Source organism: Polynucleobacter kasalickyi (genome assembly GCF_900176405.1).
Classification (GTDB): Bacteria; Pseudomonadota; Gammaproteobacteria; order Burkholderiales; family Burkholderiaceae; genus Polynucleobacter; species Polynucleobacter kasalickyi.
In genome coordinates this window covers 57,672-115,342 of record NZ_FWXJ01000006.1, presented here as the reverse complement: position 1 = coordinate 115,342, position 57,671 = coordinate 57,672, and the positions used below count along the sequence as shown (strand labels likewise).

52 protein-coding genes (1 of these 52 only partly in view) are annotated in these 57,671 nt (G+C 40.8%); 20 read left to right on the top strand and 32 right to left on the bottom strand.

The features are described from left to right. The 3 genes in view from ilvC to B8983_RS07090 are tightly spaced (at most 58 nt apart) and all read right to left on the bottom strand, a layout consistent with a single transcriptional unit that may run on beyond the window. A protein-coding gene (gene ilvC / locus B8983_RS07100) for a ketol-acid reductoisomerase (protein WP_084283445.1) crosses the window boundary here: on the bottom strand, nt 1–908 show its 5' portion. 109 nt of this gene lie to the left of the window's left edge; only the first 908 of its 1,017 coding nucleotides appear in the window; the start codon lies at nt 906–908; its stop codon lies beyond the left edge, outside the window. Nucleotides 909–966: 58 nt separating this feature from the next. After that, a complete protein-coding gene (gene ilvN, locus B8983_RS07095; RefSeq protein WP_084283444.1) occupies nt 967–1,458 on the bottom strand; it encodes an acetolactate synthase small subunit in 492 nt (163 codons plus the stop codon). Beyond that, nucleotides 1,455–3,239: an acetolactate synthase 3 catalytic subunit gene (locus tag B8983_RS07090; RefSeq protein WP_084283443.1), complete on the bottom strand. Its 1,785-nt coding sequence runs from the start codon at nt 3,237–3,239 to the stop codon at nt 1,455–1,457. The genes ilvN and B8983_RS07090 overlap by 4 nt, the downstream gene beginning before the upstream one ends. A gap of 199 nt (nt 3,240–3,438) precedes the next feature. Here B8983_RS07090 and B8983_RS07085 point away from each other — a divergent pair, with 199 nt between their 5' ends. Genes B8983_RS07085 through B8983_RS07070 form a run of 4 tightly spaced genes read left to right on the top strand, consistent with a single transcriptional unit; the run spans nt 3,439 to nt 5,653 of the window. Next, nucleotides 3,439–4,005 carry an RNA polymerase sigma factor gene (locus B8983_RS07085; protein ID WP_084283442.1) on the top strand — a complete coding sequence of 189 codons (567 nt, stop codon included), beginning with the start codon at nt 3,439–3,441 and terminating at the stop codon, nt 4,003–4,005. A gap of 20 nt (nt 4,006–4,025) precedes the next feature. After that, nucleotides 4,026–4,553 (top strand): DUF3619 family protein, encoded by a 528-nt coding sequence (locus B8983_RS07080; protein WP_084283441.1) that lies wholly within the window; start codon nt 4,026–4,028, stop codon nt 4,551–4,553. Further along, nucleotides 4,553–5,086, top strand: coding sequence for a DUF3106 domain-containing protein (locus B8983_RS07075; RefSeq protein WP_084283440.1), 534 nt, complete (start codon nt 4,553–4,555; stop codon nt 5,084–5,086). The genes B8983_RS07080 and B8983_RS07075 overlap by 1 nt, the downstream gene beginning before the upstream one ends. Before the next feature lie 36 nt (nt 5,087–5,122). Next, entirely contained in the window at nt 5,123–5,653 is a 531-nt protein-coding gene (locus tag B8983_RS07070; RefSeq protein WP_084283439.1) for an RDD family protein, read from the top strand. Nucleotides 5,654–5,695: 42 nt separating this feature from the next. Here B8983_RS07070 and B8983_RS07065 read toward each other — a convergent pair whose 3' ends face one another. The 4 genes from B8983_RS07065 to B8983_RS07050 are packed head-to-tail and all read right to left on the bottom strand — an operon-like array spanning nt 5,696 to nt 11,355. Beyond that, nucleotides 5,696–6,100 carry a group II truncated hemoglobin gene (locus B8983_RS07065; protein WP_084283438.1) on the bottom strand — a complete coding sequence of 135 codons (405 nt, stop codon included), beginning with the start codon at nt 6,098–6,100 and terminating at the stop codon, nt 5,696–5,698. A gap of 2 nt (nt 6,101–6,102) precedes the next feature. Beyond that, complete coding sequence (locus B8983_RS07060) at nt 6,103–8,601, bottom strand: ABC transporter permease (RefSeq protein WP_159460843.1); 2,499 nt, start codon at nt 8,599–8,601, stop codon at nt 6,103–6,105. Between the two features lie 12 nt (nt 8,602–8,613). Then, nucleotides 8,614–9,399: an SDR family oxidoreductase gene (locus tag B8983_RS07055; RefSeq protein ID WP_084283436.1), complete on the bottom strand. Its 786-nt coding sequence runs from the start codon at nt 9,397–9,399 to the stop codon at nt 8,614–8,616. A gap of 18 nt (nt 9,400–9,417) precedes the next feature. Next, on the bottom strand, nt 9,418–11,355 hold the full coding sequence (locus B8983_RS07050; protein ID WP_084283435.1) for an ATP-binding cassette domain-containing protein: 1,938 nt from the start codon (nt 11,353–11,355) through the stop codon (nt 9,418–9,420). A 104-nt stretch (nt 11,356–11,459) separates the two neighbouring features. Here B8983_RS07050 and B8983_RS07045 point away from each other — a divergent pair, with 104 nt between their 5' ends. Then, entirely contained in the window at nt 11,460–12,194 is a 735-nt protein-coding gene (locus B8983_RS07045; RefSeq protein WP_084283434.1) for a pseudouridine synthase, read from the top strand. Between the two features lie 19 nt (nt 12,195–12,213). On the opposite strand, the gene B8983_RS07040 is transcribed toward B8983_RS07045, so the two are convergent. The 3 genes from B8983_RS07040 to crcB are packed head-to-tail and all read right to left on the bottom strand — an operon-like array spanning nt 12,214 to nt 13,424. Next, complete coding sequence (locus tag B8983_RS07040; RefSeq protein ID WP_084283433.1) at nt 12,214–12,510, bottom strand: antibiotic biosynthesis monooxygenase family protein; 297 nt, start codon at nt 12,508–12,510, stop codon at nt 12,214–12,216. 2 nt (nt 12,511–12,512) lie between these two features. Continuing rightward, nucleotides 12,513–13,037: a gamma carbonic anhydrase family protein gene (locus B8983_RS07035; protein WP_084283432.1), complete on the bottom strand. Its 525-nt coding sequence runs from the start codon at nt 13,035–13,037 to the stop codon at nt 12,513–12,515. Between the two features lie 9 nt (nt 13,038–13,046). Continuing rightward, a complete protein-coding gene (crcB, locus tag B8983_RS07030; RefSeq protein ID WP_084283431.1) occupies nt 13,047–13,424 on the bottom strand; it encodes a fluoride efflux transporter CrcB in 378 nt (125 codons plus the stop codon). Between the two features lie 202 nt (nt 13,425–13,626). Between crcB and B8983_RS07025 the strand changes: the two genes are divergently transcribed. Then, nucleotides 13,627–14,169, top strand: coding sequence for an LOG family protein (locus B8983_RS07025; RefSeq protein ID WP_084283430.1), 543 nt, complete (start codon nt 13,627–13,629; stop codon nt 14,167–14,169). Here the strand turns inward: B8983_RS07025 and B8983_RS07020 are convergent. Continuing rightward, a complete protein-coding gene (locus tag B8983_RS07020) occupies nt 14,166–15,374 on the bottom strand; it encodes a BaiN/RdsA family NAD(P)/FAD-dependent oxidoreductase (protein WP_084283429.1) in 1,209 nt (402 codons plus the stop codon). The two genes, B8983_RS07025 and B8983_RS07020, sit on opposite strands and share 4 nt — an antisense overlap. A 129-nt stretch (nt 15,375–15,503) precedes the next feature. On the opposite strand from B8983_RS07020, the gene ilvD reads away from it, so the two are divergent. Next, on the top strand, nt 15,504–17,216 hold the full coding sequence (ilvD, locus tag B8983_RS07015) for a dihydroxy-acid dehydratase (protein ID WP_084283428.1): 1,713 nt from the start codon (nt 15,504–15,506) through the stop codon (nt 17,214–17,216). Between the two features lie 86 nt (nt 17,217–17,302). Here the strand turns inward: ilvD and B8983_RS07010 are convergent, their stop codons facing one another. Next, nucleotides 17,303–17,773 (bottom strand): copper chaperone PCu(A)C, encoded by a 471-nt coding sequence (locus B8983_RS07010; protein WP_084283427.1) that lies wholly within the window; start codon nt 17,771–17,773, stop codon nt 17,303–17,305. A gap of 79 nt (nt 17,774–17,852) precedes the next feature. Here B8983_RS07010 and B8983_RS07005 point away from each other — a divergent pair, with 79 nt between their 5' ends. Genes B8983_RS07005 through B8983_RS06990 form a run of 4 tightly spaced genes read left to right on the top strand, consistent with a single transcriptional unit; the run spans nt 17,853 to nt 21,459 of the window. Continuing rightward, a complete protein-coding gene (locus B8983_RS07005) occupies nt 17,853–18,617 on the top strand; it encodes a metallophosphoesterase family protein (protein WP_084283426.1) in 765 nt (254 codons plus the stop codon). A 4-nt stretch (nt 18,618–18,621) separates the two neighbouring features. Continuing rightward, on the top strand, nt 18,622–20,073 hold the full coding sequence (locus B8983_RS07000) for a serine/threonine protein kinase (RefSeq protein ID WP_234986935.1): 1,452 nt from the start codon (nt 18,622–18,624) through the stop codon (nt 20,071–20,073). Between the two features lie 47 nt (nt 20,074–20,120). Next, on the top strand, nt 20,121–20,816 hold the full coding sequence (locus B8983_RS06995) for an ABC transporter permease (RefSeq protein ID WP_084283425.1): 696 nt from the start codon (nt 20,121–20,123) through the stop codon (nt 20,814–20,816). Beyond that, nucleotides 20,809–21,459: an ATP-binding cassette domain-containing protein gene (locus B8983_RS06990; protein ID WP_159460842.1), complete on the top strand. Its 651-nt coding sequence runs from the start codon at nt 20,809–20,811 to the stop codon at nt 21,457–21,459. Before B8983_RS06995 ends, B8983_RS06990 begins: the two co-directional genes overlap by 8 nt. Nucleotide 21,460: 1 nt before the next feature. On the opposite strand, the gene B8983_RS06985 is transcribed toward B8983_RS06990, so the two are convergent. Beyond that, nucleotides 21,461–22,375, bottom strand: a complete 915-nt coding sequence (locus B8983_RS06985; RefSeq protein WP_143736125.1) for a DMT family transporter — start codon at nt 22,373–22,375, stop codon at nt 21,461–21,463. A 146-nt stretch (nt 22,376–22,521) separates the two neighbouring features. Here B8983_RS06985 and pepN point away from each other — a divergent pair, with 146 nt between their 5' ends. The 3 genes from pepN to B8983_RS06970 all read left to right on the top strand — a co-directional run bounded on the left by pepN (nt 22,522) and on the right by B8983_RS06970 (nt 27,278). Further along, on the top strand, nt 22,522–25,101 hold the full coding sequence (gene pepN, locus B8983_RS06980; protein ID WP_084283422.1) for an aminopeptidase N: 2,580 nt from the start codon (nt 22,522–22,524) through the stop codon (nt 25,099–25,101). Nucleotides 25,102–25,123: 22 nt separating this feature from the next. Next, the gene (locus B8983_RS06975; protein WP_084283421.1) at nt 25,124–26,119 is read left to right on the top strand and encodes a class 1 fructose-bisphosphatase; all 996 of its coding nucleotides are present in this window, start codon (nt 25,124–25,126) and stop codon (nt 26,117–26,119) included. 106 nt (nt 26,120–26,225) lie between these two features. Next, nucleotides 26,226–27,278 (top strand): acyltransferase family protein, encoded by a 1,053-nt coding sequence (locus tag B8983_RS06970; protein WP_159460841.1) that lies wholly within the window; start codon nt 26,226–26,228, stop codon nt 27,276–27,278. A gap of 17 nt (nt 27,279–27,295) precedes the next feature. Here the strand turns inward: B8983_RS06970 and B8983_RS06965 are convergent, their stop codons facing one another. The 3 genes from B8983_RS06965 to B8983_RS06955 form a co-directional block, all read right to left on the bottom strand. After that, complete coding sequence (locus tag B8983_RS06965) at nt 27,296–28,669, bottom strand: amino acid permease (RefSeq protein ID WP_084283521.1); 1,374 nt, start codon at nt 28,667–28,669, stop codon at nt 27,296–27,298. 224 nt (nt 28,670–28,893) lie between these two features. Then, a complete protein-coding gene (gene cphA, locus B8983_RS06960) occupies nt 28,894–31,479 on the bottom strand; it encodes a cyanophycin synthetase (RefSeq protein ID WP_084283419.1) in 2,586 nt (861 codons plus the stop codon). After that, nucleotides 31,480–33,663: a cyanophycin synthetase gene (locus tag B8983_RS06955; RefSeq protein WP_084283418.1), complete on the bottom strand. Its 2,184-nt coding sequence runs from the start codon at nt 33,661–33,663 to the stop codon at nt 31,480–31,482. It abuts the gene before it with no gap. A 209-nt stretch (nt 33,664–33,872) separates the two neighbouring features. Between B8983_RS06955 and B8983_RS06950 the strand changes: the two genes are divergently transcribed. Further along, nucleotides 33,873–36,173, top strand: coding sequence for a cyanophycin metabolism-associated ABC transporter (locus B8983_RS06950; RefSeq protein WP_084283417.1), 2,301 nt, complete (start codon nt 33,873–33,875; stop codon nt 36,171–36,173). A 2-nt stretch (nt 36,174–36,175) separates the two neighbouring features. Then, complete coding sequence (locus B8983_RS06945; protein WP_084283416.1) at nt 36,176–36,640, top strand: cyanophycin metabolism-associated DUF1854 family protein; 465 nt, start codon at nt 36,176–36,178, stop codon at nt 36,638–36,640. On the opposite strand, the gene B8983_RS06940 is transcribed toward B8983_RS06945, so the two are convergent. Next, a complete protein-coding gene (locus B8983_RS06940) occupies nt 36,637–37,389 on the bottom strand; it encodes a tRNA threonylcarbamoyladenosine dehydratase (protein WP_084283415.1) in 753 nt (250 codons plus the stop codon). The two genes, B8983_RS06945 and B8983_RS06940, sit on opposite strands and share 4 nt — an antisense overlap. Nucleotides 37,390–37,438: 49 nt before the next feature. Here B8983_RS06940 and pdxH point away from each other — a divergent pair, with 49 nt between their 5' ends. Further along, a complete protein-coding gene (gene pdxH / locus B8983_RS06935; protein WP_084283520.1) occupies nt 37,439–38,074 on the top strand; it encodes a pyridoxamine 5'-phosphate oxidase in 636 nt (211 codons plus the stop codon). Nucleotides 38,075–38,129: 55 nt separating this feature from the next. On the opposite strand, the gene msrA is transcribed toward pdxH, so the two are convergent. After that, on the bottom strand, nt 38,130–38,675 hold the full coding sequence (msrA, locus tag B8983_RS06930; protein WP_084283519.1) for a peptide-methionine (S)-S-oxide reductase MsrA: 546 nt from the start codon (nt 38,673–38,675) through the stop codon (nt 38,130–38,132). 37 nt (nt 38,676–38,712) lie between these two features. On the opposite strand from msrA, the gene B8983_RS06925 reads away from it, so the two are divergent. Next, on the top strand, nt 38,713–40,107 hold the full coding sequence (locus tag B8983_RS06925) for an aldehyde dehydrogenase family protein (protein ID WP_084283414.1): 1,395 nt from the start codon (nt 38,713–38,715) through the stop codon (nt 40,105–40,107). Between the two features lie 309 nt (nt 40,108–40,416). After that, a complete protein-coding gene (locus tag B8983_RS06920; RefSeq protein ID WP_084283413.1) occupies nt 40,417–42,030 on the top strand; it encodes a DEAD/DEAH box helicase in 1,614 nt (537 codons plus the stop codon). 14 nt (nt 42,031–42,044) lie between these two features. On the opposite strand, the gene B8983_RS06915 is transcribed toward B8983_RS06920, so the two are convergent. Genes B8983_RS06915 through hemC form a run of 4 tightly spaced genes read right to left on the bottom strand, consistent with a single transcriptional unit; the run spans nt 42,045 to nt 45,888 of the window. Beyond that, nucleotides 42,045–43,253, bottom strand: a complete 1,209-nt coding sequence (locus B8983_RS06915) for a heme biosynthesis HemY N-terminal domain-containing protein (protein WP_084283412.1) — start codon at nt 43,251–43,253, stop codon at nt 42,045–42,047. A 1-nt stretch (nt 43,254) separates the two neighbouring features. Then, nucleotides 43,255–44,043: a hypothetical protein gene (locus tag B8983_RS06910; protein ID WP_084283411.1), complete on the bottom strand. Its 789-nt coding sequence runs from the start codon at nt 44,041–44,043 to the stop codon at nt 43,255–43,257. Nucleotides 44,044–44,088: 45 nt separating this feature from the next. Then, a complete protein-coding gene (locus B8983_RS06905) occupies nt 44,089–44,925 on the bottom strand; it encodes a uroporphyrinogen-III synthase (protein WP_159460840.1) in 837 nt (278 codons plus the stop codon). A gap of 9 nt (nt 44,926–44,934) precedes the next feature. Next, a complete protein-coding gene (gene hemC, locus B8983_RS06900) occupies nt 44,935–45,888 on the bottom strand; it encodes a hydroxymethylbilane synthase (RefSeq protein ID WP_084283409.1) in 954 nt (317 codons plus the stop codon). Here hemC and argH point away from each other — a divergent pair. Further along, on the top strand, nt 45,887–47,308 hold the full coding sequence (gene argH / locus B8983_RS06895; protein WP_084283408.1) for an argininosuccinate lyase: 1,422 nt from the start codon (nt 45,887–45,889) through the stop codon (nt 47,306–47,308). The genes hemC and argH overlap by 2 nt on opposite strands. Nucleotides 47,309–47,386: 78 nt before the next feature. On the opposite strand, the gene B8983_RS06890 is transcribed toward argH, so the two are convergent. Genes B8983_RS06890 through B8983_RS06845 form a run of 10 tightly spaced genes read right to left on the bottom strand, consistent with a single transcriptional unit; the run spans nt 47,387 to nt 57,644 of the window. Then, complete coding sequence (locus tag B8983_RS06890; protein WP_084283407.1) at nt 47,387–49,639, bottom strand: arginine/lysine/ornithine decarboxylase; 2,253 nt, start codon at nt 49,637–49,639, stop codon at nt 47,387–47,389. A 25-nt stretch (nt 49,640–49,664) separates the two neighbouring features. After that, nucleotides 49,665–50,549, bottom strand: coding sequence for an ion channel (locus tag B8983_RS06885; RefSeq protein WP_084283406.1), 885 nt, complete (start codon nt 50,547–50,549; stop codon nt 49,665–49,667). Between the two features lie 9 nt (nt 50,550–50,558). Then, entirely contained in the window at nt 50,559–51,128 is a 570-nt protein-coding gene (gene dcd / locus B8983_RS06880; RefSeq protein WP_084283405.1) for a dCTP deaminase, read from the bottom strand. A gap of 42 nt (nt 51,129–51,170) precedes the next feature. After that, nucleotides 51,171–52,016: a formate dehydrogenase accessory sulfurtransferase FdhD gene (locus B8983_RS06875; RefSeq protein WP_084283404.1), complete on the bottom strand. Its 846-nt coding sequence runs from the start codon at nt 52,014–52,016 to the stop codon at nt 51,171–51,173. 45 nt (nt 52,017–52,061) lie between these two features. Next, nucleotides 52,062–52,418 (bottom strand): hypothetical protein, encoded by a 357-nt coding sequence (locus B8983_RS06870; protein ID WP_143736124.1) that lies wholly within the window; start codon nt 52,416–52,418, stop codon nt 52,062–52,064. Continuing rightward, nucleotides 52,415–53,533: a formate dehydrogenase subunit gamma gene (locus B8983_RS06865; protein ID WP_084283403.1), complete on the bottom strand. Its 1,119-nt coding sequence runs from the start codon at nt 53,531–53,533 to the stop codon at nt 52,415–52,417. The genes B8983_RS06870 and B8983_RS06865 overlap by 4 nt, the downstream gene beginning before the upstream one ends. A 23-nt stretch (nt 53,534–53,556) precedes the next feature. Then, a complete protein-coding gene (locus B8983_RS06860) occupies nt 53,557–53,781 on the bottom strand; it encodes a hypothetical protein (RefSeq protein WP_084283402.1) in 225 nt (74 codons plus the stop codon). Continuing rightward, nucleotides 53,778–54,401, bottom strand: a complete 624-nt coding sequence (gene fdh3B / locus B8983_RS06855) for a formate dehydrogenase FDH3 subunit beta (RefSeq protein ID WP_084283401.1) — start codon at nt 54,399–54,401, stop codon at nt 53,778–53,780. Before fdh3B ends, B8983_RS06860 begins: the two co-directional genes overlap by 4 nt. Nucleotides 54,402–54,429: 28 nt before the next feature. Further along, the gene (locus B8983_RS06850) at nt 54,430–57,396 is read right to left on the bottom strand and encodes a formate dehydrogenase subunit alpha (RefSeq protein WP_084283400.1); all 2,967 of its coding nucleotides are present in this window, start codon (nt 57,394–57,396) and stop codon (nt 54,430–54,432) included. A gap of 44 nt (nt 57,397–57,440) precedes the next feature. Then, nucleotides 57,441–57,644 (bottom strand): hypothetical protein, encoded by a 204-nt coding sequence (locus B8983_RS06845; protein ID WP_084283399.1) that lies wholly within the window; start codon nt 57,642–57,644, stop codon nt 57,441–57,443. Nucleotides 57,645–57,671 lie beyond the last annotated feature (27 nt).

Here is a 57,671-nt window from a genome sequence, read left to right as displayed (position 1 = left end):
GAGATCAAAGTTGGAGCACCAGCACGGTTTTCCAAAATGAAGCTCTTCGCGTATTCACCAGTTTGAATGTCTTTTAATACATCACGCATTACTTGTTTAGTTTCATCAGTAACAATTCTTGGACCTGTTACATATTCACCATATTCAGCATTGTTAGAAATTGAGTAGTTCATGTTGGCGATACCACCTTCATAAATCAAATCAACGATCAATTTCAATTCATGCAAACATTCAAAGTATGCCATTTCTGGTGCGTATCCAGCTTCAACTAAAGTCTCAAAGCCAGCTTTAATCAGTTCTACTGCACCACCACATAAAACAGCCTGTTCACCAAACAAATCCGTTTCTGTTTCTTCGCGGAAGTTTGTTTCAATAATACCAGCGCGTCCACCACCATTGGCAGTAGCATAAGAGAGAGCGATATCTCTAGCAGCGCCAGATTTATCTTGATAAACAGCGATCAAATGAGGCACACCACCACCTTGTGAATAGGTTCCACGAACAGTATGGCCAGGTGCTTTTGGTGCAATCATGATCACGTCGATATCTGTTCTAGGAATTACTTGACCGTAATGTACGTTAAAACCATGAGCGAAAGCTAAAGCAGCGCCCGGTTTAATGTTGTCAGCAACTTCATTTTTATAAACTTCGGCAATCTGTTCGTCAGGCAATAACATCATCACGATATCAGCACCTTTAACAGCTTCAGCAACTTCTTTAACATTCAAGCCTGCGTTTACAGCTTTATTCCATGAAGCACCACCTTTACGGAGTCCAACGGTAATATTTACACCAGACTCATGTAAGTTTAATGAGTGTGCATGACCTTGTGAACCATAACCAATAATGGTTACTTGCTTGCCTTTAACTAGGGATAAATCCGCGTCTTTATCGTAAAAAACTTTCATAAAAATTCCTATCAATATTTGTTTTAATAATTAACTACAACTAAAGATTACCAATCGATTAGACTCGTAAAATTCTTTCACCACGACCAATTCCTGAGGCACCTGTTCTGACCGTTTCTAAGATAGCAGATTTATCCAGAGCTTCAATAAATGCGTCTAATTTAGATGAATCACCAGTTAGCTCAATCGTGTAACTCTTATCAGTTACATCAATGACTCGACCTCTGAAAATATCAGCAGTTCGTTTCATTTCTTCACGCTCTTTACCAACAGCACGCACCTTAATTAACATTAATTCACGTTCAATATGAGAGCCCTCGCTAAGGTCATAAACTTTTACGACCTCAACAAGACGGTTAAGATGCTTAGTAATCTGTTCAATTACTTCATCTGAACCGGTTGTGACGATTGTCATCCTAGACAAAGAAGCATCCTCTGTAGGAGCAACAGTCAAACTTTCGATGTTATAACCTCTGGCAGAAAATAACCCTACTACCCTAGATAAGGCTCCAGGTTCATTTTCTAGGAGCACTGAAATAATATGTCTCATTCCTTATCCTCTCCACCAAGTAACATGTCCGTAATACCCTTACCCGCTTCAACCATTGGCCAAACATTTTCAGTTGGGTCTGTTTGAAAATCCATAAACACTGTTCTGTTTTTGAGTTTTAAGGCTTCTCTCAAAGCTCCTTCAACATCAGAGGATTTTTCAATTCTCATACCGACGTGACCATAAGCCTCAGCTAACTTTACAAAATCAGGCAAAGAATCCATGTATGAGTGGGAATAACGTTTGCTATAACTCAACTCTTGCCATTGGCGTACCATTCCCAAATAACGATTATTCAAGGAAATGATCTTGATAGGTGTTTCATATTGCAAGCAAGTAGACAGTTCCTGAATACACATCTGGATTGAACCTTCCCCAGTAATTGTGCACACTTCTTCATTAGGAAATGCTTTCTTGACACCCATCGCATATGGTAGACCAACACCCATAGTGCCTAAACCACCAGAGTTAATCCAACGACGTGGCTTGTTATATTTATAAAACTGCGCGGCCCACATTTGATGTTGACCAACATCTGAACAAATAAAGGCATCGCCATTGGTGAGTTTGCAAAGTGTTTCTACTACGTATTGAGGTTTAACAATCTCTGATTTTCGATCAAACTTTAAACAATCGACTTTACGCCATTCATTAATTTGACCCCACCAATTTTGCAAACTGTCCTTATTTTTATAACCACCCGATGCACGGATTTGGGCAATCATATCCACTAAGATTTCTTTTAAATTACCAACAATCGGCACATCAGCGCGAACTCTCTTTGAAATCACGGATGGATCAATATCAATATGAATCACTTTTCTTGGAACACTCATGAAGTGACCTGGATTACCAATCACACGATCATCAAATCTCGCACCAATGGCAATGACCACATCTGAATGTTGCATGGACATATTTGCTTCATATGTACCATGCATTCCGAGCATTCCCACAAATTGTGGATTGGTACCTGGAAAACCACCTAATCCCATCAATGTGTTGGTTACTGGGAAGCCTAATAACTCTGCAAACTCTTTTAACTCTTCAGAGGCATTGGCTAGAATCACACCACCACCTGAATAAATGTATGGTCTTTGAGCCTCAAGTAACATGCCAACAGCTTTTCTTATTTGTCCAGAATGACCACGAACTACTGGATTATAAGAGCGCATTTCTATCTCTTTTGGATAAACATAAGCCGCTTTTTGGAATGAAATATCTTTGGGTATATCAATGACTACTGGTCCTGGACGGCCAGTTCTAGCAATATGGAACGCTTTCTTAATGGTTAGTGCTAAGTCTTTAGCATCTTTAACCAAAAAGTTATGCTTTACGATTGGACGTGTAATACCAACTGTGTCACATTCTTGGAAAGCATCTTCACCAATCATGTGGGAAGGAACGTTTCCAGTAATTACTACGAGTGGTATGGAGTCCATGTAGGCTGTAGCAATACCAGTCACGGCATTGGTAACACCTGGCCCTGAAGTGACGAGTGCCACACCAACTTTTCCTGTGGCTCTGGCATATCCATCGGCAGCATGGACAGCGCCTTGTTCATGACGAACTAGGATATGTTCGAATTTATCTTGTTTGTGAATCTCATCATAAATATATAAGACAGATCCACCGGGATATCCCCAAACAAAATCGACCCCTTCTTCGGCTAAAGCACGAACGAGAATCTCTGCACCAATAATGACTGGGGCATTAGAAAGCTCTTCTTGGGTGGGGGTATTAATTGAATGAGAAGGTACTGCTTCGTTTATTGAATTCATTTTTTAAAAGTCCTTTGCAATTTTCGGCAAAAAATTGTTTGGTCTGCCCGTATTCATGCTTTTGACTTGACTTAGGGCGGCTAATGCTTGTTTGATTCCAATCCATCTTTTGAAAGGTTAGTACAAGCGGATCGTAAATTATATTACATTTCAATGTTTTTTATCTACAATTTTTCAAAATGCATACTAAAATCATGCTATGGCTTCAAAAAAAGAACTTTCTGATTTCCTAATTTCTAGCGAAAAGCGTGCCTTTAAACAGGTATTGTTTGCCGTTCGAGATGAAGAAGCTGCATTAGACATCATTCAAGATGCCATGATCAAGTTATCGGAAAGCTATGGGGATAGAAATATTAATGAATTACCCCCACTTTTTACAAGAATTGTGCAAAACTGTACAAAAGACTGGTTTCGTAGGCAAAAAGTAAGAAATACTTGGGTTACCCTCTTTTCAAAATTTGGGAAAAACAGCGACGGTGAAGACATTGATCCTGAAGAGTTTTTTGAAAATCCTGAGGATGCGCTTTTTGGACAAGAGTCTTCTAAACAGCTTGAAAGAATGGAACTTTCAACAATTTTAGAAAAAGAGATAGAAAAATTGCCAAAACGTCAACGCGAAGCCTTCCTCATGCGTTACTGGGAAGAGCTAGACATTTCTGAAACTGCCCAAATTATGGGAGTGTCGGAGGGAAGCGTGAAAACGCATTGTTCTAGAGCAAGTCAAAGTTTGGCTGCTGCACTAAAAAAATTGGGTATTAATTTCTAAAACGGGTAAATGTGAACATAATGAATACTACAAATCAAATACATTTAACTGACGAACACGCTAGTGGGTATCAGTCAGAAGAGTTAATTGTTGACCAGATTGGTAAAACAGTTGCCATTTCTCTCGATAGAGAACTCAAACATCTTTCTCCCCGAGTTTTGGCTCGACTAGAAAACTCACGAGCAATTGCGCTTTCAAAGCAGAAAAAAAGCTCTCAAGCCAGCTCTTCAAGTACTTTTGATTTACTAAATTTAAGATCCTCAGTTAATTGGATCGGCATGATCCTTGTAACAGCGATTGTTCTTTATTTCGTAGTCGATTGGCAATCTAACTCTAGAATTAGCGATATAGCTGATTTAGATACCGCCATCCTTAGTGATTCTGTGCCTCCAGATGCTTATGCGGACGAAGGATTTAGAGTATTCCTGAAAGAAATGATTCAACGCAAAGAGTCTGAAAAAGAACAAGCCGATATGAATAAAACGCCAGTAATGGTTGAAGATTCCGCTCATACGGTTGCTGTTAAAGATGCTAGTCAGAATCCTTGATGAAACTCATAGCACTAGAAAAACAAAATTTATTGCACCATCCAAAATCTTTAACATGGATTTTGGTCTCTCTTGTTTTGACAGTCGTCTCGGTTCATCAATCTCCATTACATGCTCAATCGCTCCCTTTAATTGGTGGTAGTAGCATTGCTAAAGCATCGAATTGGACAGACTTATCTACGGTACAAAAAGAAATACTCTCTTCCCTTGAGGAAGATTGGCCCAATTTAACTGTTGATCAAAGAGTTAAGTGGATTCAATTGGCGAATCGCTATGACAACTTAACAAATACCGAAAAAGAACGTCTCAAATCTAGAATGGCAGATTGGTCTAAATTACCCATCAATGAAAAGAGAATTGCAAGAGCTAATTATCTCAATTCGCTGGCCATTTCTAATGATCAGAAACTCGAAGCATGGGAGGCCTACCAACAACTCTCCGCAGAAGAAAAAAAAGAATTAGCGGAACACGCTCTTTCCAAAAAACAAAAAAAACCTTCTTTGGTTAACTCCCCCTCTCTAAAAACAAATTAATTGTTAATCTGAGATATCTTTTCAAGAATTCCCATTATGGATAATTTTTACCCTGCAGTAACAATTAAACGCCGTATTTATGTTGGTCTGTATGAGATGCTCATTTTATTGGGCGTATGGGCCCTTGGATATTTAGTTCCAACCCTATTATTGGGTATTCTTTTTAATATTCAACTGCCTAGTTGGCTAGCGTTTGGTATTGTCTATTTGTTATTTGGGGTATATTTTGTTTGGTACTGGAAAAACACTGGTCAAACTTTAGCAATGCAAACTTGGCATGTCAAACTGGTGGACTTAGAGGGGAACCTTTTAAGTAAAAATCAAGGATTGATCAGGTATGCCTTGAGTACGCTATGGTTAATTCCTACCGTCATCATTTACGGCGCTTTGAAGATGATATTGGGGCACTCTATAGGTAACTGGCCAACCATTGAATTGATGTTTTTTATGGCTTTGGTGTTTTGGCCGCTTACTTGTCTTTTTGACAAAGACCGGATCAATGGCAGACAATCTCTAGTTGATCGCCTTGCTAAAACCAAACTTATTCAGTTACCTAAAAATAAATAAGTTGTTCTGCATCAATGGCCTCCGTTCAGTTAACCGTTCATGTCAATTTGCCTGATTACGCATCCAATCAGCTGTCTCGTAAAAGGCTTTGAGTAATCGCTCCCATAGTGGTTCTGGCAAATCTAGATCAACCATCGCCTGCCCCATACAACGCAACCATTGATCTCGCATTTCTAGATTAATGGGAAATGGTAAGTGACGTGCGCGAAGTTTGGGGTGTCCATATTTTTCAATATATAAATTAGGTCCGCCAGTCCATCCCGATAAAAACATGGTCAGTTTTTCGCGAGAGGTGTCGAGTTGATTCGGGTGTAATTTTCTAAGCTCAGCAAATTGTGGATCCAGCTCCATCAAATCATAAAATTGATCCACTATTTCCTTGATCTTATGAAGCCCCCCAATTTCTTCAAACAAGGTTGGCACAGCAGGATTGGTTGATTCACTCATCTTTAAAAGCTTTGTAGAATTTTCACAGTAGAGACATTACTTATTTTGTACTTTAAGTATAAGCCGGAAACAAAACTACACACTACTCCCAAAACAATAGCTAATCCTATCAGCCAAAATGGATAGACCATGTCCGTTTCTAAAAAGTGTTTTACTAAAAACCATGCTGAAATTCCGGCAATATTACCACTTAAAAGGCCAGCCAAAATCCCAACCGAAATAAATTCGTAAAACCAAACTCTATTTAGATAGCTTTGATCTGCACCATAGGTTTTTAAAATAGCGGCTTCACGTAAACGTTTCGTTTGAACACCTAAAACTGAAATAAACAATACGATAAGTCCAGCAACTAAAGCAAAAATAAAGAGGGCCTGCACCGCATAAAATAATTGCCCTAGGAGTTGATTTACCTGGCCAATCGTTTGCTCTACATTAATGACGGACACATTAGGAAATTGCTCAACAATCTTGTCATCTACTCTCGTATTCGGTAATTGACGATAGGCGATGATCCAAGTTTGTGGTGAATCGGCCAGTAGTTGGGGTGGCATGATTGCAAAAAAATTCACCCTCATTGAATTCCAATCTAATTTTCTGACAGAGGTGATTGTCACATCATAATTTACTCCAACCACATCAAAACTAATTTGATCTCCCAACTTTAACCCAAGTGACTTCATAATCCCGGCTTCCATTGAAATCTCGTGAGGGTCGCCACTATTGCCAAACCATTTACCAGCAATAATAGAATTCTTGATGGGTAAATTTTGCGTATAGGATAGGTTGAATTCGCGATCAATTAATCGCTTCGCATTCTCATCACTAAAGCTTTCAGAGGTCACTGTATTTTGATTGACCTTCACCAATCTTCCCCGAACCATTGGATATAGGTCCCATCCTTGCCCGATACCAGCACCTTCTAGTTGTTGCACTAAATCAGTCTTTTGTTCTGGGGTGATATTCAAAATAAAACGATTGGGTGCTTCAGGAGAAATCGAAGATTGCCAAGTACTCAAGACATCCGTTCTAATGACCGTTAACAATAAAAGCGCTAACATGGCTATCGATAAGGAGGTGATCTGTACTACCGTAAATTGAGTTCCCCCGAACATCCTTTGACCAATAAATTTCAACCCTAAGGGGGCATCCTTTAGCCCCGCAATGAACTTGCCAATCCATTTAGAGATTACCCAAGAAAAAATGATCACTACCATGGCTCCAGCGATAAAACTTCCAAGTACTGCCAAGCTTAAGTAAATATTTTGGGAGATAACCATCAAGAGCACGGCATAACTTGCTAGACTAGCTGCGATACTGAGGAAAAACCACTTGGATTTCTTATGCTCCAATTGGCGAAGGGCCGTTATTGGAGAAATCATGGTTAATTCCAATAAAGAAGGTCCTGAAAAACCCAATAATAAAGTGAATGCCACTAAGAACGCCCAAATCACCGGTAAAAAGCTAGCTGGCATAATGTCTTGAGCAACCAATGACCCTACCCAATGCAACAATAGTTCATGTGTTAAATAGCCTGTACCGATACCGAGTAAGGTGGCGACCATTCCCATCGTAAGCAGTGGCTTCAGGTGGCTCACCAAAACTTGTCGGCGAGAGGCGCCAAAGCATCGCCAAACGGCTACACTGACAATATTTTTTTGAGCATATCGATGGGTTGATAATGCAATACCAACCGCAGCAATCATTGCAGTAAACAAAGCGGCAAGGGACATCATCCGATTGGCTTGTAGAATTGTTTTTCTTGCAATAGGTTGACCATTTTCTACACCCTCAATCTTTACGCCTCGCAGTTGTTGTTGAGAAATATGCTCTTTGGCCCACTCTTGAAATTGATCCACCTGCTTTTGCACACTTCTAAAGTCACTCGACTCCTGACCAGCTAATAATAAGCGGTAATTGGCTCGACTGCCTAAGCCTAACAATGCCGTCTGCGTCAAATCTTCGGCCCGGATCATTACTCGAGGCGAAAAATTCATAAATGCGGCACCTCGATCCATTTCTTTAAGAATAATATCGGTGATTTTGAACTCACTATTACCTAATTCAATCCTGTTTCCCACAGAAAGATCAAGTTGTTTGGCTAATTGTTCATCAATCCAAATTTCATTACTAGCCAATTTTTTAGAAGCGAATTTTAAGGTTAACTTTCCTCGCAAAGGATAGTTTTCAGTGACGGCCTTAAGTGAAACTAGTTTTGACTGATTTTCAAACCTTGCCATGGTTGGGAAAACAACCGTTGTAGCTGTTCTCAAACCCCGTTGTTTAGCCGTATTTTCAAATACAGGATTTAGCACTTGATCGCCACGAATTAACAAGTCAGCACCAATCAATTCGTGAGCATTTTTTTCAAAAGTCTGATCCAATCGATCCATCAAAAAAGTAACACTACTTAATGAGGCAATCGAAATCCAAAGCGCTAAACCCAGCCAAATTAATTCGCTAGTTAGGGCGTAACGTTTCAAAAAATAAATGAATCGATTCATACCAGAAGGCATCTAGAAACCAGAGAAACTCCCCCCGTCGATTCTGAGCGATGTCCCTGTTATGTAGGAAGCTTTTGCCGAGGCCAAGAATGTCACCGCATCGCCATATTCCGTGGGTGAGCCATAACGTCCCATCGGTATCGAAGCAATCATTCGGGTCGCAATCTCTTCAATCGTCTTACCCTCTTTCTGAGCTCTAAACTGATCAAGCTGCCCCAATCGCTCTGTTGCTACCCGACCTGGTAAAACAATATTTACGGTAATGCCATACTTAGCCACTTCGCTGGCTAAGGTTTTGGACCATCCCATAATGGAGGCCCTTAAGGTATTTGAAATAGCGAGTCCAGGAATGGGCGAAATCATACCAGAGCTAGTGCTCGTAATCACTCTACCCCAAGCATTTTTTTTCATACCAGGCAAAACTCTATCGGTAATTTTAATGACCATTAATACCATTTGTTGAAACTGAGTAAGCCATAAATCAGACGCTTGATTTTCTGCTGAAGTTGGTGGCGGTCCACCGGTATTGTTCACTAAAATATCAACCGTACCCCACTCTTTTTCAATCAGCGATATTTTTTCATCAATGGAATTAAGGTCAGACATATCCCAGGGTAAAACCATGACTTGCCCGCCCAATTGGCGAATTTCAGTAGCAGTATCTTCTAAGGCAGAAAGGGTTCTACCAGAAATTACCACTTTAGCACCCTCCCTTGCGAGTGAAATGGCGATTGCTCTTCCCAAACCTTTACTGGAAGCAAGCACTAAAGCGACTTTATTCTGAATACCTAAATCCACGCTGATCTCCTTGGTTGTTTAATTAATTTCTAAATCCTTACTGGATAACTCATCCCACCTGATCATGAGCTTTTCCAAATCTTCATTCATTTCCGTCATCTTTAACTGTAAAGATTTAGCACGCTTTAGGTCATCGGTGTATATCTTGGGATCACTAAGTTGTTGAGAAATTTCACTTTGTGCCAGCTCCAGCGTTTCAATTTGTTCAGTAATTTTTTCTAATTCTTTTTCTTCATACTTACTCAACCCTGATTTTTTATTATTTACTTCTTTGGCAGTCCCGGAAACGTTAGATGTCTTTTTTGTATCTGGTGTTGCGTTACTAACTGGACTTCCTGATTTTTGCGTCTTGCTCAAAGCCGCTAATCTTCTACCATTTTGAATTTTCCAATCCTCATATCCACCTTCATACTCACGCCAAGAACCCTCACCTTCAAAGGCAATCATACTTGTGACGACATTATCTAAAAACTGACGATCATGACTCACTAAGAACACCGTTCCACGGTAATCCTGTAAAAACTCTTCCAACAAATCTAAGGTATCAATATCTAAATCGTTAGTTGGTTCATCAAGTACCAAAACGTTAGCCGGTTTTGCAAAGAGTCTAGCTAATAGCAAACGATTACGTTCGCCTCCGGAGAGGGTCTTGACGGGGGATCTGGCACGCTCAGGAGAAAATAAGAAATCATTTAAATACGACTTAACGTGTTTACGCTGACCACCAATTTCAATCCATTCGCTACCAGGACTAATGAAGTCTTCTAGGCTTGCCTCCAGGTTAAGTGACTCTCTTAATTGATCAAAATAAGCAATCTCAATTTGACTACCCTGTTTAATGTCACCTCGATCTGGTGGTAGTTCACCTAAAATTAGCTTGAGTAGGGTAGATTTACCGGCTCCGTTAGGTCCTAAGAGTCCAACTTTATCCCCCCTGAGAATTGTTGCCGTAAAGTTTTTCACAATCTGCTTATCACCAAAGGATAAATCGACGTTTTCTAAGGCTGCGACAATCTTGCCAGATCGTTCCCCAGTATTAATATCTAAGCGAACTTGACCTACAGTATTGCGTCGGACACTGCGTTCTTCACGCAGTTTTTCAAGACGGCCAATCCGGCTCACACTGCGAGTTCTTCTTGCTTCTACACCTTGCCTGATCCAAACTTCTTCTTGAGCCAAAAGTTTATCCGCGCGAGCATTTGCTAAAGCCTCGTCGGCTAATTGCTTTTCTTTTAGATCCAAATAGGCAGTGAAGTTACCCGGATAACTTCGAATAATGCCACGGTCCAATTCAATAATCCGCGTGGCTACCTTATCTAAGAATGCTCTATCGTGGGTAATAAATACCAATGAGCAGTGCATATCAACCAATAACTGCTCTAACCACTCAATCGAATCCATATCTAAGTGGTTGGTCGGCTCATCTAATAACAAGACTTCCGGTTGCACCACTAAAGCTTGGGCTAAGGCTACTCTTTTCTTATTTCCACCCGACAACTCTGACATCAAACGCGAACCATCTAAATGAAGTTTTTGTAAAACCTCATCAATTTTTTGTTCCCAAGCCCAGCCTTGATTTGCGTCAATCTGAGAGTACAGAACATCCATTTGGTGTTGAATGTCATCATTCCACTCTTGCATACTGAGGGCTTCATAATCTGCACGCATTTGTTTGACGGCCTGAAGTCCTACTGCAACCGTGTCAAAAACGGTATCAGAAGATAAGAAAGCTGGCTCTTGAGCAACATAGGCAATGCGAATTCCTTGTTGTTTCTGAATCAAGCCATCATCTAATTTTTCAATTTCAGCAATAATTTTTAGAAATGAAGATTTTCCTGCGCCGTTCCTACCAATTAAACCAACTCGCTCCCCTTCTTCCAATGAAAAAGATGCGTTTGCTAGCAAGTCAACATGCCCATAGGCAAGCTTGGCATTATTTAAAACAAAAAGAGCCATGTAAATCCAATAAGGTAGGTAATTAAAGTGTCAAAAATAGACAATTTTGTAATGAAGTTACAATTTTAAGCCACTCTAATGTAATTTGTTTGATAATACGAGTTATGGAAAAAGTACGCATTTCAAAATTATTGTCAGAACAGGGGCTTTGTTCACGACGCGAAGCAGATCAATATATCGAACAAGGATTGGTAACTGTCGACGGTGCGGTTATTACCGAACTTGGTTCAAGAGCTTTCCCCAATCAAAAAATTGAACTCAAAAAAGAAGCTCTAAAACTGCAAGACGCTAGAGCCACTATTTTGCTGAACAAGCCAATTGGCTATATTTCACATTTTGATGACGCGAGAGAATATCCTCCCGCTGCAGCATTAGTGACTCCTGAGAATTTTTTCAGGACCCATCTAGATGCCAATAAAAATGCCAAATTCAATACAAAGGGCTTAGCACCTGCTGGTCGCCTAGATATCGACTCGTCTGGTTTACTGGTTCTAACCCAAGATGGTCGTATTGCGAAATTATTAATTGGTGAAAATAGCCCGATTGAAAAGGAGTATTTAGTTCGAGTTGAAGGGAAAATGGCTCCTTCTGGCCTACAACTACTCTGTCATGGATTATCGTTAGACGATGTGCCATTAAAACCAGCTAAAGTCAGTTGGCAAAATGAAGACCAATTACGTTTTGTTTTGAAGGAAGGCCGTAACCGACAAATTAGAAGAATGTGCGAACTTGTCGGTTTACACGTAGTAGGTCTGAAGCGAATTCGAATTGGTCAAATTCCATTGGGAAATATTCCCGTCGGACAATGGCGTTTCCTGAGAGACAACGAAAAGTTTTAGTCTCTCAAGAGAATGCGCCTTAACTGATCAGTAATTCAAAATGCTCCATCGCTGGTGGCTTCTCGAAGTAGGGTCCGACGTAACTACGCCACTGAGCAAACTCTGGAGACTCACGAAAATCAACCATATGATTCTCTAAAGTTTCCCATTCAATCATTAGCAAATATCGATTCGGGTTCTCAATCCCTTTTTGCACTTTAAAACCAATAAAGCCCTTCGCTTTTGAGATTACCTCTTTAACACCAGCTTCAATGGCTACTTCAAACTCTGCATTTTTTCCTGGCAAAATGCTTAAATCCGCAATTTCAAGAACCATAATTAACCTATTCTTTTGAGGGTTTCTTTAAAGATTTTTGCTCGGTTTGCATAACCAACAGTACCTTTAGCGATGCGATCGATCATTTCTTGGCTAACATCTTTCACTTCTTTAGCCGGTGCGCCAATCGCCATTTTGCGCGCTCCAACCACTTTACCTTCAGTTACAACAGCGCCTGCGCCGACGAGAGCCTCTTTACCGATGACCGCGTTGTTCAAGACAATTGCTTGAATACCAATCAACGCCCCATCTTCAATGGTGCAACCATGCAACATGGCTTGGTGCCCGATAGTTACATTATTGCCAACTGTCAATGGACAGCCTTTGTCTACGTGCATGATCGTGCCCTCTTGAACACTAGATGACTCGCCAATAGTAATGGGTTCATTGTCCCCACGAATCACAACACCACCCCAAATGGTTGATTTTGCACCAATAATCACATGACCAATCACGACTGCTTCTTCTGCAACGTACGCTTCTGGGTGAATTTGAGGGATTTTATCCCCTAACTGATAAATTGCCATCTAAGTTTCCTATCTAAAAAATTTAAAAATATAAATACCCATGAAAGTCATTAACAAAGAGCCCATTACATGTAAAAGAATCGTCGTTAATGCGGTGAATAAATTTCCATCCTGAATCATTTGAGTGACTTCAGCTGAAAATGTTGAAAAAGTTGTTAAACCACCTAAAAAGCCAGTAATAATGAGTAGTCGCCATTGGGGTGGGAGTTCTTGATGCTGTTCAAAAAAAGTAATGGCAAAGCCAATCAATAAGCCGCCGAGAAGATTTGCTAACAAGGTACCAATCGGTACTGATTTTGAAATCGTATTGAACATCAATGCCAACACCCATCGGAGTAATGCCCCAATTGAGGCACCTAAACTAATTGCAATGATGGATGGGAACATGTTTAATAAATGGATGATTAGTTAAAAATTAGAAAATAATTTTTAGTTCAGAAAAACAGTGTTGTAGGCGTAGTCTCATTTTTATTCTAAATTATTTATATTTAATGCTATTAGCTTTCATTGTATTTTAAACTAAACGAACATCCTGATTGTCCTCTCTGGACATCCTGATGATTCCATCTTAATTCACTCAATTGGTTCTATGAATAAAAATATTGCAGTTTTTTGTGGTTCGCGGTTTGGTAATGTCCCAGAATGGAAAGATTGGGCTTACGATTTGGGGCAAGGAATTGCGCAAAGAGGTTGGGGCTTGGTCTTTGGAGGTGGTAGCCGAGGCCTTATGGGGCAGGTTTCTGATGGGGTTTTTCAAAACCAAGGACGCGTCACAGGTGTCATCCCAGAAAACTTACTTTCTGAAAAACCAAACAAAGAATTACTTTCAGAATTGCATTTTGTTAAAACGATGGGTGAGCGTAAACAACTCATGGGTCAACTTTCTGACGCATTTGTCATCATCCCCGGTGGGGTTGGGACATTTGATGAGTTATTTGATGTTTGGGCCACAGCACAAATTGGTTCCCATCAAAAATCCATTATTTTGGCAAACTGGTCTGGCTACTATGATCCATTAATTCAATTTTTACAGCATAGCCTTGATAATGGTTTCATAATGGATTCACACTTTGAAAAAATCCAGATTGTGACGAATGTTGAGGATATTTTCAGTAAATTGCAAACCAGTTAATGGGAGTCGATGAGGCTATTGGCACTAACATAGCCACTAGCCCATGCCCATTGAAAATTATGCCCTCCCAAATGACCGGTGACATCAACACACTCACCAATAAAAAATAAGCCGGGATATTTTTTCACCATCATGGTCTTACCGTCGAGAGCTTTCGTATCTATTCCACCTAACATGACCTCCGCTTTATTCCAGCCAAGAGTTCCGGCTGGTTTGATACTCCATTTGCACAGATGTTGAATAATAGAGTCTTTGTTTCTATTGGAGACTTCCGCCCATCTTTGTCCAGCAAGTCCAAGTTGTTCAGCAAACTCTTTAGCTAATTTTGTCGGGAAAAATTCTGTAAATAGTTGCTCTACGGTTTTTGATCGACTTTCGGGTAAAGAGATCAGCTCCTCCCATTTTTCTTGGTTAAGCCATTCAATTTGAACAGGTTCACCTTCTTGCCAATAAGAACTTGCTTGAAGCACAGCAGGTCCTGAGAGACCCTTATGGGTAATTAATAAATCCTCTGCAAACTTCCCAGAACCATAGTTTTTCTTATGCTGGCCTGCTGAAATATGCACTGGAAAACTAATCCCCGCAAAGTCTTCTATTTTTGAAAAAATACCAGAAGTAAATGCCAGAGGTACTAAAGCAGCTCGTGGGCTGATGACAGGAATGTCTAACTTCTCAGCTAATTTCAAAGCAAAGTCACTAGCGCCTATTGCTGGCACAGGTAAACCGCCAGTCGCAATCACCAAATTAGTGGTCTGATAATGCCCTAAATTGGACAATACTTCCCAACCCGAATCGACTTGATGAATGGTTTCAACTTCCTCTGGATATTGAATCTTCACTTTACCAAGACCACACTCACTGAGCAACATCTGAACAATTTCTTTTGCAGAACCGTCACAAAATAACTGCCCCTTATGCTTTTCATGAAATTGAATCCCATACTTTTTAACGAGTTCGATAAAGTCATTACTAGAGTAGCGACTTAATGCACTCTTTACAAAATGGGGGTTCATCGATAAGAAATTACTTGGATTTGAATGCAAGTTCGTAAAGTTACAACGCCCTCCGCCACTAATCCGTATTTTTTCTCCAATCACGTCACTATGATCGATAACGAGCACCTTTTTACCCAGTTGACCGGCAACTCCAGCGCAAAATAAGCCAGCAGCTCCAGCTCCAACTACTATTAAATCAAATGAATCCATAATCACTTTCAAAGAAAATTTCGGGCAAAATGGTATTTTCCTCTAGAAAATGGGGTCCTGTATAAATTAAGGGCAAAATAGAGGTTTTAAAATAAATTGCATTTTTGTTATTAATTCATGGAGATTTAGATGTCAGAAGAAAAAAGCCCCGTAAATCGTCGTTCCCGTAATATTACCGAAGGGGTTGCTCGTGCACCCAATCGCTCCATGTACTATGCAATGGGATACCAAGAAGCTGACTTTAAGAAGCCAATGATTGGTGTAGCCAATGGTCACTCCACCATTACGCCTTGCAACAGTGGTCTCCAAAAGTTGGCGGACGCCGCAGTGGAAGCCCTAGAGAATGGTGGTGCGAATTCACAAATTTTTGGTACACCAACGATTTCTGACGGAATGGGAATGGGTACTGAGGGCATGAAATACTCCTTAATTTCAAGAGAGGTCATTGCAGATTCGATTGAAACTTGTGTCAATGGTCTTTGGCAAGACGGTGTGATTGTGATCGGTGGTTGCGATAAGAACATGCCTGGTGGCATGATGGCGATGGCCAGAACCAATGTGCCAAGTATTTATGTTTATGGTGGCACCATTAAAGCTGGTCACTATAAAGGTCGTGAACTCAATATTGTTTCTGCTTTCGAGGCGGTTGGTGAATTTACTTCAGGCCGCATGAGCGAAGAAGATCTAAAAGGTGTTGAACAAAATGCTTGTCCAAGTAGCGGTTCATGTGGTGGTATGTACACGGCCAATACCATGAGCTCTGCGTTTGAAGCTTTAGGGATGAGTCTGCCTTATTCTTCAACCATGTCCAATGTTGATCAAGAAAAAGTGGATAGTACCGCAGAATCAGCCCGGGTTTTAATTGAGGCCGTAAAAAACAATCTACGTCCACGCGATATCATTACAAAAAAATCTATTGAAAATGCAGTCAGTGTAATCATGGCTGTTGGTGGATCAACCAATGCAGTCTTACACTTTTTAGCGATTGCTAGTGCCGCAGAGGTGGAATGGACGATTGACGACTTTGAAAGAATTCGTCGTAAAGTACCCGTCTTGGTTGATATGAAGCCATCTGGCAAGTACTTAGCAACTGATTTACATCTTGCAGGTGGTATTCCACAAGTGATGAAGATGCTACTCGTAGCCGGTTTATTACATGGTGACTGTCTCACAATTACAGGTAAAACAATCGCCGAGGTGCTAGAAGATGTTCCAGCAACGCCAAGAGCTGATCAATTCGTGATTCGCCCGATTGAAAACCCAATGTATGAACAAGGTCATTTAGCAATTTTGAAAGGGAATATTTCCCCTGAAGGTTGTGTTGCCAAAATTACCGGTTTAAAAAACCCAAGTATTACTGGACCAGCAAAAGTTTTTAACTCTGAAGATGATTGTATGGCCGCCATCATGGCAAATAAAATTACCCATGGTGATGTGGTTGTCATTCGATATGAAGGGCCAAAAGGCGGACCTGGCATGAGAGAAATGTTAGCGCCTACCTCAGCTCTAGTTGGGCAAGGGTTTGGAGAGACCGTTGGTTTAATTACGGATGGTAGATTTTCTGGTGGCACTTGGGGCATGGTAGTGGGTCACGTATCCCCTGAGGCTTTTGTTGGCGGTACCATCGCATTGATTGAAGAAGGCGACTCCATCACGATTGATGCACACCAACAACTCATTCAACTGAATGTTGCAGAGGAAGAAATTGCAAGGCGTCGTGCTAACTGGAAAAAACCTGCTCCGAAATATACCCGTGGTGTCCTAGCGAAATATGCAAAATTAGCCAGTACTGCGAGTAAAGGTGCAGTTACTGACTTGAATCTGAATTTAGAAAATGACTAAAGTTAACGACTAAACTTAGTGACTGATTTGACTAAGCACAACCCCAAAGAGTACGAGTTACTGTTTGGGGTTTTTTTAATGTTCAATTAATGGTTATGCATCTTGCCATGTGACATCGCTCTGACAGGCATATTCACTTCTACTTTGCCCGCTTTTTCGAACTGCAATGTAACCGCAATGACATCGCCATCATTTAACTGTTCTTTTAAACCCATTAACATTAAATGATATCCACCCGGCTTTAATTCCACCTTGGATTTCGCTGGAATCGCTAATGTACCAATGTCACGCATGATCATCTTATCGCCGTCCATTTTCATTTCGTGAATCTGTACGCTGGAAGCCTTGGCATAGGTGACGCTCATTAATTTATCAGCAGTCGCATTTGGATTTTCAATCGTTAAATATCCACCACCGACGCTTTGACCTGGATTTGTAGCTCTGGCAAAAGCATCTTTAATTTGTACAGATTGTGCATTCACGACTGGGGCTGATAAACTAAGTACAGCAGAAATCATCAATGCAAAAATCAATTGTGAGGTTTTGAAGATTTTCATTATTACTTTCCAAAATAGATAGAAGAATGTTGATTTTAACTTAGCGATTGCTAAAAGTTCTTGGATTTGAAAAGGGTGTATGAAGGCTACTAGTAATGACAAAATTGCATTATTTGCTGATATTCATAGCAATATTGAAGCACTTGAGGCTTGTTTGAAGCATGCCGATGAGGCGGGAGCAACGCGGTACGTGTTTCTTGGTGATTTGATTGGATATAACGCTAGTCCAGTTGAGGTACTTGAACGCGTAATGACACTGATTGCCGAGGGAAAAGCAATTGCGGTGAAGGGTAATCATGACCAAGCTTGTTATGAAAATAACGCATTTGAAATGAATCCAGAAGCAAGAGTCGCCATTGACTGGACCATCTCACAACTAGAAAAGTCTCATTTACATTTTTTAAAAAACCTTCCCTATATCATTCGTGAGGAAGATCGTTGCTATGTCCATGCATCAGCTCAATCTCCAGAAAAATGGCTTTATGTAAATGATGGCATGTCTGCTTGGCGATGTGCAGAGGCCTCGGAAAAAACGTATACCTTTGTTGGACATGTTCATGATCAAGCACTATTTTTCCAAAGTTCAGTAGGCAAATTAATCCGCTTTGAGCCGCATGCGGGCGATGAAATTCCCATCGGTCATCATCGACGTTGGGTTTCTGTCGTAGGATCCACCGGACAACCTCGGGACGGAAGCCCCAAAGCAAATTATGCTCTTTTTGATGTTGAAAACGAAAGTCTATATTTTCATAGGGTCTCCTACAATCACGAAATGGCCGCTAAAAAAGTTCAAATGCATGGTTTACCAGACGCTCTAGCCAAACGCTTGCTGACGGGGAACTAATCCGTTGAAATCTTTTTTTAAACAAGAATCACCTTATTCAATTGCAATCGAGGCGGTCGAAGATATTTTCCAAACAGGAAAAATGATCAAAGGTTTTTTAGTTGGCGAAGAAATCTACCGAGGTGGTATGGCAGTACTTTTCTCCGCGACTAAAGAAGGAATAGATCATCCTATTCTTCTAAAAATTCCAAGAGTAGGGAAAGATCAACCCGTAGAAAGTTTAATTGCATTTGAAACTGAATTAACCATCTTGCGGGCCTTGAAAAGTCCTTATGCTCCTCAGTTTATTGGCTCAGGATCCATGGCAAAAAACCCCTTTATCGCCATGGAGCGGATTGAGGGTGAATCCTTAGAAACAATGATTCAAAGAGAAGGCAATCTGCCGATTGATTTAGCAATAAAAATTACTTCTAATATTGCGCAAGCAATTCAAAACCTACATTCCCAAGAAGTAATTCATCTCGACCTCAAGCCAGATAATGTTCTTATCAACAAAAATTTAGAAGTAACCTTGATCGACTTTGGTTTGGCTCACCATGCGAGGTTTCCCGATTTATTGGCTGAAGAAATGCGCAAAGGTATCGGCTCTGCGCCCTACATTGCACCAGAACAAATTGTGGGAGTAAGAAATGATTTGCGCAGTGATATTTACTCTTTGGGTGTGATACTTTACGAATTGCTCACAGCAGAATTACCTTTTGATAACCCCAGTTCAATGACGGGTTTAAAGAAACGCTTTTGGGCGCAACCGATTCCACCAAGAGTATATCGCCCGGAAATTCCCCCAGCTTTGCAAGAAATCATCTTAAGATGTCTTGAGCCATTCGCCAAGGATCGTTACCAAAGTGCGACCCAACTCCGACAATTACTTCGTAACCTTGATAGCGTTACTTTAACGAGCCGGGCAGCTCTGATAAAGCCCATAAGTTTTTGGGGGGCATTTAAGCGCTGGTTCCGTGCAGCTGGATATGAATCATCACCAATCATTCAATCTACCATTGCCTATGAACTCACCCCTTTGGTCATTGTTGCCTTAGATTTACCAAATAGCTCAGCGGCGCTCCAAGCCAAAATGCAACGTTCCTTAAAGAATATTTTACAAATATATGCCGAGGGCAGAGTCTCTTGTATTACCGTCATTGCCAATACCCCAACGTTTGAGGGTGACAAAGAAATGGACTCTGCGAGCGGTATCGTACGTGGCCATCTGGTGCAGATGATGGAATGGATGGCCCCGATGCAACTCTCTTCTGAAAAAACATCTTTTCATGTCCTTGAGTCCCTTGACGCAGCAGCAAGAATCGTTGAATTCGCAAATGATAACGATGCAGCAATGATTATTACTGGCCAGGCCTCTCACGTCACAGCTAGTAACTTAAGACCATGGCGTTCTAATATGACCAAAATTGTTGAGGAAGCAAAATGCATTGTCCATGTTGTAAAGTTAGCAGAATGATTCGGATGAGGCTAAAATAGCCGTTTACCGAACTTAAACTCAATCATATGTGGGAAGCATTTGTCCAAGCTGCAACCTTGCTAAAGCAATTTGACTCTGAAGTTTGGCAGATTGTGGCTGTATCCATTCAAACCAGCTTAACTGCTGTGATCTTCGGCACCATTATTGGATTACCAATCGGTGGTTTCTTAGCGACCAATAAATTCATTGGCAGCCATGTGCTGGTTACACTACTCAATTCTTTGATGAACGTCCCAACAGTCATCGTGGGTGTTTGTATTTATTTATTATTATCACGAAGTGGTCCTTTAGGAGCATTTGGTCTGCTTTTTACAATGAAGGGCATGATTGTTGCCCAAAGCCTCATCACTATCCCACTCATTGCAGCAATTTCTAGACAAATTATTGCTGACGCATGGAGCCAACACTCTCAAACACTGCAATCCTTTCATTTAACAAGGTTGTTAATCATTAAATGGATTTTATGGGAATGCCGGTTTTCTTTAGTCATCGCCTTATTAGCCGGCTTTGGAAGAGCGATCTCTGAAGTGGGTGCGGTGATGATTGTGGGAGGAAATATCGCACATGCAACCAGAACGATGACAACGGCAATCTCTTTAGAAACAAGTAAAGGTGACCTACCCTTAGCTTTAGCTCTTGGGATTGTCCTCATGGGCTTAGTTCTTTTTATTAATGGGATTGCAAATTTTATTAAATCAGCGGCAGAAAGAAAGTATGGCTGAAAAATTCACAATTCATCTCAGCAATATCGACCTTCGAAGCGATCACAAATCCATCCTCAAAATCGATCAAGCAGCAATTCCAATTGAAACAATCACTTGTATCGTAGGTTCAAATGGTTCAGGTAAAACCAGTTTATTAAAGTCGATTGCTGGTTTAAATAAAATCACAAAGGGTAGCATTGAGTTTCCAGCAATCACCACCTGTATGGTGCATAACCAATCTACTGTCTTAAAAATGAGTGTCAAACAAAACCTAATGCTCTTGAGGGATGTCGATCAAACAATTCAAGCAAGCTTTGTGGATGACGTCATGGCTAAATTTCAATTAATTGAGCTAAGTAAAAGTCCAGCCCCCCTTTTATCGACGGGAGAAAAACAACGGCTTGCACTGGCAAGGGCTTACTTATTAAATGCCCAATTGATTCTTCTCGATGAACCAACCTCGTCCTTAGATAATGCGTCAAAAAAATTAATTGAAAATTTTATTATTGAAATGACCAAGGAAGGAACAAAATTTCTGATTGTGTCGCATGACCTGCCTCAGGTTCAACGCCTAAGTGAGCATGTCGTGCAATTGGAGAACGGTCAAATTCGTTGTGTTCAGGCAACGCACCGGCACTTTGAAGAAAATCAAAGTTTGTAAATTAAGCAGAAGCTCGACGAACTCTCTTGATCGGCAAAATGCCAACAGCTAGTGCCGTTCCCAGCAAAATAACGCCTCCACAAAGAATCATGCGCAAGGTTGGCTCTTCATGCAGGAAAATATCTCCCCATAAAATACTGAACACTGGCACTAAGAATGTCGTAGAAATTGCAATTGAAGGACTGGTTTGCTCAATTAATCGATAAAACAAAAAATAAGCGATTGCCGTTGACCCAACCCCAAGGCCAACCATCCCAATCCAAGCTATGTTAGGTACCAAGCCCGTTGGAAAGTATTGATAGGCGGGGATCGCCAAAATAAATGAGCCCATGATCATACTAACTAAGGTCATGCCAATCGGATGAATACCATCACAGTATTTTTTCATATAGTTAGTGGCAAAGCCGTAGGAAATAGTTACACCAATACTCGCTAAAAATGGCAGTCCTAAACCGCCAACAGAAAAATCAACTTTACCCCAAACCAATAAAACAATTCCTAAAAATCCCAAGAACAAGCCCAATAATCGAGAAGGGCTCAAACGATCCTTCAGCCAAAAAGCAGCAATAATGGCAGTCCAAATAGGAGATGTTGCATTTAAGATGGCGCCAATACCAGCATTCAAAGACTGCATGGCATAAGTAAATAGAATAAATGGTAGGACTGAGTTAAAGATGGAGATGACAAAAGTTTTTTGATATTGGGGCCAAGTCATCTTCATATGTTGCCACCAATGCCGATTAAATAGGCTAATAAACCCCAAGCAAACTGCGGCGATCAACATCCGTGATTCAGCGACCACGATTGGCTCAATATAGCCTGCCGTAAACTTCATAAAGACGTAAGACCCTCCCCAAAGGGCGCTTAACAAAATAAAGTCAATAATATTTTTAATTTTCACTCTATTATTATGCAATAAAAAACCAATCAACCTGATTTAGGTGGAGTAATCATGCTAGGATTATTTTTTTATAAAAAGGTTTTACACCAAATATCCGAGGTAATGACACTGAATCTCTAAAAGTATTCTGCATTCCACCTCCCAACCAATACAATAGATGTATGAATAATTTAGATAATCCCACGATCTTTCTCCGAGAAGATTACCTCGCACCAAATTTCGCCATTGATCAAGTTTATTTAGAATTTTCTTTAAATCCTAATAAAACAATTGTCAAATCCACCCTGCACATGAGGCGTTTAGGTCCTGGGTCACTAGTTTTAAAAGGTGAAGAGTTAGAGCTGATTAGCATTGCTGTCAATCAAGAAGACTATCGTGACTTTGAAGTGAATAGCAAAGAGTTGACAGTGCATCATTTACCAGAGGTATTTGATCTCGAAATTAACTGCTCTAATCAGCCAAATATCAATTCGAGTTTGATGGGTTTATATGTTTCCAATGATAATTTCTTTACCCAATGTGAGGCTGAGGGTTTTAGAAAAATCACTTATTTTCTTGACCAGCCTGATGTTCTTACTAAATTTACGGTCAAATTAAATGCATCAAAAGTGGACTACCCTGTTTTGCTATCCAATGGTAATCTCATTGAAGAGGGCGAGTTAAATAATGGTTGGCACTTTGCTGTCTGGGAAGACCCTTTTCCAAAGCCCTCTTATTTATTTGCTTTAGTTGCTGGCAAACTCGAAGTACTTGAGAGGCAATACATAACGAACTCTGGGAGTAAAAAATTACTACAAATTTGGGTTGAAAAGAAAGATTTATCCAGAACAAAGCATGCTATGGAAAGTCTGATTCATTCGATTGAGTGGGATGAAAAAAGATTTGGGCTAGAACTAGATCTCGAGCGTTTTATGATTGTCGCGGTGGGTGATTTCAACATGGGAGCGATGGAAAATAAAGGTTTAAACATCTTTAATACCAAATATGTTTTAGCGGACCAACACACTGCTACGGATATAGACTTTGCCAATATTGAAAGTGTCGTTGGTCATGAATATTTTCATAACTGGACCGGTAATCGCGTTACTTGTAGAGATTGGTTTCAACTTTCCTTAAAAGAAGGTCTCACGGTTTTTCGTGACCAAGAATTCTCGGCCGATCTCATGGGTTCAGACTCTGGCAGAACAGTGAAAAGAATTGAAGATGTGAGATTACTCAGACAAGTTCAGTTTCCAGAAGATGCTGGGCCAATGGCCCATCCAATTCGGCCAGATAGTTATCAAGAAATCAACAACTTTTATACAGTCACCGTCTATGAGAAAGGTGCTGAAGTAGTCCGTATGCTACATACACTCTTGGGTGAAACCGGTTTTATGAAGGGTATGAAACTTTACTTTGCTCGACATGATGGCCAGGCAGTAACTTGTGATGATTTCTTGGCGTGCATGGCAGACGCAAATCAGTTTGATGCCAAACAATTTCAATACTGGTACAGTCAGGCAGGAACGCCTCAAGTTAGCATCAAAGAGCAATATAATGAGGTAGCAAAAACTTATACCCTCCAGATTAGCCAGACTTGTCCACCAACGCCTAATCAATCAGTAAAAGCACCTTTTCACATTCCGTTAAAGACCAAATTACTCGTTCCCGGTCAAGCTAGCGATGAGTTCTTGATTGAATTGAAAGAAACTGAACAACAGGTGGTGCTCAAGAACATCCAGACAAAACCTATTTTGTCGATCAATCGTGATTTTTCAGCACCGGTCATCCTGAACTTTGATCAGCCTGAAAATGAATTACTGTTCCTGTTTGACCAAGATGATAATGCGTTCAATCGATGGGAAGCTATCCAAAAAATTGCTTCTAACAACATTCTCAACAACATTGCTCCAAGTGACCCCTTGATTGAGGGTTATCGTAAACTCATGCTCGATCCTACTTTAGATCCCGCGTTTAAAGAGCTTTGCTTTACCCTGCCCGCCGAGACTTATTTACATGAGCAGTTAGAGACAGTTGATCCACAAATAGTCCATCACGCAAAAGTGCATTATCAAAACGTACTAGGAGTACGTTTAATCAATGAGTGGGAAAACCTCTATGAAGCGAATCTCATTGCCTCACCATATAGTCCAAATGCAGTTGATGCGGGTAAAAGGGCCTTAAAGAATTTCGCGTTAAAAATGTTATTGGATTCTAACCTTGCTAAATTTGAAGCCATCGCTTTTGAACAATTGAAAAATTGTGACAATATGACTGATTTTTTAGCCGCGCTAACGCTGCTCGTGCACTATGAAAGCAGCTTTGCCGCAGAAGCTTTAAATCTTTTTTATCAGCGTCACCAAGGTAATGACTTAGCCTTAGACAAGTGGTTTGCCATTCAAGCCAGTAAACCGCCAAAACAGTCAGGAAAGATCGTTCAAGACATCCGAAAATTAAAACTGCACTCAGATTTCAAAATGCGCAACCCCAATCGTGTCCGAAGTGTGATTCATACTTTCTGCATGAATAATCCAGCTGGTTTTCATGATGCCTCTGGAGAAGGATATGAATTTTGGTATGACAATGTTCTAGAACTAGATGGGATTAATCCACAAGTTGCAGCCAGACTGGCTAGAGCCTTAGACCGTTGGAAAAAATTTGATGCGCCTTATCAAGCGATAATGCACTCTCAACTAGAAAAACTTTTAACAAATCCGTTGTCTAATGATGTTAAAGAAGTTATTCAAAAAGCCTTAAATTAAATAAATAATCATTCAAATCACTATGTCAAACTCCTCATCTCCTCATTTAGCAGTGTTTTTGGAACAACAAAATATTCCAGATCAGTTAAAGCAACTACTCATGCAAGTTGCAAAATCTTGCGACTCGATCAGTAGTGCCGTCAATAGAGGTGCTCTTGATAATATTTTGGGTTCAGCAGGAAGTGGCAACATCCAAGGAGAAACTCAGCAAAAATTAGATATCCTTTCGAATGATATTTTGTTAGAAGACAATGTAGCATCTGGTCTATTAGCAGGTATGGCCTCAGAAGAAATGGATACCATCTACCCTATCCCAGATAACCTACCAAAAGGCAAATACCTTTTATTATTTGATCCACTGGACGGTTCATCGAATATCGATGTGAACGTTTCGATTGGTACGATTTTTTCAATCCTTGAAACCACTATGGGTAAATCAGTTACTGAGGATGATTTTTTACAGGCGGGTCAACAGCAAGTCGTTGCTGGTTACGCATTGTATGGCCCACAAACCATCCTAACCTTCACAACTGGGTCGGGTGTTCACATGTTCACCTTAGACCCTAAAACACGTGATTTTATTCTGACTAAATCAAATGTACTTATTCCAGAAGATACCAAAGAATTTGCGATCAATATGTCCAACATGCGGCATTGGGACGAGCCCGTTAAACGTTACGTTGATGAATGTTTAGCAGGTAAGGAAGGGCCACGTGCTAAAGACTTTAATATGCGTTGGATTGCTTCGATGGTAGCGGATGTTCATCGTGTCTTAACTCGAGGTGGAATCTTTATGTACCCATGGGATAAAAGAGATCCATCAAAACCTGGCAAACTCAGACTTTTATATGAGGCAAATCCGATGAGTTTCTTAGTCGAGCAAGCTGGGGGCTTAAGTATCAACGGCAAAGAGACTATTTTGTCAATCAAGCCTAGTCAACTCCATGAACGCGTTTCAGTCATCTTAGGCTCCAAAAATGAAGTGTCTCGGGTACACGAATATCATCTCGATCGATAATTATTTGATCTAACCAATGACAGCTGAATTTTAAAAAATCAGTTGTCATTAGATTAGAATGCACATAACGCAAATATATTTGCTTAACTTATGTGCATTTAAGGAAATGGTTCAACAACCTACTAATCTAAAAAATCATTTTTTCACAATCGATTTATTAAAGTCGATTGCTGTTCAAATTATTATTCTTCATCATCTCAGTAACTATGGGCAAATTTCCTATGCTGCAAGGGAATTATGGCCGGCGATTTTTGAATGGTTAGGAAATTACGGCCGTTACGCTGTAGAGATATTTTTGGTCATGGGAGGGTATTTGGCTATCAAAAATATTTCGACTCAAGTAAGCACGAAAGGTCTCATCATCCCTGTATTTAACCGCTATTTGCGACTCGTGCCGACCTATTTCACTGCCTTGATTTTTACGATTGTTTGCGCCACTATCGCCCGATCTTTTAATTACGAGTTATATATGGGTCAACCAGAAACGCTCTGGCAAGTTCTAAGTCACTTGATCTTACTGCAACAAATATTAGGTTTCGAATCGATTTCTTTAGGCGTTTGGTACGTAGCTATTGATTGGCAACTTTATTTCTTTTTTGCAACGATTTTTTTCTTTTTAAAATCTTACAAGAAATCAATCTTTTGTCTCAGTATTTTCATGTTGAGTGCCTTTTGTTACTTTAGTCAAGAGAGTGCTTATGAGAATTATTTTATTTATTTTATTGGTGTCTACGGTTTAGGAATGATTGCATTTCTGTGGAATGATGACTTACATCAATCCACTAAACTTCTTGCAAAAGTTTTATTTATCACTTTTGGTGTCATTATTTTCTCTTCTATTCTATTTGAATTATCGATTAAAAATGCACTTGCCTACTGCGTGGCTGCTTTGTTGATTTGGAAAGGAAAGCTCCCCTACCAGGCATCATCCATTCATTGGGCAAAGTATTTAATTTGGATTAGTCAAAGATCATACTGTGCCTTTTTGATTCACTTTTCATTTATCTTACTTGGTAATACCGTATATTTCTTATTAGGTTTTAACAACCCCATTGTTGCCATCATGATGATGGCTATCATCATGATTTTCAGTTGGGTAGCAGCTCATCTTTTGTATCAACGAATTGAATTTCCTGCTAGAACATTTCAGATTCGCTGATGCCGAAAGCTTGAAGTTCAATTACTTTTCTTATGAAAACCTAATACGTAGTAAAAAAGAATTAACGTAGCGAAAATCGTTCCGGCAACATATAGCCCTATGCGAGTTTCTTCATAGTAAGAAATAATTCCAATCACAACCATAATTAAAAACGAAGCTAAGTAACTCGAAAATGGCCAAAAAACACATTTAAAACTTAATGTATTTATCTCATGCGCCATGAGTTGCCTTCTAAAACATATTTGCGTATATAAGATTGCAATCCAAACAGTAAGCCCAATAAAGGTGAGTGCTGAAGTCAAGTAAAGAAAAGCTTTTTCAGGTACATAATAGTTTAATAAGGTACCTATTGCGGAAAGAAATACGGTCATAAATACTGCGGTCTGAGGAACTCCAGATATAGAAATTTTCTGTAAAAATTTTGGGGCGTAGCCATTCTTCGAAAGACTTAGTAGTAATCTTCCACCACTAAAAATACCCGCGTTACAAGAGGATAGGGCTGCAGTAATAACAACAAAATTTACAATTCCAGCAGCTTCTCTTAAGCCTAATTTTTCAAACATCGCTACAAACGGACTACCTCCTTGATGAGAAATTTCATGCCATGGATAGATAGCTAGAATCACTAACAAGGCACCCACATAAAATACAACAATGCGCACAATCAATGAATTAATTGCAATGGGAATTGTTTTTTCTGGTGCTTCTGTTTCTCCAGCAGAGAGTCCAATCATCTCGATTCCAATATAAGCAAACATTGCCATTTGGATGGAAAGTAAAAATCCTTCCAAGCCAGTAGGAAAAAACCCACCATGTTTCCATAAATTGTCAAAGCCAATCGGTACCCAACCATTGGTAAATCCAAACACAATGACGGAAAGTCCAACACCAATCATCACTACAATGGCGACCACTTTGATCAGTGCAAACCAAAATTCAATTTCTCCAAATAGTCGAACTGCAATGAAGTTTAGCAAGCCCATCATCAGTAGCGCGCTGATTGCCCAAATCCATTGTGGAAGGTCTGGGAACCAAATGCCCATGTATATACCAACTGCGGTTACTTCGGCAATGCCGACAATCATCCAATAAAACCAATAACTCCAACCCACCATATATCCCACGAATGGGCTTACATAATCATTGGCATATTGTGCAAAAGAACCCTCAACAGGTTGATGAACTGCCATTTCGCCCAAAGCACGAAGAACCACAAAGGCTACTAAGCCAGCTAATAGATACCCGAATATGATGGCTGGTCCTGCCTGAGAGATCGCTGTGCCTGCGCCTAAAAAAAGACCGACGCCAATTGTAGAGCCGAGTGCCATCAGCCGAATATGCCTCGCCTTCAGATGACGTTTTAGAGCGTGTTGTGAAGTATTTTCGGCAATCTCATTCAGAGTTCCTAGGGTTTCATTGATTGACACTTATTACCTCCTGTAAAAGTCAGAATTGACATTGGGAGGATAAAAAAATACGGCCTATTTGCATAGTCCGTACTTTGATAAATCTAATTTAATCAATAAAAATGATTGGGACGTTTCCTTCTTTTTTCTTTTAAATCAACCAAATTTATTTTTGATTTTTTTAAAAATAAATCACTGAAAGCCTCAATTTAGTGGTTTTTTTGCGTCAGTTCCCCTAGATATTGTAAGGACTCTTCAACTTGATCGATCAATATTAAACATAAATCATCTGGTTGGAGTTGGTTCAAGGCAGTATCAATTGCTAAAAACTCGCCACGAATTTCTGCAATCGATTTTGTTTTAGTTGCGCCAACCAAACCCTCTCTTAAGAGAGCAATGACTTCACCATCCGCACGCCCACGTTGACATTGATCTTCATACAGAATCACTGAATCAAATGCTTCTCCTAAAATTTTTGTTTGTGAACGAATATCATCATCCCGACGATCACCAGCCCCACTAATCACCACAAAGCGACGTTTTGCTGAAATCGAGTTAGTGGCTTCCACGAGGGCTCTAATTGCATCTGGATTATGGCCATAGTCGGCAATGACGGTTGCCCCATTAAACGTAAATAAGTTAAATCTACCTGGGGCTGTTTCTACATCACTAACAAAGCTACTTAAGCCTTTTTCAATGAGTTCCCAAGAGATATTTAACGCCCAAGCAGCTGCTACAGATGCCATTACATTCTCTACCTGAAAGCCAATTTTTCCCGCTTCAGTTAAGGGAATGTTAGCCAGCGATATTTTCCTCAGAACTTGATTGCCAATCACAACATGCAAATTATCTTGATGTCTAAAAATTGCTCTTTTACCTTGGGCTCTATGTGATGAAATAATTGGATGGTGTCCATTTAGACCAAAGAAAGTCACATCGCCACGACAACTTTTTGCCATCTTCGCAACAGCGGGATCAGTAGCATTTAAAACTGCCATGCCAGTGGGCGGTACATTTCGCACGATGACACTTTTAACGAGAGCTAACTCATCTACGGTATCGATATAACCCATTCCCAAATGGTCACCTTCACCCAAGTTGGTGATCACAGCTACATCACACAAATCAAAACCTAAACCTTCGCGCAAGATTCCGCCTCTTGCCGTTTCAAATACTGCAGCATCTACCTCGGGATGCATCAAAATATTTCTAGCACTTTTGGGACCGCTACAATCGCCAGTATCTACTCTTTCATTTTCAATATAAATACCATCCGTCGACGTAAAACCAACGCGCTTTCCTGTCCCCCGAATTAAATGCGTAATGAGCCGAACCGTCGTTGTTTTACCATTAGTTCCTGAAACAGCAACCGTTGGAATACGGCCATTTTCTCCAGGTGGGAACATCAAAGAAACAATGGCTTCACCAACAGGTTGTGCTTTACCATAAGAGGGATTCAAATGCATCCGCAAGCCTGGAGCAGCGTTCACTTCTACCACACCGCCACCTTGTTCTTCGAGCGACTTATAAACTGCCTCACAGACCACATCCACACCACAAATATCTAAGCCAACCATCTTCGCGGCAGTTACTGCACTGGCGGCTAAATCTGGGTGGACATCTTCCGTCACATCCGTGGCAGTACCCCCAGTACTGAGGTTGGCATTGTTTCGCAACACGATTCGTTCACCAACGCGAGGGATGGAGTCGACCGTGTAATTTTGTTTGGCTAAAGTAGCGATCGCAATGTCGTCTAGACGAATTTTTGTTAAAGGGGTTGCATGTCCATCACCTCGCAGTGGATCAAGGTTCAAAGTATCAACTAACTGTTTAATCGTGGATACACCATCACCATTCACATGAGGAGGATCACGCCTAGCTGCAGCGATTAGTTTATCGCCAACGACTAACATCCGAAAATCTTGACCAGGCATATACCGTTCAACAATTATTTTTGAACCATAGTGCTGTGCAACTTCAAAAGCATCTCTTACTTGTGATTCTGATTGAATATTGACAGCGACCCCTTTACCTTGATTCCCATCACGCGGTTTAATGACGACAGTATTACCTAACTTTCCTAGCTCATTGGCCACTTGTATCGCATCTTCTACATTGTCAACTACTTTACCCATCGGGACTGCCACACCTGCGGCATGTAATAAGTCCTTGGTAAGTTCTTTATCTTGGGCAATGGCTTCAGCGATCGCACTTGTTTGGCTAGTCTCAGCCGCTTGAATGCGTTTTTGCTTACTACCCCAGCCAAACTGCACTAAACTGCCCTGCGTTAAACGCCGATAGGGGATATTTCTTTCAACCGCAGATTGCACAATTGAACCCGTACTTGGACCTAAACGAACATCTTCATCCACGGCACTTAATGCTTTTAAAGCCGCATCTAGATCAAACGGCAGTTTGTTAACAGCCGCCTGAATCAGCTCGAGACCAAAGTTGAATGCCATTCTTCCAACGGACTCTTCACTATATTCGACCACCACTTGGTAAACGCCAAGCTCTTTAGTTTTAACCGTTCTACTGAAAGTTACAGGGCAACCTGCTTGTGCTTGGAGCCCCAGAACAACATGCTCTAAGACAAGCGCCATAGAGATCGGCTCATCCATCTGGTTTACCCGCATTAAGCGCAATTGTGGAAATAAAGTTCTTAATTGAATTTCAAATTCCGCTAAGTTATCGATGACTTGTTCTTGCTCTTCACAATAAACAATTGCCTCTATCGCTGTATGACGACTCCATAAATTGGGTCCTCTGAGTGCTCGTATGCGCTGAACTTCCATTTAAACCTCCGACGTTTCTAGCGAATACGCCTCAAGACCTGCTTCAATCGTTTCCAGAGGTATCTCCATCGCCCACAATGCGGCAATTGACGCCATGAGTTCTAACATTTTCTTGTTTGATCTTTGAACTTGTATATAAGCAATATCTACCAATGGGATGGTGTAGAAAAGCTTTTCACCCTCATATAAATGAATTGCATCGGCAGTTGTTGTAATTGCTTTTTTATTCTCAGCAAGATGTTTCTGAATGATGGAGTTCTCTTCCTGTAAGCTAAAGAAAATAATCTCTTTACCAGGATTTATCTCTGCGATTTCCGCTGCAATTGCTTCATCTGCATTTAAGATACCAATCCCTTTTTCTGGGATTAAGGCATCAATTTGAGTACGATGGACGGCAAACAATTGACGTTCCTCAACAATTGAGTCCTCTGGGAAGGTTTGCTGTAAGTCAACTGAAGTAACCACCCCGACTTGACATAAGTCGTATGGTAAGCCCTCATTAATAATACCTTTGGGAGTGGCTTGAATCACAGCAGCAGTTACCATTGGATTCATTAAAGTGCGACGCCCGCTATCCCACTCAGAGGAATTCATTCTTTGTATACTGTGTTGATTAAAGTAGAGCCCCTGCTGAGTTGATAGGCCAACATAGTAATTGGCTAATTTTAATAAGTAAGCGCAAATATCAGCCACCTCTTTGGCGCTAGAGGATCCACTTACACCAAGTACCGGGATTCTGCCGACAGCATTATTTGGAAACAAATGTTCAATAATTGCTCGCCCTACTTCGCGAGGTTTACCCTTTGCCGGTTTAATATGCATCAGTAATCCAGGCCCCGCATTCACTTCAACAATCGCTGCGCCTTGCTCTTCCATCGGCTTTGAAATATCTTTAGCCACTAAATCAACCCCAGCGATATCTAAACCAACCACTTTCGCTGCCAAAACAACTTGTTTTGCCACCGAGGGATGAACCAAGTCAGTGACGTCAAATGCCACATTGCCATTTCTCTGAATCAAGACTGCCTTACCTTGTGGAGGAATACTATCGGGCTCAAAACCTTGGCTTTGAAGTTCTAAATGAGCAATTGAATCAATTCTTACCGGGTTTAAAGGAAAGTCTTCTGAGGACCCTCTTCTAGGATCAGAGTTAATTTGTAATTCAATGAGTTCAAGTATCGTATGTACTCCATCACCCATCACTTTGCACTCTTCGCCTTTAGCGGCGGCAACTAAATGATTGCCAACTACCAATAAACGATGTTCATCGCCTTCAATGAATTTTTCGACTAACACTCCACTGCCCTCTTCAACTGCAATTTTGTAAGCGGCCGTAATTTCTTGTTCGGTTTGTAAGTTTGTAAAAACACCTCGGCCATGATTACCGTCTTGAGGTTTGACCACGACAGGCAGGCCAATCGATTGAGCAACCTCCCAAGCGTGTTCGGGGCTATCTACAAGCTCTCCCTCAGGAATTGGCACCCCAACCATCGATAGTAAAGATTTAGTTAAGTCTTTATCTCTAGAAATTGTTTCAGCTATAGCGCCAGTTTGAGCTGTTTCTGCGGTCCAAATACGCTTCTGGAGAGCGCCATATCCCAACTGTACCAAATTGCCACTCGATAAACGAATCGAGGGTATTAACTGTTGGACGCCTGCATTGACGATTGCCCTGGTGCTAGGACCTAGACATAAGTCATCAATTAGCTCTTTTAAGTCCTCAACACATGCATCCAAATCAAAAGTTTGGTCTTGAATTAAGGAAAGTAAAAGTTGTCTTGCATATTCAATTGCTTTTCTAGTCACCGCCTCATGAGGGCTGGCTACAATAAGCTTGTAAATTCCCCGATCCGTAGTCTCTCTAGCGCGTCCAAAACCGCCTGCAAAACCAGCAAGGCTTTGTAATTCGAGAGTCAAGTGTTCCATAATATGAACAGGCCAAGTGCCTTCTTCTACCCTTTTAAGGAATCCTCCGCGCTCTTCGTAACTACAACGGTGTTCTATCAAACTAGGCAGTTTCTGAACCAGTCGATCATAAAACCCAGGAATTTTATCGGACGGATAATCTTCTAACTCGCCAATATCAATCCATGCCTCTAATACTTCTACCCAACACCACATATTTGGACCACGAATATGCTTAATTTGTAAGATTTCTATTGTTTTATCAAGTAATTGGGGCATTTAAATTTTTCTGATAGTAATAAGGCTATAAATCGATAAGTTTATTAAATTATTTAAATCTACATATAGTGCATTTTATATGTATATAACTCCGTAGGTACCTAAAAGTTGACAATCATAGCGACCAAATTAGTTAAAGCTATTTGTATACCAAAAGTGATTTTTGAAGATATATTACAAATTTCAAGTCTGTCCACTATACTTTTCGCATGGATGCCAATCTAAATCACTATTCCTCAGCCGTTCCATTGCCATTAAAGTGGAAAAATATTGTTCCTGCAGAACATTTCTCTGACTCTTTTTGGACCTTCAACTATTGGTTGGAGGTGGATTTAAACGACCAATTGTTCTTTGAGAAATCACTCATTTCTTTGTCGACGAATGCGCAAAGAGATCGATTTAAGATTTCGCAAATATCGACTCTGGGGAAGATTCTTGGCGAGTGGGAATTTGGTCCACAAGCCTACTTGCAACAATATGACCATGCTGGTATTGGCCACCTGAAGTTATTAGAGTCAGAACAACAAATTCAAGTATGGCATCACACTTTAGCCCTTAATTTAGCAGTAAACCAATTTAAAGATCAATTTAAAGATCAATTTAAAAATAGGTCTAATCTCGTACTATCCGAACCCACTTCAATCGGTCTAGTACAAGAAGTTTGTTGCCCAAATTGCCAAAGTCCACTTTTACCTAACCAAGAAGAGTGTTTGATTTGCGATCCTGAACATGAAATTCCACCTTCAACTTGGACTCTTTTTAAGTTGTGGCGCTTCGCAAAACCTTACCAATCCCAACTCATTCTTGGGTTCATACTAACCTTATTGTCTACGGGTGCAACCCTCATCCCACCTTATATCTCAATGCCTTTAATGGACAAGGTGTTAATTCCTTTTCAAACTACCCATGTGATGGATTTTCAATTGGCGGGGGTCTATCTAGGAGGGTTATTACTTGCTGCTTTGGTAGCTTGGGGACTTGGCTGGTGGAAAACGTACATTCTAGCTTTAGTCAGTGAACGGATTGGTATGGAACTGCGAACCAAGACATTCAACCACATGATCCATTTATCGTTAGAGTATTTTGGTTCGAAAAGAACGGGTGACCTAATGTCACGGATTGGGGCTGAAACTGATCGAATTTGTATCTTTTTATCGCTCCATTTACTAGACTTTGCCACCGATTTGTTAATGCTCATCATGACTGCTTGTATTTTGATCAGCATAGATCCGTTATTAGCTTTAGTCACTCTAATGCCACTGCCCTTTATTGCTTGGATGATTCACTATGTTAGAGATAAACTTCGTTTCGGATTTGAGAAAGTTGATCGCAACTGGTCAGAGGTCAATAATGTTTTATCAGACACGATTCCAGGGATTCGAGTAGTAAAAGCTTTTGCTCAAGAAGATCGAGAAAATCAACGCTTCATTAAAGCAAATTTACGCAATTTGGAAGTAAACGATCAGGTGAATCGTATTTGGGCATCTTTTGCGCCTACGGTTACGCTACTTACTGAAGTTGGACTGCTGGTGGTATGGGCCTTTGGTATTTACCAAGTTGCCAATGAAAAAATAACAGTCGGTGTTTTAACCGCTTTTTTGGCCTATATTGCGCGGTTTTATAGTCGTATGGACTCCATGAGCCGAATTGTTTCCCATACGCAAAAAGCAGCAGCAGGTGCAAAACGTGTCTTCGATATTTTAGATCACAAGTCTAGCGTTCCAGAACCTACTCAGGCTATTTCAATGGCACAGCCTGTAGAAGGCAAGATTGAACTGCGTAATGTTGGCTTTCGATATGGTAACCGTGCAGTTACAAAAAACATTAATTTAGATATACAACCAGGGGAAATGATTGGTTTAGTTGGTCATAGTGGCTCTGGCAAAAGTACCCTAGTAAACTTAATTTGTCGCTTTTATGATGTTAGCGAAGGAACGATTAAGATTGATGGTATTGATGTTCGCTCAATTGCTATTGACGAACTCAGGAAACAATTTGGGATGGTTTTACAAGAACCGTTTTTATTTTTTGGCACCATTGCAGAAAATATTGCCTATGGAAAACCAGGGGCAACTAGATCAGAAATTATCCAAGCCGCAAAGGCGGCAAATGCTCATGAGTTTATCTTGAGACTACCTTTGGGTTACGATTCTTTAGTCGGTGAACGTGGTCAATCTTTATCAGGTGGCGAACGGCAGAGAATTTCTATTGCGCGGGCTTTGTTAATTAATCCGCGCATTTTAATTCTTGATGAAGCTACCTCCTCTGTCGATACAACCACTGAAAAAGAAATTCAAAAAGCACTGGATAATTTAGTTCAAGGTAGAACTACCTTAGCCATTGCTCATCGCCTATCTACTTTAAGAAAAGCCGATCGACTCATCGTTTTGGACAAGGGTGAAATTGTCGAAATTGGTAATCATGATGAACTCATGCTTGCTCAAGGTACCTACTATCAACTCTATCAGGCCCAGGCAAGACATGCGGCGGAAATTGCGGAGTCCATTTAATTATGCAAGGGTATACGATTAGTAAAAATAACAATGGCACCATTAAAGCAGAGGATGCTCATGGTAATATTTTTGACAATATTCGAATCACTAGAGCTTTTCCTATCTCCGACCCTGAAAATGGTTTTTCAATCGTCGATAGCGATGGACATGAGTTAGTTTGGTTTGAAAGTATTAGCGAATTAACGCCGTATGAACAAAGTCTGGTAAGAGACACGCTCTCACAAATTGAGTTTATTCCAGTAATACAACAAATTACTGGAATAAATACTTTTTCACTACCTAGCTTATGGGATATTCAAACAGATCGAGGACCTACTCGACTCAAGTTAAAAAGTGAGCAAGACATCCGTAGAATCTCAGATGTGGCCTTATTAATTACCGATGCAGATGGTATTCAATATTTGATGAAAAATAGAAAAACCATCGATAAACAGAGTAAAAAAATATTAGATCGTTTTCTTTAAGATTTTTTCGCACTAATTATTTTAGAAATAATAAAAGAAGCACAGACCATCCCAAAACTCGCGGTCACGGTTACTCCTGAGCCATAACCGTTACAAGCTAATCCCCCAGTTGCAACCCCCTTTCTAGGCTCACTAGAATAAACGACTGGGACTTTCATTTTTTTCTTTAGGTTTTTTTCAAAGCCATGCTTTTGTCGTAATAAAGCACGGATTTTAGATAGTAGTGGATCTTGGGTAGACTGTGCCAAGTCAGCGATTTGAATCGCTGTTGGATCAGTTTTCCCACCTGCGGCACCGGCCATAACGAAAGCGACTTGATGGTATTTACACCAAATTGCCAAACTTACCTTTGTCTTTAAATCGTCGGTAGCATCTAATACATAACTGCCAAGTGGAATGTACGTTGAAATATTTTCTGGCTTCAGAAAATCATCAATCAGATGAATCACAAGTTCGGGATTGATTAATTGCAGTCGCTCGCGCATCGCTTCAACTTTTGATTTGCCAAACTCCCCCTCTAATGCATGTAATTGTCGATTGGTATTACTCAAAGAGATATGATCGAAATCAATCAGTGTAAGCTCACCAACAGCGCTTCTAGCAAGCGCCTCTGCCGCCCATGACCCAACCCCACCTAGGCCAATTACAACCACATGAGCAGCCTGGAGAAGGCCGTAACCTTCCTCGCCGTAGAGGCGGGATACGCCGCCTAACCTTCGCTCAGCATTTATTTGAGTTGTATCATTCATGCAGGTTCGATAAAGTAGTAATTATTTTCTATTGGGGTAAATTAAAGTGATCAACAATTTAGCAGATTTAAGAAAAACATATTCCAAAGGAAGTTTATCTGAAAAAGATGCACTCGCTAACCCTTTTGAGCAATTTTCTCTTTGGTTTGACCAAGCAAGTAAGGCGCAATGTCCTGAACCGCACGCGATGAGTTTAGCTACAGTCAATCCAGAAGGAGCTCCTAGCTTAAGAACTGTGCTTCTGAAAGGTTTAGAAAATAATCAATTTGTTTTTTATACAAACTATCTGAGTCAAAAAGCTTCTGAAATGAAAAACAATCCTCAGGTTGCACTTCTATTTTTTTGGCATGAGCTAGAAAGGCAAGTCCGAGTTGATGGCATTGTCCAAAAAGCATCTCCTGAAATCAGTGATGCCTATTATTACTCAAGACCTCTCGCATCGAGAATCGGTGCTTGGGCATCTCCTCAAAGTGAAATTGTTCCAGACCGCGAGTATTTAGAAGCTCAAGAGCGTTTTTATCTCGATAAATTTGGCGAGAACCCAACACGTCCAGACCATTGGGGTGGTTATACCGTTGTGCCACACAAAATAGAATTTTGGCAAGGTCGACCATCAAGATTACATGATCGAATTGTTTATACGAAAGAAGGCGATGAGTGGGTCATTCAACGCCTTGCACCATGATTTTTTCCATCAAAATGCGCCGGGTAATCGATTCCTTATAACTGTGTAGTTAACATTAGCTAGAAGCAGATAAAGCCTTGAAAGTCTTTTGAAATTTTTGTAATTTTGGCGCTACTACATAAGCACAATATCCCTGTTGAGGGTGTTGTCTAAAGTAGTTTTGGTGATAAGCCTCAGCCGGATAAAAAGTTGGGGCCAGCATGATTTCGGTGACAATTAAATCCTTGTAAGTATTTTGTGTAGTGAGCTCTTTGATCACATCTAACGCACAATTAATCTGATCTTCGTCCTCGCAGTAAATCACTGATCTATATTGACTACCAACATCATTTCCTTGGCGATTTAAAGTTGTGGGATCGTGAATTACAAAAAACACTTCTAATATTTGACGATAGGAAACCACATCGGGATTAAAATGTATCTGAACTACTTCAGCATGTCCCGTAACCCCATCACAAACAGATTCATAATCAGGAAATTCCACATGACCACCAGCGTATCCCGAAATCACTTCATGAACGCCTTTGAGGTCTTGGTACACAGCTTCCAAACACCAAAAACAACCACCGCCCAGCGTAGCTATTTGTAAATTATTTTCCATATCCATTGAATTACTCATTTCACCTTCTCACGTATTTATGAACCCATTTTTATATGACTTTGACTTAGCACGTCAAACTTACCTGCAAGATCCCTTTCCTACACTTACTGTTCGTCGGGACCGAATTAATCGTTTGTTAACTATGTTAAATGAAAATGAAGAAAATCTCTGCAAAGTGATTCAAGCTGACTTTCATTATCGAAACACGATTGAAACTCAACTTGCCGAAATTTCCATGATTCGTAGTGCTGCTAAATTTAATTTAAAAAATTTAGCCAAGTGGACAGCAAAGCGTAAAGTAATTACCCCAAGCTATTTACGCCCCAGTCAATCCTACATCATGCCGCAACCAAAAGGGATTGTAGGCATTATGAGTCCTTGGAATTATCCCTTGGCGCTAGCCCTGATCCCCGTGATTGCTGCTTTTGCTGCAGGGAATCGAGTATGGCTAAAACCCTCTGAGCGATCAGCTAGAACCTCGGGTTACTTAGCAGTCTTGATTCAGCAATACTTTCACCCTTCTGAATTTACTATTATTACTGGCGGACCCGAGATCTCTAAACATTTTTCGGAACTTCCCTTCCACCACCTTTTATTTACGGGTAGCACTCAAACAGGACAATTAGTTGCAAAGGCTGCAGCCGAAAATCTTACACCAGTAACCCTTGAATTAGGCGGTAAATCACCAGCGATTATTGAGGCATCAGCCAACTTAGCTGATGCTTGCTCAAGAATTATTTATGGCAAATTATTTAATGCTGGTCAAACTTGTATAGCGCCAGACTACTTATTAGTCCCTCATCATCTAATCGATAGTTGTATTAAAGAATTACAGAAAAGCTTATTAAAACAATATCCAAATGATGAAGGCTTGACACACCCGATTGATCAGAACCAATTAACTCGCTGGCAATACCTAGTGCAGGATGCAGCGCAAAGGGGCTGCAAAACGATTCCTTTAGCCAATGAAGAGTGGCTGAAGCAATTTCCATTCATGCCCATGCTGGTGTTACAACCAACCAGCCAATCAGCGGTCATGAGTGAGGAAATTTTCGGTCCTATTTTACCAATTTTAGGATACGACAAACTACAAGACGCTTATGACTTTATTCAACAGCGCCCTAACCCTCTGTGTATTTACTATTTTGGCAAGTCTTCAGAGAGTATTTCCCAACTACTCAATCAAACAAAATCTGGCGGCGTAACCTTAAACGACACCCTACTTCACTACAGTAATCCCTACCTTCCTTTTGGCGGTGTTGGAGATAGTGGTATGGGTTCTTATCACGGTAAGTTTGGCTTTGATACCTTTAGCCATTTAAAATCCGTAATGACCATGAAAGGCTTTATGGGAATTAAAGCTTTAGGAGGAACCAAAATGGCGCACCCTCCCTATGGTAATCGGATCAAGAAGCTACTAAAAGTGCTTTAAAAAAAGGACTTTTAGATATTTCGCACAAATAATTAGGACAAACCCTAATATATTGTGCGATAATTCGGTTGTTGTATATTTCATCGTCCCCAGCAGTGCTGACAAAAGTACCTAATTAATTTAGGTTAGTCTTGAAGACGTAGTCGCCCCGAAATCCCGAATTGATTTCACTGAGCAATCACTATTTATTTAGTATTAGCGCCTACTCCTAATGTTGATGGTCGATGCCTTTTGACCTAGTGCGTCTATATCTTGCTCAAGCAGCAAGGCGCCAACATTGGAGACACTCTTAATCGAGTGTGTATAAATATGTCCGTAACTTTTAAAGAATTAAATTTAGCAGCACCATTACAAGAAGCAGTCGATGCTTTAGGCTTTACTGCCACAACCCCCGTACAAGAGCAAGTTTTCCCAGCTGCAATGGCTGGTGGTGACTTAATGGTTAGTAGTCAAACAGGTAGTGGTAAAACTGCCGCCTTTTTACTACCCCTATTACAAAAGCTCATTGAAGCAAATCCAAACAATAAACCTGTACCAGGCCGTGCAGAACCAACTTATTTAGTTCTTTGTCCTACTCGCGAACTTGCACAACAAGTAGCAGCAGACGCAATTGAACTCGTTAAGTTCTGTCGTGGTATTCGTATTGCAACCATCATGGGTGGCATGCCTTATGGTAAGCAAATTGCCCAAATTAAAGGCGCTCAGATCGTCGTAGCAACTCCAGGTCGTCTCCTCGACTTGAATGATAGTCGTGCAATTCGCTTAGATAAAGTCCAAGCCTTAGTGGTAGATGAAGCAGATCGTATGTTGGATTTAGGATTTGCTGAAGATTTAGAAAATATTCATCGTCGTTGTGAAAATCTTCAACAGACTCTCATGTTCTCAGCAACTTTTGCACCAAGAATTATGGAGTTAGCCGAAGAGTTAGTAAACAATCCAACGCGCATTGAACTCGCCCATGCTGGTGATGTCCATTCAAACATCACGCAAACGATGCACTGGGCAGATAGCGTATCGCACAAACATAAAATTTTGCGTCACTGGTTAGCAGATCCAACACTAGATCAAGCTGTTATTTTTGCCAGCACACAAATTGAAAGTGAAGATATCGCTGAAAATTTACGAGTTGATGGATATGCTGCGAGTGCACTTCATGGAGCAATGCCACAAGCTGTTCGTAATCGTCGCTTAGATTCATTGCGTAAAGGTGTGACTAAGATATTAGTTGCTACCGACGTTGCTGCTCGTGGTATCGACGTGCCAACAATCAGTCACGTCATTAACTTTGGTTTACCAATGAAACCTGAAGATTACACACACCGTATCGGTAGAACAGGTCGTGCTGGTAGAAGTGGTGTTGCAATTACAATTGCTCAGCATAGCGAGAGAATCAAAATTCGTGCCATTGAAAGATTTACTCAACAGCCTTTACCCGCATCCGTTATTCCTGGTCTAGAGCCACAAAAGAAACCTGAGCACTCAAGCTCCGGACGTCCTGCTGGAAGATCTGGTGGTGGTCGTTCAGGCGGTGGTCGTTCATCAGAGCGTGGTTTTGGTGGTGGCAATGGTGGTGGTAATGCCCGTCGTGGTGGTCCAAATCGTTCATCCTTTGATGGTGCTTCATCATCAGGACACACCGGTGAGAAAAGAACTTTTGCACCATCTGAAGGTGGTAGATCTGAAGGTGCTAGCAGTGACAAGTACGGTAAAGGTAGAAGGAGTGAAACAAAATCATTCGCAAAACCGGATTCAGCACCACGTACTAGCGCGAAGCCATTTGGTGAACCATCTAGAAACAAACCTGTTGCTGCGGGTAACACAGCAGAACAACGTTATACAGGTCCTAAATCTAGAGAAGGTGGCTTTAACAGAGATAAACCAGCTAAAAGCTTTAGCAAACCCTCTGCTTTCCGCCCACGCTAATCTAGTTTAACTAACTACTCAACATGAATTTTATGACTGAGTAGTTGGATTAAAGCGTTCTGATGCACAGCACTTTGCTGTGCATTTTCTATTTCTTCATAGATAGAAAATAACCGAAAGTGGGACTGTGCCTTCAAATCTGGATCGATATGAGGGGATGTATGTACCGAATCATAACTAGCAATCGCCTTACCCCATAATTTTTGTGCGTAACATAATTCACCCATAGCAAAATGCAGGTAAGGGTTCGCTAAATCTTGTTTTAAAAATTTTTCCACTAACAAAATAGAATCATTAGCGATGGCTCCAGGTATTTTAGAGTAGCTAGGGATTAACAAAACCAACTCAGGAAAAATCTTGATTGCGAAACCAAGATCAAATATTTTTTTAGCATTCACCAGATCTTTTAAATGAATGAACCCCTTAATGAACAAACGCATTAACGCAGGGTTTTGTCGATCGAGTGGCGATAACTCTTGCCACTGCTTCATTAAATCTTGACTGGTAAATTGTTTAGTGATGAGTAATTGATTTAAACCTTCGAGGATTCTTGCATTGGCTAACAAGGGACTCAAATAATTACGTTTTTTTAAGTTATTCGCTAAGCGAACCATCTCCAACCAATTTTTTGAAATTTGATGCGCTCGCATGGCAATACTTTGGACAAGAAACTGACGAGCTCCTTTTTCCTGTAATTGGTGGATGATTTGTAGAGCCCCATGAGGTTGTCGATCATCGACCAAAAATTGTGCTTGTAAAATAAGCTTTGCTTGAAGATGCTGCGGCTCTTTAATTTTTTCTAAAGCCTCATCTCGCAAAACATTATTTTTTAATTGATGCTGCGCTTGGGCAACAATCAGCAAAGCGATATTCGAGGTTTCTGGAAAATTGACTGGGAAATGTGCCAATTTAATTGCTTTGCTAAACCGCCCTGCAAACAAATGATCGATAGACATCGCTAAATCAGTAGAAGCCCGCAAACTTTTTGATCTTTGTCGGTAGGCCTGCGCTTTTAGTGGTAAGTTAATTAATTCATTGATGAGGCGCAAAATAATAAAAAGTATTCCGCTACACATCACGAAAAGAATGAGGGCCATATTAAGGCTTAGATCAATTCGATGAATATTCCAAAAAAGAACTACATGTCCTGTGTTATATCGCATCAACCACGCCGTGGTGACCGCCCCGATGGATAAGACAATTAACCAGATAATAAAACGCATTTTACTTTGCCTTCAGGGGAGATTGATTCGGTTGAAAACCATCTTTCATTTTGTCTAGCTCAGTCACCAACAGGTCAAGCTTCGTGATAAATTTTTTGACCTGATCGTCCGTGATATTGAAATTTTTAGCGGCAATGGCATGCAATTCTTTCACTTCGATACTTGCTTCATGGGATAAGCCATTTAAAACTAATTGGCGAATAGTTAAGAGACGAAGTGTTAATTCTTTTTTTATTAATGACTGGGAGGCATTTGTCATCGCCAGCTCATTCACAGGTGAGTCGATCACTTGCACATGAACCAACTCACTGAAATAGCCTTGTAAAGGGATTAAAAATTGATTAAATAGACTTTTCCACCACCTTACTTCTGCATTGGCTGTACGCTTCGAGGACTCTGGCAAAATGGACGGATTCGTTTGCTTCTCGGGTGAACTTTGATCAGAGCTATTACTAAAAGTTAAGTGATCTACCTCAGCTAACAACTCATTAAGGTGTTTAAAAAACTCTAGGGAAAGCTTTAAATTGAGGGGGGGAATAGTCGTCTCGCCCTCCTTGTTAGCATCTAATGTTCTACCTAATAACTCATTGAGATTGGCTAATTGTCGAGAGTTTTTAACGGTAAGTTCCTCTAAGGCTTTGATTTTTGTTAAGTGAGTATTGAATTGAACTGTCACAAAAACACCCACCCCCATCATCACAATCGTAGCAATTAAAATAACTACTACAAAAGGTCTAATCATTGGTACAGATTTAGTGTTAACAATTTCAGTATTATTTTCTAATGGCATATTTTTTTCAGGAAATTGATGGATTGGGTTGGATACTCGCCATACTTAGATGTTGATTAACTCTTTAATAGGTTGTGAGACATTTTCAGATCCTGGCAAAATATGAACTACTTTTGAAAAACCTATGTCATGGGCAACTTTGGCTATTTTTTCATGCGTAGCAAAAGCAACCGAACATTTTAATATTACCTCTTTTAGACCCATCGCTATCAAGGTCTCACTGAGATATTTGCAAGCTTGAGAGGAACTGATGAGCCAAAATAACTTGTTACTCTCATTATCAATCTGGCTCATCGACCGGTTGTTCCACATCATCAAAAAGTTTTGCCAATACGGGTCCTTTTGATCTAAGTTTTTTCTTTTATAAATTGAAATGGCTTGTACTTGGGCATTTGCAGATTGCCATTGATTGACTAACCATTCACGACCGGTATCACCGCGCACGACCAAGATTTTTTTACCAGACCAATTTTTTTCATGATGAGACAATTGGCGCCAAAGCCCTTCTGAATCCCACTGTGTTTCATCGGCTGGTGTCACGATCAACACGGGTTTAAATCGTGACTCAAGAATTACTTTTTCAGTGCCTCCACCGATTAAAGCGAGCTTTAAATGGCTTGGCCATTCATACTGAAAAGATTTTAACAATTGGTCTGCGGCCAAAAAAGAATTAGGGCTAACAAAACTAAGCCACTCGGCTACTAATAATCCTTCATGCAACGCTTGTGCCAAAGCTTGGTCAGTCTCTGGCACAATTTCTAACAAAGGCAAACCTAAAACTTCAATCTCTAAATCATTCTCTGCCAAATTCTGTTGAATTGACGTGATGGCCTGATGTAATTGATCACGCGGTCGAGTAACAATGATCTTCGATGAATTCAATGAAATTCCTTATTTCCCGAGCGCTGCAATCAACTCCATTGCTCCTTTGTTGATTAAGTCATCGGCAACTTGATCACCTAACTGAATTGCCGCCTCCATGGTCGCAACCGACATCGTTTGACTCGACTCAACAATTTCTTGACCATCAATACTTGCCACGAGTGCTTTGAGATCAAGCTTCACACCATCATCGCCCCACTTCGCATAAGCTGCAATTGGAATCTCGCAAGAACCGCCAAGTCTTCTAGATACTTGTCTTTCCGCACTCACTTGCAGGGTGGTTAACAGATCTTTTAATGGCGCAAGATAGGCATCCATGGTTTGGTTACTGGCCAAAATCTCAATCCCCAAGGCGCCTTGGCTGGCGGCAGGTAAAGAATCAACTGGATCAATCCGTTCACGAATACGACTTTCTAAATTCAAGCGTATAAGTCCTGCACAGGCAAGAATCATGGCATCGAACTCACCGTTATCCAACTTGCCCAGCCGTGTATCTAAATTACCCCTCAATGGCACAATTTTCAAATGGGGGTATTTTCTTCGGATTTGAGCCTCACGCCGTAAGCTAGAGGTACCTACAATCGCTCCCTCTGGCATATCCTTTAGGGAGGCATAACGATTCGATATAAAGGCATCTCGTGGATCTTCACGCTCTAGGATGGTTGATAAAGCAAAGCCCTCTGGCATTTCCATCGGCACATCTTTCAAAGAGTGAATTGCTAAATCAGCACGCCCATCCAATAATGCAGCCTCTAATTCTTTAATAAATAAGCCTTTACCACCAATTTTCGATAAACTTTTATCTAAAATTTGGTCACCGCGCGTAGTCATGCCTAAAATAGAGATTTCGCACTTAGGGTAAATATCTTGTAACAATTTTTGAATATGCTTCGCTTGCCACATAGCAAGTCGACTTTCACGAGAAGCTATCACTAATCGTTCTGGGGGTAAAATATTGTTCATGTCATCATCCAAACATTCTCTCGATAATAAATCACAAGCGTGGTCCGCCCGCTTCTCCGAACCCGTATCTGAATTAGTTCAACGTTATACGGCCTCTGTTGGCTTTGATTACCGTATGGCTGAAGTAGACATACAAGGCTCTCTTGCTCATGCTCAAATGCTTTCTGAACAAGAAATCATTACCAAACAGGACTTTGAACAAATTCAATCGGGTTTATTACAAATCCATTCTGAAATTCTATCAGACCATTTTACTTGGCAATTAGCTCTTGAAGATGTTCACTTAAATATTGAGGCTAGACTGACGCATTTAATAGGTGATGCAGGTAAGAAATTACATACTGCAAGATCAAGAAATGATCAAGTTGCGACCGATATCCGCTTATGGACAAGACAAGCCATTGATCAAATACTTGAGGAACTTCGCCAATTAAGATTAGGCTTTTGTCAGTTAGCAGAACAGCATGCTAGTACGATCATGCCTGGTTTTACGCACTTACAAGTAGCCCAACCAATTACTGTTGGTCACCACCTCATGGCCTATGTTGCTATGTTTACTAGGGATGCTAGCCGCCTAGAGGACTGTCGTAAGCGTTTAAATGTTCTACCCTTAGGTTCTGCAGCTCTAGCTGGGACAAGCTACCCAATTAACCGTGAACGAGTAGCTGAGTTGTTACAGTTTGATAGCGTTTGTCAAAATTCTCTTGACGGCGTATCGGATCGGGACTTTGCCATAGAGTTTTGCGCGGTTGCATCCATCATCATGACGCATATTTCACGCTTTTCTGAAGAGTTAATTTTGTGGATGAGCCCACAATTTGGATTTATTGATTTACCAGACCGTTTCTGCACAGGTAGCTCCATCATGCCCCAGAAAAAAAATCCAGATGTTCCTGAGTTAGCCAGAGGAAAAACTGGCCGAGTCAATGGTAATTTAGTGAGTCTGCTAACCCTCATGAAGGGACAGCCCCTCGCTTACAACAAAGATAACCAAGAAGATAAAGAGCCGTTGTTTGACTCGGCGGATACCCTTTTAGATACCTTGAAAATTTTCGCTGACATGGTACCGCATATTCAATTCAAACCGGAGAATCTCCGATCAGCAGTTGGTAAGGGGTTTGCGACTGCTACTGATCTTGCCGATTATTTGGTCCGCAAAGGAATGGCCTTTAGAGATGCTCACGAGGCCGTAGCGAACGCTGTGAAAGTTAGCGCTAACCTTGGGCTAGATTTATCTCAACTCTCCTTAGATGCCCTTAGGGAAGCCTGTGAATTAGCACGCCCAGAAATGATTGGCGAGGACATTTATGCGGTTCTAACGCTTGAAGGTTCAGTAAATTCACGTAACCATACCGGTGGAACTGCCCCCGAGCAGGTACTAAAAGCAATTTCTAAAGCAAAGATTGAGTTAAATCCGTAATTAAGGTACTCATAGAAAAAATGCCTAACTATTTTGTAGTTAGGCATTTTTTTTAAGCTTGTTTTAGTTATAGTTCTTTCAAAGATCTCTTACGCAATCTACGAAATAAGCTTTTTTACCATCAATTTCATCTTTTACTAAGCCATGGATATCCGTTTCAAAGCCCGGAAATTTCTCATTAAAGTCGCGTGCAAATTTCAAATAATCGACAATTCGCTTATTAAAACGCTCGCCGGGGATTAACAGAGGAATACCTGGTGGATAGGGCGTTACCAACATGGCAGTTACCCTATTTTCCAAATGATCAATAGACACTCGTTCGATATCACGATGCGCCATTTTTGCAAATGCTTCACTCGGTGGCATAGCAGGAATCATGTCAGATAAATACATCTCGGTAGTCATTTTTGCCACATCATGCTCTCTATAAAAAGCGTGAATCGTATTGGCAATATCCTTCAAACCAACTCTTTCATACTTCGGATACTTTGCTGAAAACTCTGGCAAACATCTCCAAAGTGGCATATTTTTATCGTAGTGATCTTTGAACTGCTGTAACTCAGTAACTAAGGTATTCCAACGACCTTTCGTAATACCAATCGTGAACATAATAAAGAAGGAATATAAACCGGTTTTTTCAACGATAATCCCATGTTCAGCTAAGTATTTCGTCACAATACTGGCAGGAATCCCTTCCACACCAAAGTTACCATCAATATCAATACCGGGGGTTACGATCGTAGCTTTAATCGGATCAAGCATATTGAAGCCATCCGCCAACTTACCAAAGTTATGCCAGCTATCATCGGCATGGAGGATCCAATCATCTTGGGTACCAATCCCATCCTCGACAATCGTATTCGGTCCCCAAACTTTAAACCACCAATCTTCGCCATACTCGTCATCAACCTTTTTCATGGCTCGTCTAAAGTCCAATGCTTCAGCAATCGACTCTTCAACCAGAGCAGTACCTCCTGGAGGTTCCATCATGGCTGCGGCAACATCACATGAAGCAATGATGGCGTACTGAGGGCTTGTCGAGGTATGCATTAAGTAAGACTCATTAAAACAAGTCGGGTCTAGTTTTCTTTCATCAGACTCTTGCACCAAAATTTGAGAAGCTTGTGACAGGCCAGCCAATAACTTATGGGTTGACTGTGTTGCAAAAACCAAACTCTTCTTTGGTCTTGCGCGATCGCGCCCTACCGCGTGCATATTTTTATAAAAATCAGAGAAGGTGGCATGTGGTAACCAAGCCTCATCAAAGTGGAGTGAATCTACCCTACCATCTAACATCGATTTAATCATTTCAACGTTATAAACAACACCGTCATACGTACTTTGAGTGATGGTTAACACTCTAGGTAAGGCCTTCTTATCTTTAATAAAAGGATTGCTATCAATTTTCTTTTGAATGTTGCTCCACTCAAATTCCTCTTTTGGAATGGGGCCGATAATGCCAAAATTATTTCGAGTTGGCATCAAAAATACTGGTATTGCACCCATCATCATGATGGAATGTAAGACAGATTTATGGCAGTTACGATCCACAATCACAATGTCACCAGGCGCCACCGTAGAATGCCAAACAATCTTATTTGAGGTTGACGTACCATTGGTCACAAAATAAAGATGATCCACACCAAAAATCCGCGCAGCGTTCCGCTCACTTGCCGCCACGGGCCCAGTATGGTCGAGCAATTGGCCCAATTCTTCAACTGCGTTACAAACGTCAGCTCTGAGCATATTTTCACCAAAAAATTGATGGAAAATTTGTCCAACTGGACTCTTTAGGAAGGCTACCCCTCCGGAGTGTCCCGGACAATGCCAAGAATAAGAGCCTTCGGAGGCGTAATGAATCAAAGATTTAAAAAATGGTGGCGCTAATGAGTCTAAATAGACTTTAGCTTCACGAATAATATGACGCGCAACGAATTCTGGCGTATCTTCATTCATGTGAATAAAGCCGTGCAATTCGCGCAAAATATCATTGGGAATATTTCTGGATGTTTTTGTTTCTCCGTACAAGAAAATCGGAATATCTTCGTTACGCTTACGCACTGCTTTTACAAAATTTCGTAGATTTTCAATTACATCTACAAATCCATCAAAATCCGGCTCAGAAAACTCTTCATCATCAATTGATAAGATAAAACAAGAAGCACGCGCAGCTTGTTGCGCAAAAGAGGTTAAATCGCCATAACTAGTCATACCGAGAGCTTCCATGCCCTCGTTTTCGATGGCTTCAGCCAAATCTCTGATACCTGATCCAGAGATATTTTCAGAGCGAAAATCTTCATCAATGATCACTACCGGGAATTTCAATTTCATAGTTAAATCCTTACTTTCTTAAGTCTTATAATTTTTTTATCTTTTCAAAATTTTCCATACTGATTCGCTTACTGCCATCACTCGTGGTTTTTATTAAATCCATGAAATTCGCATTATGATGGATTTGCGAAGGTAAATATACATGCCTTGCGTACACTTGATTAGCGAAGCTCTCATGGTAACCAGTAAATGTGACTAATAAATGCCAATTCTTTTGATTTGGGTTATCCAGAATGCCTAGTAATGGACTTTTTTCATTTAATTGATGAAATGCTGTCCAACTAAACGAAAATAATGGGGTTTCATTACGATCTAAGGGTAATTGCACAATTTCGCGGTAAAAATCTTTTTCTTGGTTCATGCGGTCCAATACTAGCCAAAGACTTAACTGAGCTTCAACAATATTAGACGAGCGCAAATTCCCCAACCGAAATCTTAAAACTTTTGTACCATCATGCAATCCAATTAAAGCGGTTTTTGAAAAACGTACCCCGGCGGTAGGTCGCGTAAAACGCGCAAAAGCTAAACCCGTTGTTAATGCAGAAAATACAATCCCGAAAAATGCTTCAAAAGAGACGATGGTATTTGGCACAAAACCAACTGGAATCATTTGTCCATAACCAATGGTCGCCATTGTTTGTACACTAAAGAAAAATAAGTCAACGAGGCTATTGGGCCTAGCATTTGTGACTGAACCAGGTCCACAAAAGAAATATGCCGCCGCAAACAACAAATTAGACAACAGGTAAACAAGTACTACTGACACAAAAAAAGATTGCCAATTTGTACTCAATAACCAGTGGTAAAGATTTCCTTCAAACTTAGGAATTGAGGGTCTAGTTAATTCAGAATGATATTTCTCTAGATCGATCTCAAGATGTTCTTTTGCAAAAAAACGCTTTCCTGGCATGGAAATTCCTTAGGTTTTAGGAAGCGTAACTCCCACTTGTCCTTGATATTTTCCGCCGCGATCTTTATAAGAGGTTTCACAAACTTCGTCACCACCAAAAAAGAGTACCTGAGCACAACCTTCACCAGCATAAATTTTTGCAGGTAATGGTGTCGTATTTGAAAACTCTAAGGTCACATACCCTTCCCACTCAGGCTCAAAAGGGGTTACATTTACAATAATTCCACACCTTGCGTAGGTACTTTTACCCACACAAATCGTCAAAATATCTCTTGGAATTCTAAAATATTCAACTGTTCTGGCTAAAGCAAAAGAATTCGGCGGAATGATACAAACATCGCCCTCGAAATCCACGAAAGACTTCTCATCAAAGTTCTTTGGATCGACAATAGTGCTATTGATGTTAGTAAAAATTTTAAACTCTGGAGCGCATCGAATATCGTAACCATAGCTAGATGTTCCGTAGCTAACGATTTTTTCGCCCAAAGCATTTACACGAATTTGTCCTGGCTCAAACGGCTCAATCATGCCAGTTTGTTCAGCCATACGTCGGATCCAACGGTCAGATTTTATACTCATGTCATTATTGTAATCAGACTTGCTCCACAAACCAATTTTTTATTACAAATTGGTGTTTTCAAGTTCTAAAAGAATCTTTTCTTGGCCGGTATAAATCAAAAAGTGAGTTCCCGAACATCTTGCAAGAAGCGTAAGATTGATTTTTTGAGCGATTTCTAAACCCATTTGAGTGGCACCAGACCGTGTCATTAGGAATGGAATGCCCATTTGGCCTCCTTTAATGACCATTTCGGAAGTAAGGCGGCCAGTCGTATAAAAAACCAAATTTTCACCCTCTTGCCGATCAAGCCACATGAGGCCTGTAATCGCATCAACCGCATTGTGACGCCCCACATCTTCGATAAAGTACAAAAGTTCCACAGCCTGATTAATCACTCTAAAGACTGCACAAGCGTGCACAGAACCAGCTTGTTTATAAATAGATGGGTGGACTCGAATACTATCAATGATTTGATTGATAGCCAACTGACTAAGCTTCGCATCGGGAGGTAACTGAATCTGATCTAAATCCGCCATAAATTCACCAAACATAGTGCCTTGACCACAGCCTGAAGTGACGATTCTTTTGCTAGTTAGGGCATCTATATTACTTTTGGGAGTATGTGTTTTTACGGCAGCCGAGTCAGTTTCCCAATCCACTTGGATACTTTCGATACTTTCAATCGTATCGATTAAGTGCTGATTTTTAAGGTAACCTAAAACCAATGCCTCTGGTGCAGCACCTAAAGTCATTAAGGTCACAATCTCTTTCTTATCGAGATAAATGGTCAGCGCCCTCTCTCCAGGTATCGAAATCGACTGTTTTCGACCTTTTTCATCGACAACATCAATTTGGTGAGTAACGGGCAGAGCATTATTGCTCAGTTGGGGATAGTAAATTTCAGGCATAAAAATACCCATCCTTAATGATTTAAGAATGGGTTTAAGAAGGATTTATTTCTTTGCAGGAGCTGCAGGAGCAGGTGCTGCTGCAGGAGGCGTAACAGCTGGAACCGCTGCAACTAACTCTGCAGGTGGTTCAAACTTGCCTGGATCTTTACAAGCTGGAGTTTCAATCGCTTTTTCACCAGCTTGAGGTTTGCTCGCAAATTTCTTAGCTACGCGATCTTGAGCCAAGCATAATTGATAGGCCGATACTTTATCATTATGTGCATTCTTAGCAGCAGTAAGAGCTGCGGCTGCTTTGGCCTCAGGAGTTGGGTCAGGTAACTTCGCAAAACTTTGCAATGAGGCCATCACTCCAGTTACAACAACCAAAGAAATTAAATTTGTTTTATTCAATATTTTCATGAAGTACTCCGTAGAATTTTTTTAGCCAAATCCGCTGAAGCAGATTTCTCAGGCTCACGTGAAGCAGGAATCTTTCCAGACTCAATATCTTCTAACCACATACTGTGATGTTGTCTAGCCCATGTTTCGTCTACATAACCAGTTTTCATACCATCAATCGCACCTTCTGTGCCAATTGTGCCGATATAAATGTGGCCCATTGCAAAGATGATGATGAAAAGAGCTGCAATACCATGAATGACATTCGCAATTTGCATCGTGCCACGCCAGTAATCAAGGCCCGGTACGATCATATCAAGGACCCAGCCAGAGGCAGAAACGATTAAACCTAGCGTAGTCATACCAATCCAAAACCACATTTTTTCGCCGAAGTTGAAGCGTCCAGCTGCAGCATGACCCCTTGCCCCACCCATGGATTTAATCCAAGCCCAGTCGGACGGTCCAGGAATATTGTCTTTAACGAACATCACAAAAAACACAATCACGCTGACAGTAAAGAGCGGACCAACTAAATTGTGAACGTTCTTGAATAAAAACAAAAACAAGCCAAACAGATAAGAACCAACAATTGGCAAGGCCACATATTTACCAAATAAAATAAACAAGCCGGTAATTGCCAAAGCCACAAAACTATAGGCCATGGTCCAATGAGCAAGTCTTTCAATGGCGGTAAAACGCTCAATGAGCTTACCTGTTCTTGGGTGCTCTAATTTGATGGGGCCTTTGAAAAAGTAGAATATCGTAATTGCGCTCACTACCAAAATAATCAACCAGCCACCGAAAACAGTAATAATACCGTTTCTAAACAAACGCCAATCTTGTCCGGATTTCTGAATCAAAACACCAGCTTCTTTGTTAGGAATACTGACATAATGTGCTGTATCAGAATTCACTGCACGCCAAAATGGCGCATTATTAGCTGGTTGAGTGATTGCTCGTTCGCGCTGTGCTTGCGCGTCAGATCTTGTATCCACATCCATAATATTGGCAGACTCTACCCCGGGGAGCGTTACCGCTGAGTTCGCCGTCGCAGGTTCAGCCGCTATAGTAGGTAGCATCACTGACAAGCTTAATAAACAAGTCAGTTGAATCAGTATATTTTTAAAAAATTTCATACGTTCTCTCTATCTACCAGCGATTACTCTGTTTTAGTGTATTCATTCTGATTTTGTGCTCTGGCACGTAATTGCATTTCCCAACTAGTCTTATCACCAGCATTCCATCCTTTTTCAACGTAAGGATTTTTTGCGCCAGTGTAAGCAGCTGCATCCGCTTTATTACTACCTAAAAATTGTGGCTTTTCAGAGCAAGCTGACAAAAGAGCCACAAGGCCCATGGAAACAATGATCCCTAAAGTTCTCATGATTTTGCTCCCTGAGTTGGCTTACCGTAAGCTGATCCCCAACCAAATACGTCGCCACCAGCGGCTTTACCATTTTTTTGACGATGAGTAACCCGGTTACGGAAAATATCAGAAATCACATCGCCGTCACCCGCAAGCAATGCTTTGGTAGAACACATTTCAGCACAAGCCGGTAATTTACCTTCAGATAAACGGTTGCGCCCATATTTCTCAAACTCTTCTTCAGAGCCATTCTCTTCAGGACCACCAGCGCAGAAAGTACACTTGTCCATCTTGCCGCGCATACCAAAGGTTCCTTGACTAGGAAATTGAGGAGCGCCAAATGGGCAAGCATAAGAGCAGTAACCACAGCCAATACAAGTATCTTTATTATGCAGTACGACACCTTCGTCCGTTTTGTAAAAACAAGACACTGGGCAAACAGCCATACAAGGCGCATCTGAGCAATGCATGCAGGCTACTGAGATAGACTTCTCCGCACCAATTTCGCCATCGTTAATTGTCACCACGCGACGACGATTAACCCCCCAAGGTACCTCATGTTCGTTTTTGCAGGCTGTTACACAACCATTACATTCAATACAACGCTCTGAGTCACAAATAAATTTCATTCTTGCCATGATATTTTTCCTTTATTCCTTTTGTTATTTAGGCAAATTTTTCAATTTGGCAAACAGTTGTTTTCGTTTCTTGCATCATCGTCACACTGTCATAGCCATAAGTTGTCGCAGTATTGACTGCTTCACCACGCACGATTGGATGAGCTCCTTCTGGGTAAGAATCAATGATGTCTTTACCCTGCCACCAGCCAGAAAAGTGGAATGGAATAAAGGCATGCTCTTCATCCACTCGATTCGTTACCAATGCACGAACTTTAATTTTTGCGCCAGTTGGGCTCTTTACCCAAACAAAATCGTTATGTTTAATGCCACGACTTGCAGCAGCCTTAGGATTAATTTCAACAAAGTTTTCTTGTTGCAATTCAGCTAACCAAGGATTAGAACGAGTCTCTTCACCGCCCCCCTCATACTCAACTAAACGGCCTGAAGTCAAAATAATTGGGAACTTTTCATAAACCTTATCTGCAATGTTTTTGTCTTGCAAAGTTTTATAAAGTGTTGGCAATCTCCAGAAGGCTTTTTTGTCGGCGTGAGTAGGATATTTTGCCGTTAACTCTGGTCGTGTGCCATATAAAGGCTCTCTATGCTGCGGGACTGGATCAGGGAAGTTCCAAACAACAGCACGCGCTTTCGCATTACCAAATGGATGGCAACCATGCTTCATCACTACTCGCTGAATACCACCAGACAAATCGGTCTTCCAGTTTTTACCTTCAGCCGCTTTTTGTTCAGCTTCCGTTAAATCACCCCACCAACCTAATTTCTTCAAAAGAATGTGATCAAATTCTGGATAACCAGTTTTAATATCTGCGCCTACGGAATGAGACCCATCTTCTGCTAATAAATTTACGCCTTCTTTCTCAACACCAAAGTTCGCACGGAAATTACCGCCACCTTCCATGACATGCTTACTTGTGTCGTATAAGTTCGGTGAACCTGGATGTTTGATTTCTGCAGTACCATAGCAAGGCCAAGGTAAACCAAAATAATCGCCAGTAGTGTCATATCCTGTCACTGGGTCTTTGCCACCACGTGACTTCAACGTCTTAGCATCAAATAAATGCATGTTTCTCATATGCGCTTTTAAGCGTTCTGGAGTTTGACCTGTATAGCCGATAGTCCAGCAAGAACGGTTAATCTCGCCTAAGATCGATTCAACTTCCGGCTCTTTCCAAGCTTGACCCGCATATTTCACGTCCAACATTTTGAAGTTCTTAGAAAGCTCTTTACCAAAACCGAGACGATCTGCAAATGCCTGCATTAAAGTATGATCCGGTACAGATTCAAATAGTGGATTAATCACTTTTTCGCGCCACTGAATCGAGCGATTCGATGCAGTACAACTTCCGGAGGTTTCAAACTGAGTTGCAGCAGGCAATAGATAAACTGCTCTCTTTGCATTCACAGTACCTTCTGACTTCATTGCTGCCATCGCTGCCGTTGCACTTGGATACGGATCAACTACAACGAGCAATTCAAGCGCATCCAGGGCTTTCTTCATATCCAAACCACGGGTTTGTGAGTTTGGTGCATGACCCCAGAAGAACAAACCTTTAACGTTCGTTGGTTGATCGATTAATTCATTTTTCTCAAGCACAGCATCAACCCAACGTGAAACAGTCGTGCCAGACTTTTCCATCATGTTTGGAGCATATTGCGCTTTGATCCAATCGTAGTCAACATCCCAAACTTTCGCGAAATGCTTCCAAGCACCTGCTGCCAAACCATAATAACCAGGCAAAGAATCAGGGTTTGGTCCGACATCAGTCGCACCTTGTACGTTATCGTGACCGCGGAAAATATTTGTACCGCCACCCGATTTGCCGATATTACCTAAAGCCAACTGCACTAGGCAAGACATCCGTACAATCGCATTTCCGGTTGTGTGTTGCGTTTGACCCATACACCAAACGATAGTTGATGGACGATTCTCTGATAAAGTTTTAGCGACCAAATATACTTGCTCTTCTGGTACACCGCAAGCCTCTTCTACGACCTTTGGACTCCACTTTTCTAAAGCCTCTTGCTTAATCTTTTCCATGCCATAGACACGGTCATTGATGTACTTCTTATCTTCCCAACCATTTTTAAAGATGTGATACAAGATACCGTATAAAAATGGAATATCTGAACCCGAACGAATTCTCACATATTGGTCAGATTTTGCTGCTGTTCTTGTATAGCGCGGATCAACCACAATGACCTTACAACCACTCTCTTTCGCATGCAACAAATGCAACATAGAAACTGGATGAGCTTCTGCCGCGTTAGAACCAATATACATTGCTGCTTTCGCATTTTGCATATCGTTGTAACTATTGGTCATCGCACCATAACCCCAGGTATTCGCAACGCCAGCAACCGTAGTGGAGTGGCAGATACGTGCTTGGTGATCGGTATTATTTGTACCAAAGAAGGAGACAAATTTTCTTAATAAATAGGCTTGTTCGTTATTGTGCTTGGATGAACCGATAAAGAACAATGAATCTGGACCATTGTCTTTCTTCAACTCTTGCATTTTGGCAGAAATTTCATCTAAGGCAGTATTCCAAGAAATACGCTTGTATTTACCATCTACCAACTTCATTGGATATTTCAAACGGTATTCACCGTGTCCATGTTCGCGTAAGGCAGCGCCCTTCGCACAATGTGCGCCCATATTAATTGGGGAGTCAAACACCGCTTCTTGACGCGTCCAAACGCCATTTTCAACCACGGCATCGACGGCGCAACCAACTGAGCAATGGCTACAAACTGTTCTTTTAACAACAATACCCTGCTCTGCACTAGGCTTTGAGCCCATCGCTTTTGCTTTTTTTACTAAAGTTAATTGAGTTCCTGCAATCCCCACCCCAACACCAAGACCAGAGCGCTTTAGAAAAGAGCGACGATCCATCGTTGGAATCACTTGACTCATACTTCTTGACAAGTGATTAATGAAATGAGTGGTGGAGCCGGCAGTAGGCTTAATGCTACTTTTACGAGTTAGGTTCATGATTTATCCAAAGAAAACACAAGAATGATCGTTACAACAAAAAATTAAACTAATGTAGTTTGATAGTATTTTTTTACGTGGTCAGAAAGGTGGTAGCCACTCTTTTTAGAAGGAGTAAGCACTTCTTCAACTTCTGAGACAATTTTTTGACCTGTTGGTGTTTGGGAGGCAACAACGACAGCACCAGTGAGGGCTGCAGCACCAACGAAAAAACTTCTTCGACTGGATTTTTGAATGTTTTCAGACATATGACCATCCTTTTTTTATTATTAATT

What these genes read in the sequence shown, in the direction of transcription:
- B8983_RS07040 (WP_084283433.1), bottom strand. Translation starts at nt 12,510, where the DNA reads ATGGTTCTTGAAATTGCGGATTTAAGCATTTTGCCAGGAAAAAATGCA.
- ilvN (WP_084283444.1), bottom strand. Translation starts at nt 1,458, where the DNA reads ATGAGACATATTATTTCAGTGCTCCTAGAAAATGAACCTGGAGCCTTA.
- B8983_RS06915 (WP_084283412.1), bottom strand. Translation starts at nt 43,253, where the DNA reads ATGCGTTTTATTATCTGGTTAATTGTCTTATCCATCGGGGCGGTCACC.
- B8983_RS06950 (WP_084283417.1), top strand. Translation starts at nt 33,873, where the DNA reads ATGGATGCCAATCTAAATCACTATTCCTCAGCCGTTCCATTGCCATTA.
- B8983_RS07075 (WP_084283440.1), top strand. Translation starts at nt 4,553, where the DNA reads ATGAAACTCATAGCACTAGAAAAACAAAATTTATTGCACCATCCAAAA.
- B8983_RS07045 (WP_084283434.1), top strand. Translation starts at nt 11,460, where the DNA reads ATGGAAAAAGTACGCATTTCAAAATTATTGTCAGAACAGGGGCTTTGT.
- B8983_RS07020 (WP_084283429.1), bottom strand. Translation starts at nt 15,374, where the DNA reads ATGGATTCATTTGATTTAATAGTAGTTGGAGCTGGAGCTGCTGGCTTA.
- B8983_RS07070 (WP_084283439.1), top strand. Translation starts at nt 5,123, where the DNA reads ATGGATAATTTTTACCCTGCAGTAACAATTAAACGCCGTATTTATGTT.
- B8983_RS06945 (WP_084283416.1), top strand. Translation starts at nt 36,176, where the DNA reads ATGCAAGGGTATACGATTAGTAAAAATAACAATGGCACCATTAAAGCA.
- B8983_RS07050 (WP_084283435.1), bottom strand. Translation starts at nt 11,355, where the DNA reads ATGGCTCTTTTTGTTTTAAATAATGCCAAGCTTGCCTATGGGCATGTT.
- cphA (WP_084283419.1), bottom strand. Translation starts at nt 31,479, where the DNA reads ATGGAAGTTCAGCGCATACGAGCACTCAGAGGACCCAATTTATGGAGT.
- dcd (WP_084283405.1), bottom strand. Translation starts at nt 51,128, where the DNA reads ATGAGTATAAAATCTGACCGTTGGATCCGACGTATGGCTGAACAAACT.
- B8983_RS06910 (WP_084283411.1), bottom strand. Translation starts at nt 44,043, where the DNA reads ATGCCATTAGAAAATAATACTGAAATTGTTAACACTAAATCTGTACCA.
- B8983_RS07085 (WP_084283442.1), top strand. Translation starts at nt 3,439, where the DNA reads ATGGCTTCAAAAAAAGAACTTTCTGATTTCCTAATTTCTAGCGAAAAG.
- fdh3B (WP_084283401.1), bottom strand. Translation starts at nt 54,401, where the DNA reads ATGGCAAGAATGAAATTTATTTGTGACTCAGAGCGTTGTATTGAATGT.
- B8983_RS06890 (WP_084283407.1), bottom strand. Translation starts at nt 49,639, where the DNA reads ATGAAATTGAAATTCCCGGTAGTGATCATTGATGAAGATTTTCGCTCT.
- B8983_RS07035 (WP_084283432.1), bottom strand. Translation starts at nt 13,037, where the DNA reads ATGGCAATTTATCAGTTAGGGGATAAAATCCCTCAAATTCACCCAGAA.
- B8983_RS07005 (WP_084283426.1), top strand. Translation starts at nt 17,853, where the DNA reads ATGAAGGCTACTAGTAATGACAAAATTGCATTATTTGCTGATATTCAT.
- B8983_RS07025 (WP_084283430.1), top strand. Translation starts at nt 13,627, where the DNA reads ATGAATAAAAATATTGCAGTTTTTTGTGGTTCGCGGTTTGGTAATGTC.
- B8983_RS06955 (WP_084283418.1), bottom strand. Translation starts at nt 33,663, where the DNA reads ATGCCCCAATTACTTGATAAAACAATAGAAATCTTACAAATTAAGCAT.
- B8983_RS06870 (WP_143736124.1), bottom strand. Translation starts at nt 52,418, where the DNA reads ATGAAAATATTGAATAAAACAAATTTAATTTCTTTGGTTGTTGTAACT.
- argH (WP_084283408.1), top strand. Translation starts at nt 45,887, where the DNA reads ATGTCATCATCCAAACATTCTCTCGATAATAAATCACAAGCGTGGTCC.
- B8983_RS07090 (WP_084283443.1), bottom strand. Translation starts at nt 3,239, where the DNA reads ATGAATTCAATAAACGAAGCAGTACCTTCTCATTCAATTAATACCCCC.
- msrA (WP_084283519.1), bottom strand. Translation starts at nt 38,675, where the DNA reads ATGGAAAATAATTTACAAATAGCTACGCTGGGCGGTGGTTGTTTTTGG.
- B8983_RS06975 (WP_084283421.1), top strand. Translation starts at nt 25,124, where the DNA reads ATGTCAAACTCCTCATCTCCTCATTTAGCAGTGTTTTTGGAACAACAA.
- hemC (WP_084283409.1), bottom strand. Translation starts at nt 45,888, where the DNA reads ATGAACAATATTTTACCCCCAGAACGATTAGTGATAGCTTCTCGTGAA.
- B8983_RS06845 (WP_084283399.1), bottom strand. Translation starts at nt 57,644, where the DNA reads ATGTCTGAAAACATTCAAAAATCCAGTCGAAGAAGTTTTTTCGTTGGT.
- B8983_RS06940 (WP_084283415.1), bottom strand. Translation starts at nt 37,389, where the DNA reads ATGAATGATACAACTCAAATAAATGCTGAGCGAAGGTTAGGCGGCGTA.
- B8983_RS06920 (WP_084283413.1), top strand. Translation starts at nt 40,417, where the DNA reads ATGTCCGTAACTTTTAAAGAATTAAATTTAGCAGCACCATTACAAGAA.
- B8983_RS06990 (WP_159460842.1), top strand. Translation starts at nt 20,809, where the DNA reads ATGGCTGAAAAATTCACAATTCATCTCAGCAATATCGACCTTCGAAGC.
- crcB (WP_084283431.1), bottom strand. Translation starts at nt 13,424, where the DNA reads ATGTTCCCATCCATCATTGCAATTAGTTTAGGTGCCTCAATTGGGGCA.
- B8983_RS06995 (WP_084283425.1), top strand. Translation starts at nt 20,121, where the DNA reads ATGTGGGAAGCATTTGTCCAAGCTGCAACCTTGCTAAAGCAATTTGAC.
- B8983_RS07065 (WP_084283438.1), bottom strand. Translation starts at nt 6,100, where the DNA reads ATGAGTGAATCAACCAATCCTGCTGTGCCAACCTTGTTTGAAGAAATT.
- B8983_RS06865 (WP_084283403.1), bottom strand. Translation starts at nt 53,533, where the DNA reads ATGAAATTTTTTAAAAATATACTGATTCAACTGACTTGTTTATTAAGC.
- ilvD (WP_084283428.1), top strand. Translation starts at nt 15,504, where the DNA reads ATGTCAGAAGAAAAAAGCCCCGTAAATCGTCGTTCCCGTAATATTACC.
- B8983_RS07080 (WP_084283441.1), top strand. Translation starts at nt 4,026, where the DNA reads ATGAATACTACAAATCAAATACATTTAACTGACGAACACGCTAGTGGG.
- B8983_RS07060 (WP_159460843.1), bottom strand. Translation starts at nt 8,601, where the DNA reads ATGAATCGATTCATTTATTTTTTGAAACGTTACGCCCTAACTAGCGAA.
- B8983_RS06885 (WP_084283406.1), bottom strand. Translation starts at nt 50,549, where the DNA reads ATGCCAGGAAAGCGTTTTTTTGCAAAAGAACATCTTGAGATCGATCTA.
- B8983_RS06970 (WP_159460841.1), top strand. Translation starts at nt 26,226, where the DNA reads ATGGTTCAACAACCTACTAATCTAAAAAATCATTTTTTCACAATCGAT.
- B8983_RS07010 (WP_084283427.1), bottom strand. Translation starts at nt 17,773, where the DNA reads ATGAAAATCTTCAAAACCTCACAATTGATTTTTGCATTGATGATTTCT.
- B8983_RS06850 (WP_084283400.1), bottom strand. Translation starts at nt 57,396, where the DNA reads ATGAACCTAACTCGTAAAAGTAGCATTAAGCCTACTGCCGGCTCCACC.
- B8983_RS06925 (WP_084283414.1), top strand. Translation starts at nt 38,713, where the DNA reads ATGAACCCATTTTTATATGACTTTGACTTAGCACGTCAAACTTACCTG.
- B8983_RS06875 (WP_084283404.1), bottom strand. Translation starts at nt 52,016, where the DNA reads ATGCCTGAAATTTACTATCCCCAACTGAGCAATAATGCTCTGCCCGTT.
- pepN (WP_084283422.1), top strand. Translation starts at nt 22,522, where the DNA reads ATGAATAATTTAGATAATCCCACGATCTTTCTCCGAGAAGATTACCTC.
- B8983_RS06860 (WP_084283402.1), bottom strand. Translation starts at nt 53,781, where the DNA reads ATGAGAACTTTAGGGATCATTGTTTCCATGGGCCTTGTGGCTCTTTTG.